Genomic DNA, 57,671 nt, shown 5'->3' with positions numbered 1-57,671 from the left:
GAAGTTTTTAACTTCTATCAGTCACCACATACTATAAGACTATTATCTACCCGCGATTTTAATATCCTGAAAAAAGAAAGATCATTAATCATACGCATGCCGGCCGAGTTTAATTTATGGTTCTGGATAATTGCCGTTAGCTTTTTATCCCTTTTTTTTATTACCCACCTGCTGTTCAGCTGGAAATTTCCTTCAGCCGATCAACTGATACTGCCCTTTATCATGATACTAACGGGGCTATCCTTTTTAACACTTTTAAGTTTACAAGATCCTTTGCGCGATCGCTTTTTGGCAAAAGATTCGCTGGTTTATTTGGTGATGGGCTTTATTGGAATGATAGTTATGATGCTGTTTAACCTGCGGCGTTTCACAGTCGACTCTACCCTATACCGCTTATTGCTGTTTAAAAATAACCGTAAAGCCGCCAACGGCTGGCCATGGATCATTATTGCCATCATTTTACTGATGTTAACTATACGTTTTGGTTCGGGCCCTGAGGGAAGCGGAGTAAAGGTAAATTTATTTGGTTTTCAGCCCAGCGAAATAGTTAAATACCTGGTTATAATATTTTTAGCAGGTTTTTTTTCCATTAATGAAAAATTTATCAGTGAATATGCAACTTGGGAAAAAAGATGGTCATTCTTTTCGGTTGCGCTTATTGCAGTTGGTATTACGCTGTTCCTGTTCCTGATGTTGGGCGATCTGGGACCAGCCATAGTAATCTGTTTTACGTTTATTATCCTTTTCTCTTTTTCGCGTGGCGATTTTACATTTATGGCTATAGCGGTAGTGTTTTATGTGCTCATCACGTGGATATTTAAAAATATTTGGATTTCGGCAGCACTAACTGTAGCCATGTTACTGGTGGTAACTTTATTTAAACGCAAACAATTAAGCGAATCGGCTATAATGGCCCTGGTGATTATTGCCGGATTTTTAACCATTGATAAAATACCGCACCTGGATAAACTTATTCCGGGGCCGGTACAACGTTTGGTGGACCGTAAAGCTATTTGGCAGGATGCCTGGGACAACGAGGTGTACGGCGGCGACCAGGTAGCCAACGGGCTATGGGCCATGTCGAGCGGTGGTGTAACCGGGCAGGGTATTGGCCAGGGCTTTGCCAAAACAATACCCGAAGCGCATACCGATATGATCCTGCCCTCCATTGGCGAAGAATTTGGCTGGACGGGTATTGTATGCATATTTATGCTGTTCCTGTTATATTTACACAGAGCCATCATTATCGGGCGGAAAACGGGCACGCCGTTCCTGTTTTATTTATGTGCCGGTGTGGGCGTTTGTACCTTTGTGCAATTCTTGCTGATAGCGGGCGGCTCTACAGGTGCCCTGCCCCTATCGGGCGTTTCCCTCCCGTTTGAAAGTTATGGCGGGTCGTCGTTGGTAGCTAACTTTATAGCGGCGGGTTTTTTACTTTCTGCCTCCACTATAAAAGGTACGCCTGTGCAAATGAGCTTTATTACCAAGCAACAGGATAGAAATCTTGTTCCTGCTTTAATAATGGCTTGTATTGGCATTTTATTGTTAACCGTTAATATATCCCGCTATTTGTTTGATAATGCCAAATGGGTGGTTAAACCATCATTAGTGGCTGATAAAAGCGGCGCCCGTATGTTTAGCTATAACCCGCGTATCACAATTTTAATGAATAAGTTACAGGCCGGAACACTGTATGACCGGGATGGCCGCATATTGGCAACCAGTAATGCTGATCTTATCAAAAAGCAACGAAATTTATTAAATGCATCCGGCCTGCAGGGTTATAACCTGGATTCGGCTATGCACAAGCGCCTCACCCGTTATTATCCGTTTGAAGAACAAATGTTTTTTTGGGTAGGTGATGCTAATACGGCAGTATTTAACGGTAGTACAAACGGCTATTTTGCCGAGTATGAGCACGCTGCAGAATTGCGCGGTTTTAAAATGCCCATAACCAATTACAATACCCACGCCAGTCGTTACCAAGAAGACAGATTTTTACCCCGCGGCATAAAAGAAATGACAGTTAGCAAAAAAGATTATAGCGCCCTGGCCCCGTTACTTATCGCCGGCATAAATAGCACGGCGGTAGATGTATTTAAACAAGGTAACCGTGATGTGCAGTTAACCATGGATGCCCAACTGCAAACAAACATACAAAAATCAATAGCCAGTGACACTTCCCTGAATGATAACCGGGTATCGGTAGTAATTATACAGCCGTCCACGGGCGATGTTTTAGCTTCGGCTGTATACCCTTTACCTCCTGTTCATAACTGGGATCAGCTTACTATGCCGGTTAATGAACAGAACAAATTATCACAATGGGTAACCACCAGCGATCTTGGCTTTACTTATGCCACTCAACCAGGATCCACAGCAAAAGTACTTACTACAATGGCTGCATTTAACAAGTTGGGCTTAGAAGCTGCCAATAAAAAATTTACTGTAAGTACGTATGAACGTATCCGTACGAAAGGAGTTGAACCCGATGAAACAGGTGTAATCACATTGGAAAGAGCGGTAGCTAAATCAAACAATGTGTATTTTATAAAGCTGGCAAATCAGGAACACCTGCAGGAAGATATGGCAACCCTTTATTTAAAAACAGGCATGTTTTTGCACGGCGTAGGTGGCTACTTCTATAATAAGCAACCTGACAATACAACACAGGAAGAAAAATGGCGTGACTTATGGCGCAAAACAGAGTTTAATACAAAACCAAAATATGATCCGAATAATATAAGGCACACAAGGGCCAAAGGCATTTCGGGTATGGCATGGGGACAAGGTGAGCTAATTGCAACACCCGCCGCGGTTGCAAGATTAGTATCGGGGGTGGCTAATAATGGGCAGTTGGTTGCTAACCGCTTTGTTTTAAAAATAAGTGATGCTAAACAGCCTGTTAAACAGAGCATAAAATTGGCTGATGAGCCGCGATACACCACCCTGATTACTCAATATATGATTGAGCAAAGTGCACCAAAGGTGCCGATATTAGGAATAAGCGTGGCCGGTAAAACCGGTACACCAGAGCGTATATGGAAGCAGCAAAGTATAAATGACGGCTGGTATGTTTTTTTTGCTCCAACAGCGAATGGCACGGGGAATATCGTGGTTTGTATACGGATAGAATCAACCAAAGGGTCGGCAGATGCTGTAAGGCTTGCCGGCCGGCATGTTATTCCTTTTTTATTAAAAAAAGGATATATAAAAAGTATGGCCACCCAACCAAAAGAAACGGAATCAAGTTCAAATTAAGAAATTATTATGTTTAACTTATTTAATAAAGGCGATAGCAGATCTAATGACGTAAAAAGTTTACGCAACACATTCCTGCAAGCTGTTAAAGAGCAATTACAAAAGGCCGAAGGTGGCGAAGGGCGCAATATCAAAGGCATAAATTTTTATATATTAGAAAATGTGGCTGACAAACATATATACGAAGCCGCTGTTTACCTTGATGAACAAGATAAATTTAAACAGGAGATTCAACGAATTGCTGATGATTTCGCCCTGGATCTTCCCGCAAATTGGACCCTTGACTTAACTTTCAAATCGGAGTTTCCGCCGGAAGCAATTAGACTGAACGGTCTGGATGCTGCCATCTTTATTCAAACAAAGGATCATACCATACAAAAGCAGGGTGAAGGATATATCAGGGTGCTTGCCGGAGAGGCAGAAAAAGAAGAATATCATATCACCTCAAATGATGGGATTATTAACATAGGCCGGGAAAAGCGGGTGCAGGTTGATGAGGGGTTTTTCAGACATAATCAACTGGCATTTCCTGGCGATAGCGATAAAGAGCCTAACAAATATATTAGCCGGCAACATGCCCATATAGAATGGAACAATGAAAAAGGCTGTTTTATGATCTTTGCAGACGAGGGCGGCATCCCCCCGGGAAATAAAATAAAAATACGTTCAACTAATAATGAAAATTTGATCAAGCTTAATTCAATGCATATCGGGCATCAGTTGGCCGATGGTGATCAGATAATTTTAGGAGAATCGGCAGTGGTAGAGTTTAGTTACAAGGTTAACAATTAAGGGTTCGCCTTATAGAGTGGCACAGGTTTTAACGGCCAGGTTTCTTCATCAAAATCACTGCCCCTGCCCAATATCGTAAAAGAATCCGTCACGATCTCTGTCGTATAACGTTTGATGCCATTTTTGTCTTCGAAGGAACGTGTACGGCACTTCCCTTCAAGGTAGATGAGTTTCCCTTTCCGCAATATTTTCGCAGCTGCCTCCGCAAGCCCGCGCCACGCCACAATATTATGCCATTCGGTTTGTTCTTCTTTCATACCATTTTTATTGATGAATTCGCTTGTGGCTAAGGGAAAACTTACAACGGGGACATTGCCTTCAAGAACTCTCAGATCCGGGTCCTTACCCAGATGGCCTACTAAAATAACTTTATTGATTCCTGACATATGTGTAAAGGTAATGGCGCCATGGTTTAACGGCGGCCTGGTGAATAAGGCAGTCTAAATCAGTAGGAAAAACAAGCGCAGCGCTCTTACTAAATGTAACCCCGGCAGAAGGGATATGTTTGAAAAATTTAAAATTAGCCACAGTCAACATTGTTTGGAATTTTTGTCGCTGCGGTAATAGCGCTCAAACGTATTTAACGACGTTATTGACAAAGTCTGATCGAGATATAATATTTCGATGTCTAGCTAAAGCCGAGACCTTGTATTTGCGGAAAAATATACCACATCCAATGGCTGTTTCCGGCCACTTTTAATTTCAGCTATTAATTATTATCATTTACCCCTTGGTTATATATTCTCATATAAATAACTTTAAATTAATAATTGTGCGTCAAACAATTACTAATTCCAGTTGTAGTTTTTCTGTACCTGTTCAGTTTTTTAATAACCTATTTTAAACAGTCTAAAAACAGATTATGAATATATTTAATACCCAATTTATTTTAAGAGAAAAACGATGGGTCTGGATTGATACTGATAAAGGAATTAGTATACTTTTGGTAGGATTTGGCCATTGTTTAAATGTTTTGCAAAACCATGGATTAGCTTTAAATGATTATCCTTTAATAAACTATGTAAGTGTGTTTTTATATGGTTTCAGGATGCCGTTATTCTTTATAATATCCGGAGTTTTTATATCATCAAGTTTAAAAAAGAAAGGGCTGAATGGTTACGTTTCTTATAGGAGTGATACCATACTGTATCCGTTATTTGTGTGGGGGTTTATAGAAATTTCCTTTCAATTGCTTACAAATAAGTATACCAATAACGGAATTACCGCAATGAATTATTTCAACCTGTTTTTTGATGCCAGAAAGACCGGCCATTTTTGGTATCTGAATGCATTATTTTATATTGGTGTTATTTACGCATTCTTTAAAGCTAAACTTCGTGTTAAGCCCTTACACCAATTACTGTTTGGTTTTCTTCTTTATTTTATTTCGGCCCATATTCATATAAATAATTTATCTGCCGGCTCGTTAACTGATATTTGTGAATACTATATCTTTTTTTCGATAGGTGATTTGATCTCAAGCACTACACTGAATGAAAAAAATGTCAAGCGTTTTTCGTCATTCAAAATATTCTTTCCGTTGCTGGCTATCTTTCTGTTTTTACAGTACCGCTTTGCCGAATATAATCTGAATGGCGGGCCTGAGGGTATTATGTTTGTAGAGCATAAAATGCCTGTCTTCTTTTTAATTGAAGCCTTAGTAGGTTGTACTATCTCTATTAATTTTTCCTTTTTATTACAAAAATATAACGTTTTAAACTTTTTAAGAGTTATTGGCTTTCACTCGCTATATATCTACTGTATGCAAATAATAGTAATGACTATAGCCAGGGTTATACTTGTTAACGTTTTAAAAACAACTTATGTGCCGCTTTTAATTTTTTTGATATGGCCGGCTGGTATTTTTATACCTATACTTTTTTATAATTTTTGCCAGCGCCATAACATGTGGTGGTTATTTACTTATAAAAGACCAAATGAGAAAAAGCTAAATATCCCGCAAGAAATAGAATTAATTCCTAAATCTGCATAAATTCTTGGTTATAATAAAAATATAAAATCTCCCATTTTTAATAAAACGGGAGATTTTATATTTTATTAACATTAACCTGGCTATTAGCTATTGCCCAGCAAAGTGGCAAAAGCCTGTTGGTAATAATATAATGAAACTACACCACCTATAAGGTTGGTACCAGTATTATATTCAATTCGCGGCATTACGGTTCCATTATTCTGGCTTTGTATTGCTACACCATAATTTACAGTACGGTTACTACCAGACCTGGTATCTGTTACTTTATTACGTGAAACAAGTAATGATCCGTTAGTATTACCATTAATAACAATTCCTGAAGCTTTTTGAGTTGACAGTCCGGCGTTTTGAATGTTATTAGAATCAAAATAACCAGTGGTATTGTAAATTGATATACCATCTAAGCGGCTTCCGTTAATAATATTTGAGTTTGCAGTAACACTTGAATAATGATTAAAAGCAATTGCATTGCCCATAGCAGAATTAATAGTATTACCAGTAATAACCACATTAACTAAACCTGAAGTATTTGCCGGATCTGCTACATTTATTGCAGCTGCACTTAACATATTAACACCAGTAATATTTTCGTAAGCGTTGATGGTAAATGTATTATTAGTTATGCCAACGTCGGTATGACCCCAGCAATCAATCTGGCCCTGGTAAATTGTATTGTTATAAATCTTGTGCGATCCACTTCGGCCATCAGCTACAGCGTTTGTATAACCGCCATAGAAAAAGCCCATAGTTACTGCTCTGCGATATTTTACAGATGGGCCACCACGTTCAACCGGACCGTAGCCATCAGAAAAATTAAACAAGTTGTTATATACAGAAATATTTGTAACGGTTTCGTTAACGCTATGTCTTTCTATATCAACACCACCTACTAAATAGCCGTTGCCGTGCACATTGTTATTATAAAAAGAACCAGTATTTGTAGCGCAAAACATAGTTCCTTCCCGATAAATATTAAAAAATTCGCTATCGTGTACATTTACATTATAGGTCATTCTAAGGTTTAATGATGATTCAAAAGTATCGCCAAATAATAATCCGTCACCTCTAAGGTTTTCAAACTTACAGTTCATTACTTCAATGTTTTGGCCGTTATTTATACTTAGCGCATGGCAATATTCATAATCAGAACTAAAGGTTTGACCAAAACTGCTACCATCAAAGTCAATTCCTTGAATAACCACGTTGCTTACGGTTGGCTCGTTCCACCAAGCCTGGTAAAAAATTGACGGTGGGTTATATCTGCCTTGAGATAATTTAATGTGGCAGGTAGCAGGACTATTTCCCATTAAGCCTACACCATTTTTTAATTGTATAATTCCGCTGGTATTGTCGGATCCGCCAATAATATAACTTCCATCCGGGAAATAAATAGCTGTCTTGCCATTTGCCTTAGCATAATCAAGAGCTTTTCTAATAGCCTGAGTGTCATCAGTTACTCCGTCGCCTGTTGCTCCATAGGATTTAACATTAACAGTGTTTGCTGTGTTTGGGGGGGTACTTAAACTTGTTGTGGTTGTTTGTGCGCCAACAGAGGTGGTTTTTGTGTTTGCTGTGGCAAGGTTATTGCTTGTAGTTACTTGTTCACTTTTTTTGCATGAAAGCATGAACAACATTGAAACAGATAAAATAGACAATAGTTTTTTCATAAAAATTCTTAAAAAGGGTAATATTAAATGGGTAATTGAAAAAAATTAAATAACGTTTGTATTAAAAAGTAAACGTTAAAGTGTATTAAAAAATGAATTATTGTATTTAAAAGTGGACAAAATTTTAAAAGATATTTTCTTAAACGAAATTATTTTAATTAAATTTTATTTTTATTTCTTAATATTTTAATAATTAAATAATGATAAATATTTGTACTGGTTTTAATATGCAGTAGTCAATACTATTATTTAAAAACCAAGAATAAACTACATACCTATTTCAATAACATTCGCTGCATTAAACATCAAATGAGTTTGAGTAATTAATTTATCCTTACTTATAAATTATAAAGAACAATGCATTATTGTTTACCGTAACACAAAGCGGTTTAATTTTCATCATTAGTTATTTAAATTAACCTATGGTAAATTACATATAAGTTAATTTTAATAACCTTAACTTTAACCAATAAAGTTATAATGCCCAATATTACGATATACGAAACAAAAATGTTACATCTAAAGAAAATTATTTTTTCTAACGTTAAGTACTGTATCAAATCTTAACTATCATAAGAGGTTTAAAATCAACTTAATACTCCTCCCAAATCACCCTATTATCACTATTGATAATTTTTTTAATTTTAAATACAATAAACGATTGAATTAATAGAACTATTGGCACCTGGTGTGGTCGTGTAAAGTTTATAGAATTTAATAATACAAAAAGGCAGATACATCATATCTGTCTTTTTGTATATATTTTGTAAAGAGCACCCAGATTTACCATTTATGCCCGGGTTAAGTTTTTTTGTAAAACAGAAGTAAATTCCTCAACAAACGGTGGTAAAAGTATAGAGAAATGATCGCCGGGTATTTCAAACAAATTAACACCCTTTTTTGCATATTGCTCCCACCCTAAAAACTTACCATGATCAACATAGTGAACACTAATTTTTGCCTTTAGTAAATATACTTCATCGTTAAATGGTTCAATTTCGTAATTTTTAAATGCGCGTATACGTTTGCTTTTTATTAATTTTTCATCAAATAAACTATGGCCATTTAAGTTTCTGTTTATTGGGGCATCATGGGTAAAATACGTTGACATGCCTGAAATGTTTCCTTTAATTAAATTGGATGATTGTAAAATTGAAGATTTAAGAAAGGTAAAAATCTCTGGATAATGCCTTTTTATTTTTTTAGGTATAAGCTTATATTTATGTTTATATTCTGTCATCCCTGCATCAGCATCAATAATTAATAGCTTTACTTGTTTACCGGCTGCAGCCATCTGCTTCCTCATTTCTACCGCAACATATGCTCCTGATGAGTATCCGGCCAAAAGATATGGCCCTGATGGATTGTGCTGAATAATTTCTTTTATATAGTGGCCTGCAATATCTGCTAAACTTTCAAAAGGCGCGTGTACGCCGTCTAATCCGATAGCTTTTAAGCCATAAAGTGGCTGTTCTCTATCAATATATTTAATTAGATTGCTAAAATTCAGAATGTTTCCACTATCCCCTTGTATAATGTATAAAGGGTCATTGTTTCCTTTAGCTTTAATTGCAACTAAGTATTTATAGTCGAAACTATTTTTATCGTTATCTACATATTTTGCTAAAGCTTTTATATCCGAATATTGATACAAAACATCCAGGGGAAAAATCTTACCTGTTATTTTTTTAAACTGAGATAGCATTTGAACTGCCATAAGCGAATGCCCGCCTAATTCGAAAAAATTATCATGTATTCCTGATATATTTAAATTAAGATTGTTCTTCCATATATTAAATAAAATTTGCTCGTTTTTAGTAGTTGGCTGTTCAACAGATTTCTTTTTTATCAACGTCGTGTCATCCAGGGTCGACAACGAATTTCTGTCAATTTTTCCATTTGAAGTTAAAGGCAATTCTTTTAAATCTACCCATATAGCGGGAATCATATAATCGGGTAGCGTCTTCTTTAAAAACAAGATGACTTTTTCCCGATCAAAGACATTTCCTTTTGGAACTAAGTAGCTCACTAACCGTTTATTCCCGTATTGATCATTCTTGGCAAGTACTACTGCATTAGAGATGATTGGGCTGCTTTTTAGCGCGTTTTCTATTTCTCCCAGCTCAATTCTAAAGCCATTAATTTTAACCTGGTTGTCTTTTCGGCCAATAAATTCCATATTAAGGTCAGGCAGCATTTTGCCCAGATCACCGGTTTTATACATCATCCCTCCGGCTTTCTGATTAAAAGGATCGGGTATAAATGAAGAGTTGGTTTTTTGAATATCGTTAGCATATCCACGGGCCACCCCTACTCCACCAATATATAAATCGCCAACCACATTAATTGGCACCGGTTGCAAATGTTCATTAAGGATGTAAAAGAAGTTATTATCTATTGGCTTACCATATGGAATACTGTTACCAATTTTTGAATTTTCATCAACTATAAAATAATTCGACCAAACAGTTCCCTCAGTTGCGCCGCCAAGACTTACAACATTTGCTTTAGGGAAAAATCGCTTTATGTTTGATGGCAGATCAACCGGAATCCAGTCGCCACTTAGAAAAACTGTTTTAAGGCTCAGGCAACTATAATCACTTCTTTCTTTTTCCAGGTTTTTAATTAAATATTCCATAGTAGTAGGAACAGAGTCCCAAAACGTTATTTTATGCAGAAGTAACATATCCTGAAGAGTCTTAACGTTTTGAATTTCTCTCTTTTCGGCGATTACAAGCGTGCCACCGGCAGCCAGCATTCCAAAAATGTCATACACAGAAAGATCAAAGCACATTGATGTAACAAACAACAATTTATCATTAATATTTACATTGAATTTTTTATTAACCCATAAAACCAGGTTAACGGCAGAATGATGCTCAATCATTACACCCTTTGGTTGTCCTGTAGATCCGGATGTATAAATTGTATAAGCTAACTGTTTGCTACTGATGATTATTGACGGATTTGAATCATCCATATCATTAATAACATCTAAATCCGTCCGGATGTAATCAGATACATTAATAATATCTTTCATCGGGTAATCATCATCAGCAATAAGCATTTTTGCCGATGAATGATTATAAATATAATGCTGCCTATCAACAGGGTAATTATGATCAATGGGCACATAAGCCCCGCCGGCTTTTAAAATTCCAAGCATTCCAATTATCATATCGAAATTCCTGGTAACCAATAACCCCACATTATCTTCAGGTTTCAGGCCTTTTTTAATTAGATAGTGTGCTAATTGGTTAGCTTTTTTATTCAGCTCATTATAAGTTATATAATTTATTCCTTTTAAAAGTGCAATCGCCTGGGGATTATGTATCACCTGTTCCTCAAAAAGATTATGAATTGCTTTATCTTTTGGGTAAGCAGTAATAGTATTATTAAACTCATAAACTATAGAATTAAATACTGCTGACGTAAGAATATTATAAGACCCGATTTCGACTGTAGGATTTGCTACAATTGCATGTAACAACGTAACAAAATTCTCTTTAAAAGCTGTTATATATTCTTCATCTGATATAGCCGGATTATAGAGTATCGATATTTTAGTAAACGATCCTGTTTCTTTTAATATTAATCCAATGTGAAATAAATCAGCCCGGGTTAAAAGCTTATTTACAAGTGCATTGGTATGAGTTACATTATCTTGTTTATTTAAAACAGATTGAATTATATATACCGATTTACAAAAATCAATACTAATTTTCTCTCTTGAAGATGCAGCTTCGTTAAAAGTATTCTTTTTTAATTTGTCAGTATCAATAGCTTCTGAAAGTGCAAGTTGCTGGCTTTTTAAGAAATCTAAAAAAATAGTCTGACTGATTAATTGAGTACTATAATTTTTAACATTAATACAATTATCTTCATCATGCTTAATATTTTTATCTTCTATTAATATCTGGTCAAAAAAAATATTTTCCTGGCCGGTATATCTCAGTAAAAGAATATTAAATGCTGCAATAAAGAAATCATTAATTGTACAATTTTCTTTTTTGCATAATAACTTAATAGCGTCTTTTAAATTATTATCTATATAAATATCAAGCATGGCATTAAATATAATGTAACCGGTTTTATGTAATTAAAGATTTAAACTAATGTTTCATGAGTGTTATCTCATCAATTAATCCTTTACAAAATAGTTAAACGTTGTAGTAGCTCCTGCCGAGTTTACCAGGGTGGTTACCGGCCCTAACTGTGTTCCTTTATAAGTTGGGTATAAAGAAAGCGGGCCAGCACTGCTTTTTGCCACAACTTTTATTGAATCGCCAATAACCGGGGTGAATGGATATTCAAATGTAGTACCGGCGCTTTGGTTGCCCTGTTGAAAAGCATTAAAGCTGGGATTAGCGGCATTGGTGGTTGTTACAGAAACCGTGTAGGATGCATTTACGTCGGTAACAATTACGCGAAATATATTTTTTTTAAGATCGTAATTAGCTGCAGTTATTTCGTCTGAATTTGTAGCCGAAACAGTTGCTTTTTTACATCCAAAGGTAAAAATGGCTAAAGTTAGCGTTGTAGAAATAAAAATCTTTTTCATAATGTAGTTGTTTTTATAATAAGTAGTTGTTAATATTTAGTTGTTAATATTTTATAAAATCATTAAGTGAACTTATAATACTTTCTGATGCTACCTGGCCGATACTGCTTCTTGGTACCACCCTATTTGGCCACATCTGGCGAAATTTATATATCAATTCATACTCATCATAAGCTACATCAACATATCCAAGCATATCCATTTGTTTAGTGGTACCTAATTGATGCTCGTTTCTATGTTCTTTAAATTTTGCCAGCCTTGGCATTACTATTATGGGCTTTTTCTTAACCAATGCCGATATAATTGTCCCCATGCCCGCATGGCTAATAATTAATTGTGCATCATCAATATATTTGGCAAAATCTGATGGAGATATAAAATCTAAAACATTAATATTTTTAGCTTTATAATTTGAATGTAGGGCTTGAACTACAAAACAAGTGCTTGGAAATTCAGCAGCAATGTTATCAATAGTTTTAATTAGCCTGTCAAATGGCAGTTGAGTACCGGCAGTTACAAATATCATTGTGAGTAGTATTAAAATTTTTAATAAGTTTATTTGATGCTACAATATGTTACCACTATAAACAATCTTAGGATTTGATAAATGTTCCCACTGCGTATATACTCTATCAGCCAGCCAAAGAGCAATTACGCCGCTTAATGAAAGTTTGTCAACATTGGCAATACTATCAATCCATATAGTTTTAACCCCTAAAATTTTCCCTACTACAATTCCTAATAAGCCGGGCGCTGCACCGGTTGTAATTATTACCTGGGGCCTCAATATCAATATGAATCCAAAAACACTAACAATACATTTTAATAATTTTAAAATATTATTACGGTTAGCATCAGGCACTGTATGGAATTTATAATCCTTTACAGTATTACTTAAACTGGCTTTATTAGAAATAAATGTTACGTTTTTCCCTTTAAACAAAGGCATAATCCTTAAAAGTTCAATCCAATGACCACCAACTGAGGCTATGGCCAATATATGCGCCTCACGCTTTTCGAAATTAAATTTCACGAGTGGCATAATAGCTATACAGATAATTCTGCTGAAAAGAAAGCCACAAACAACAATCAGGCTATAGATAAAAACACAATGCGGTGGAAATGTCGGGTTAGACCTTAAAAGAAGATAAATTGCTAACAGGTGAAATACTATGGTTCGCCAGGTTGCTTTATTTATATCTTTAAATTTATAGACTGTATATTCACTATATAAACGAAATATATAAGTGCTTAAAAACCAAGTTATCCATGTAAATATTAAAGCTTTAAATATGCTGTATTTAGTAAATTCAAAACCATATTTAGTAGTAAAATGATAACTCGCATATAGACAAACGTTCAATAATATAAAGTCGCTGAATGCAAGTAAGAGTCGGGCTAGTGTTTGTTTTGTTGTGAGCATTTTATATTCATTTTAAATTAATTCTTGAAGTGTATTCAAAATCAATGCCAATGAACATAATTTATTAATCAACAATTAATATTTAGTTGAATTTAGAAAGCAATATTTATATAAAGTGCAATAAATATCTCTACGATAAATTTTTTATTGTATTTTATAAATAAATTTAAGTTTAGCTTACACAGGGGTGTATAAAATATTATACGTTTAAAATAAATTTGGGGGATTTTAGGACAGACGATATAATGCCCGGGCAGATTGAAAAATAATTTCTAAGTGTTCTTTATACACCATAAAACTAAACTGCAAAATTAAAAAACAACACAAATAAGATAGATTATTAAACCAACAATTGCATTAGCAATAATAACGCTTATTACTATTACCGCTGTTGACGTCTGTCTTTTAGGTGCAGGATCTTGCTCAGCATTATCGTCTATGAAATGGCTTGTAGTCCTTTTCTTATACTTTTGAGCAAAAAAATTAAATGGGCTTATAATTCGCTGTTTCAATCTTGGTAAATTGAAACAAATTTAAAATAATAATTTATTATTATCAATTTTTAAATAAAAGAACAAAATTATATATCTCTTTTATATTAAAAATTGATACAATTATGCTGATTTTATTTTTATTGATGAATAATATGAATTATCATAACCGTAGCCATAACCATATCTTTTATTACTTACACCATTAAAAATTAGATGCATCTGCGGTATTTTACCTTCTTCATGCAATTGATTTATGAATTTCAATTCGGATTTTTTAGTAAAACCTTGTCTAACTATGTAAAGTGTAATTTGAGCAACGCGCGACAGTATTAAAGCATCCGCTACAAGGTGTACCGGAGGGCTATCAATTAATATATTATCATAAGTGTTTTTTAGTTCATTTATTAATTGATTTAACTGTTCACTTTCTAATAGTTCTGAGGGGTTAGAATCTACAGATCCTCCGCTAATGATATCAAGAGAGGGAATAATTTCTGATGGCCTTATGATGTCATTAATGGTGGCCTTATCCAAAAGATAATCAGTTATACCGGGATGCTCTTTTGATAGTTTAAAAATTTCGGTTAGTTTAGATCTTCTCAAATCTAATTCTAAAACAATTGTTTTTTTACCTGTTGACGCAAGAACTATTCCCAGGTTACTGCTTATAAAACTTTTTCCTTCTCCTGATACACTTGAGGTAAGTAAAATAACTCTTGATTTTTCATTTCTATCCGTTAAATAATGCAGTTTTGATCTTAACGTTCTAAATTGCTCACTTATCAAACTGTTATTCTTATTATTAATAACAATTGGATCTTTGGATGTATTTTTATTAATTTCATTTAATATCTGCAGCTTAGTTTCTTCCTCAATTTCTTCCGGATTAATAATAGCATTATTTAATTTTTCTTTAAAGTAAATAAATGCCATGGCCAAAACCAGTCCTAAAAGAAAAGCTGCTGCATAAACAATACTCTTTTTAGGCCATTTTAAAGGACCGCTATAAGCATTGTCTAAAACTCTATAATTTTTTACGGTTTTGGCATAATTTAAAGATACTTCTTCACGCTTTTGTAATAGATATATGTACAAATTTTCTTTGATTGACTGTTGTCTTTTTATGCTCAAATATTCTCTTTCCTGAACCGGAATGTTGGTTATAGAAGATTCAACATGCGAGTTAACCGCCTGCATTTTATTTTGCGCATTTAAAAGCGACGATTTAATGTTTTGTACATTTTCTTTTATAGAAGCCCTGGTAGTTTGAATTTGCCTGTTAATTTGCTCAAAATCCGGATTAGTTTCAGGGGTAGTTGCCAACATTTGCTCCTTTTGTAATTCTAATTGAGATAGCTTTTCAATTGAGCTAACTAATGTAGGATCGGCAATACCAATAGCCGCGGGCGCTTTACCTTTATTACTCGGGTTATTAATATATTTTTCAATTCCGTCAACTATACTTAATTGTACATTAATTTCATTTAACCTTGCATCGTTTGCCTGCAAATTATCCAGGTTATACTTAGAAGTAGATTCAATGTCTGTTAATTGATTTGAACTTTTAAAAGTTGCTATATTTTTTTCAGAATTTGTTAAATCACCGGTTAAAGAGGCTAATCTTTGGTCAATAAAATTGATTGTACTCTTTGTTTCTTTGGTTTTTTGTTGCACTTCTGCATTATCATAAACATAAATTAAATGGTTTAGTATGTCTTTGCCTCTTTGTACAATATTATCATTAATAGTTAAATCAACAGCTGATGCAAGTTTATCTTCTAAAGTGGCATTAATTGATTTTTGATATATAAGTGCAGCTTTTTCCGGATCAAGTAAGGCTACCTTGATATTTGCATTTTTAAAAAAACCAATATTAGGTGTAGGTACCAGCTTCCATGTACCGATATCCGAAGTTACATTGGTATTAAATTTAAATCCTTCAAGCTTGTCATTCGCATTTTTATAAAAAAATGCCCCCGTATCTTTTATAGTAATGTTTACTTCACGTTTATCATCGGTAAAATTGGGGTTGAGCTTAACCATGATAAATTTAAATGGAAGTGATGTATATAATTCTTTATAGGCAACCCCCTTTTTTACTTTATAGGTAGTAGCCAAATTTAAATCAGTTACAACTTGTTGTATCAGGTTTGTTGCCTTTAACTTCGCGATTTCGTTTTCAGTGATTTCTGATGTACTTGGCAAATCTATTTTATCCAATACAGACTGTTGTTGTTGCGTATTTTGATTATTATCCTGGTTAATTAATAAAGAAGCCTTTATCTCATACACCGGTTCGGCAAAAAGAAGATATACAAATGCAACTGATAGCATAATAATTACTGCTATAAAAAAAATGTACCAGTAATGCTTATAGTTATTTACAATGTTTTTAAAGTTGACTGTATTGTCTTTTTCTTTTTCGATTGCAAAAGTTGATATCTGTGTGAGATTATTCATTGATAAAAAATATTAATATGAGCGGGAAACCAGGATTGCAATAATAGAAAGCCCGGACAGAATTAAGGTTGCAGCACGGAAACCAGCATCGTTTACCGAAGCAAATTTAGATTTACCGGGTTGAACATAGATCTGATCATTATTTTTAAGATAAAAGTATGGCGACTCCATTAGTTTCTTTGAAGTTAGGTCAAGATGAATGTATTTACGTTCGCCATTTTCAAACCTTATCAAAAGCACATTTTTACGCATTGCGGTTATATTAAGATCTCCAGCAAGGCTTATTGCTTCTGTAATAGATGTTTGTTCGTTTTGTAAAGTGTAAACATTAGGGCGCGCAACATCACCGTATACAGATATTTTAAAGTTTAGAATCCTGATATTAACAACGGGGTCTTTGTAAAAGGTTTGTAAAGCAATGCTTAATTTGTCTCTTATTTGAGATGTTGTAAGGCCGGCTACCTGAAAATCGCCAATTAAGGGAAGATGAATAAATCCTTTTTCATCAACTAAATAACCTATAACCGGATTATCTGGCGAAGTATTATAATTATTGCCATTTGCTCTGGTTAAATTATAGTTAAATATGGACGACGATTCCGGATTTCTGCTGGTAACATTAATGCCTAAAACGTCTGTAGGTTGTATTTTTAATTGAGCATAATTATCAATTTTTTCTTCTGATGCTTGTGTACTTTCTAAATCTTGAAAATAAGGAATATTTTTATAAGGCGTACATGATGTAAACAGCAAAACAAATAATATTAATAAATTTAAAATGGAAGTTTTTGGAGTGATCATTGAATGGGGCTTTAACAATTAAACATTTTATTAATAAAAAACATTAAAATTCTGTCTTAACAGTTATAGAAATATTCGGATAGTTTTATCCATAAATTTCTATTAATGACAGGGATAGTTAATAAATTAATTTAGCGGCTTTTTGTTTTATCAAAATGAAATTAATTTTCTACTAAAGAAACGACATATTGAAATATTATTCAGAATAGCCCATCCTGAGTTTATATTTCTGATAAATTTTCTTGTTTTTTGTAAGAAACAAAAAACTCAATACTATGATCCATGCAAGTAAAAACAAAAGATAAGGGTTTACAATATTGCTTGAATAAATATAAGTAAAAACAAAAATTGCGCTTACCATATAAAATTTAATTACTGATTTTAAAGATGTTATACCTCTTTTTATAAGGACAACATCCTGCGAAATATGGAATACAAAGAATGATGCGAATATGGAATAATTTACAACGCTTAATGACTTTATAAAAGTTAGTCCGATTAAACATATTGCAAAATTTATAATTAGTGCTATAGTATTAAAAAGCATGTCTAATTTTTCCAGGTTTATTGTAATTAACATATTAGCCTGCAGTAAAGCTGTAGGGAAAACTAAAATTGTTAAAAACATTTGCCTGGTGTATTGGGCATTACTTATATAATTATTTCCAAAAACAAGTGGGATTAATTTTCCGGAAAAAGAATAAATAAATGTATAAGACAGTAAACCGAATAGTAAATAATACAGATGTACTTTTTTATAAAATGTTAAGAATTCGCGCTTATCATCTTTGGCATATAACTTTACAAGCAACGGAAACACAGAGGTAGAAATAACAACGGGTAATGTTTGTGCTATAGAAAATACTTTAAATGATATTTCATAATTGGCCACATCAAAAGCGGTTAGCATTTTTGAAATAACAATGTTTGCCAAACGCCAGTTAATAATTGAAACACCGCCAATAATTATAAACGCCCAATTTAAAACCACCAATCTTTTAATATCAGCATAAAATATTTTAAACTTAATAAGAGATTTTATGCTTACAGAATTTGATGATCCAACGGTTAAAAACAGGTTAAGTGTTAAAAATCTTATCCCTAATATTATTAAGGATAAAGTAATAATGCTAAATGGATATAAGAATAAAATACAGGCTGCCAGGAACTTTAAAAATGTTTCTATAGTAAGAATAATAAAAGTGTTCTTTTGTTCGAGCGTGGCAATATTTAAACATTTTATAGCATTTATTAAATTATCAAAAATTACATTTGCACCTAAAACTATAATTAATAACCGGGTTAATTTTTCGTCATAAAGGAGGTAGGCAAGCAGTATATTTATTATATAAAATACAACACCAAAATAAATCTGCATTTTTAAAAACCTACTGGTTAATTCATCCTTATTTGTTGAACCAATAAACTCACGTATAAACCATTGGCTAAGGCCCATAGTAGAAAATGCTGTTACCAACTGATATAATGCCCAGGCAATTATATATTTAGCAAAAATTTCGGTAGTGTACTCTCTTGCTAAGATTACAAAAAATAAACTTAAAAAAACGGTTTGAGAAAACTGGGACAGTACACCCCAGCTACTGTTTTTAATTAAAGTGCTCTTAAATAATTGGGTTATATAATTTATACTTAAGTGGTATATTTTCATTGACTCTTTAAGTTTTACTTATGCTTAAATAGCTATTTCTGTATGAAAAAAATTTAATTAGCAGATATTTGCTTTATCTTATTTATATAATCAGCAATCATCTTATCATAAGTAAACATTGCTTCGTAGCGTTTTCTGCTATTTTTTCCCATCCTTAAATATTCATCTTCAGGAATATCAACCAAACTATTTAAGGTATTAGCCAAATCATCCCAATCATTATTAAGCAGTATGCCATTTACACCTGGTATGCCAATTTCTGCATTGCCGCCAACATCATTAACTAAAAGCGGTTTACCATACAGCGTACCCTCTATTAAAGAAATGGGTAAACCTTCCTGCTTTGAATAAAGCATTAAATAGTCTGAATTGGCAATAAGCTCATTTGTATTATCTACAAAGCCAAGGGCAAAGAAATTATTTGTATGGCTACATTTATCCTTTAATTTTTCATAATCCGGGCCGGTGCCTGCAAAATGAATTTCTATTTTGGGCGATAATTTATTACCTAAGCGTTCAACAATTTCTAATTGCCGTTTTACTCCATTTACCCTTGCAGCATAAACAATTTTTATTTTATCCTTTTTAGTGGTTGTCACAGTTACATCAGCTGCAGTGGCCTGCTTAATGCCATTATATATTAGCTGTATGTTACGCTTTTTTAGCCCAAAGTAATTAATCAGGTTTTCTGTAACTTTTCCGGAAATAGAAATAATGTTATCGGGAAAAAAAGACACCCTTTTTAATGAATTATATACATTATGGTGCACATATAAAAACCTGGTATTTAAAAAAAACACTCGTTTTAATATCATTAAAATAGTCATGGCATTTCTGCCATGAACAATAATGATCTTGTTATTTAAGTGCAATGGGTTTTTGAGCCTAATATATTCAGACTTAGAAATTTTATACTTAGGATGCAGTTTATCATATTTTATAAATCCTAACACTTTGGCATTATATTCATTTTTTATTCCTTCATGAATATCCATTAATACTTTTTCCTGTCCGCCGTAAAGATCCAGGTCTATCGCTGTTGAGAGTATTTCTACTGACATATTATGTTTTTAAAATCTTATTATTTCCTACTATAACTGTATTTGCTGCAACGTTTTTGGTTACTACTGCATTTGCGCCAATAACCACCCCCGCCTCAACTACAATTGGCCCTAATACGGTTGAATTAATGCCAATAATTACATTATCTTTTATATAAGGTTGTTTAAGAAGTATGCCGTCATACATACTCTCTTTATCATTATTACCCCCCAATGTAGCACCCTGATAAATTTTGAATAATCCTTCAGATATAACGTACCTACCAATTACTATTCCAATTCCATGAATCAGTACAAAACCGCCGTTTAATTGTGCACCCGGATCAATATCAATAGCATAAACAAACCTGTTAATTCCCCAAAAAATTTTGGCAACAGGCAATAATTTTATCTCATAAAAAAAATGACTTATCCTGAAAATAACGTTGCAGTAATAGTGAATTTTAAACAAGGGTTTAATGCTGCTATTGGCTACTTTAGCATAGCCATTATAATCGTTTTTTAAACCATTGTACAGGTTTTTAAAGCTATTCATTATTGTTTACAGATTTAAAGAACTTAACATATTCCCGAGCTATTTCCTTTATATTTATTCTTTGAGCAATAAAGGTTTTTAAATTACTAACCAGTTTATCATACGCGGATTGATCTAAATTTATAGCCATTTCCATTTTTTTTACAAGAGTATCAATGTGCTCATTTTCAAATAAATAACCATTTACGTTGTCGTCAACGTACTCTTCAAACCATTCTAATTTTGATGCTATAACCGGTACATTGTAATTATATGCTGTTAACAGCACACCGCTTTGCGTTACATCTCTATAAGGCAACATTAAAAAATGTGTATTTGCAAAAAGTGCCGGCACCTCTTGCTTTTCTATATTACCAATGTTTAAAGTAAATTGATCCGGATATTTAATTGTGCTGCTGTATGACTCCCAATCATCACACTTACCTGCAATTATGATATGGAAATTTTTATATTTCTTGCCCAAAATATTTGCAGCCTCTATTAACAAGTCTAAACCCTTGTTGGGACGAATAATACCAAAAAACAGGAAATAGGTTATATCCTTATTTATAGTAAGTTTTTTTGCTGCATTATTTCCAAAATTCTTTAAATACAAGGGGGTATAAAAAGAATTTTTTCCTTTAAATTTTTCTTTAAAAATCCTTAGCTGATTTTCTGAAAAAATATGAAAGTTAAAGTACGTTTTCATTAAAAATGTATAATAAAATGTACGTATCATTTTATCTTTCATTTTATAATGCTGCACTACATCATGTATGGCTATTACAAATAAATTCTTTTTTAAGTAAAGCGGTCTTAAAAAATGCATGTAAGGCACACCCAGGTAGCTGTCATAAATAATATCGGCTTTTAAGCTTTTTAAAAATTTTAACAGCTTAAAGGTAAACAGGATTGTTAACGGGTTTTTAAGCTTTCCTATTTGCTCCAGGATTATACATTCTATTTGGTTTTGTTGGCAAAAGCCAATCATTTCATCCCTTTTAAACCAACCATAACCTCTAAGAACTACTACCCATATTATATGAAAATCTTTGTTGTTGGATGAGTTTATTTCTTTAACAATAGGTAAATCAACATCAAGCATATCTTCTCCTGTTAAAAAAATTAATTTTTTCATGCTTTATTAGTTGATTTTAAATTAAAAAGAGGGTTATTATATAGTTGCTTCATAAAATATCAAAATAAATAAATGAAAATACAGCTATAATGTTTTAAATCAATTAAAAAAATTAACTTATACATAAAAATCAGGCCAAAGAATTCAGAAATTGAATCTTAAGCTATATTTTTTGCTAAAAAATGTGAATAATAAAAATATAGGGAAGATAGATTGCGAAAGCGGCGCCCAATCTGTAAAGCCATAAATTACCAGGGTTATTATTAAGCCAATTTGCGCTAATGAAAAAACTACGTTATTGTTAACAGCAATATTTTGTTTGGCTTTTACAACAGATGTTACCAGGAAAATCACCCAGAATAAAAAACCTATGACACCGGTTTCAGTTAAGATTATTAAATGGGTATTATGTATTGGATTTGTAGTTAGAAATTCATTATGCACCACTTTATATAAATTGATGGCATGGTTTACAAATTCAACATGTGTATTTATACCTACCCCTATTATTGGAGACATCTTGAAAATTTCCATACCCATTACCCAATGATCCAGCCGGGCCTCATACATTTGGTCGGCATCTGTTTTAAGAAAAATTGCGCTTAGCGGCGATAGGAAAACAATCCAATAAACAACCAACAACGCCGGGACAATTCCAAAAAGCACGCTTCGGAATGAGAATAAAGGCTTTTTAGCGTTTTTATATATAAAAAACATTAAAAACAATACAAAAACCAATGTTATATATGATGTTCTGGAATAAGTTAAAATTATTGTTATAACATTAACAAACAGGAAAATCAAACTTATTTTTTTTTGATAGTTGCCTAAATAACTCGCGAAAAAAAATCCTGAAGCAATTGTGGTGAACAGGCCCAGGTTAGCTGGTGTTACAAAAACACCTATTGCGCCTGCACGGGTACCTATTCTTGTAGCCCATTGCTCTCCTCCTGCCTGAAAAATAGTGGTTACAAATGATACACCTAATAATGGATATAGTATTGCCAGTGTGAATTGTAATATACATAGAAACATAAAGCTCGAAAACACTCCCTTTACAATATCGGCCGGCCCCAGATAATTATAGATTAATTTGAAAAATAAAATATACGATAAGAAAACAATTGCAAAAGCAACAGTTGCCAATACTGCATAATTGTAGGGGTTACATATTGATATAAGTATTAAAAGCAATACCCAATAAATCCATTTTTCGTTTTTATAAAATTGGAAAACCCCCTGGTTCTTTTTTATAATTAATAAGTATATGGATACTATTAATGGGATTGTTAAAAATATTTTAGAGGTAAAAGAGCCAGTTCCTTCATCCCTTATATACATAGGTACATATAACGGAATTGCCATTTGAAAAGGAATACATGTAATAACAAAACTTAATAATAAGTACTTGCTGTCTTTTTTTTCAAATAAGTACCAAACAAAAAAAACAAGTATAAGTACTATAAAAATTAAAGCTTTTTGAATCATAAAAATTTAAATAAAACCTTTACAATAATGAAGTTTTTCTATGCCTCTGTATTGTATTGTTTACAACCTGTTTAATTTCCCCTTAACGAAACTTCTTAAGCAAGAAAATGTTTTTAATAATTAAAAACTAATAATGATACTATCTATATTGATGTATACTTTTCTATTCCCATGTGTGGAAAGAACAGCTTCTATGCAACTAATAACAAACACCATAGTAAATGTTAAAGAGCATGGTGCAAAAGGCGATAATATTAATGATGATACTCAAGCTATTATAAACTCAATAAAATATGCAAAAGCAAATGGCATACCCACGGTATACTTTCCGGCAGGTACATACTCCATCAGGCAGTTGGGTATTAGTACCGGTATAATCCCTTTGTTAAATGGTGTGAGTTTAAAGGGCGCCGGTGCGGCAAGTTGTCATATTAAATTATCAGGCAACAGGTATAATCCAAATTCTATTTTTTATCAGGCTTGGTGGGATGAGCCTTCGGTTAATAATATCATCATTCAGGGTATTGATTTTGATGGAAATTTAAGCGAGCAAAAATTCGCAACCTCTTACCAATATTGTCATGCTTTAAGTATTAATAATGGTAAGAATATAGAAATAAAGAACTGTAAGTTTCAATCATTCAGAGGCGATGGTTGCCTTTTTGGCGATACATTTTTAGCATCACCTAATTTACGGATCACATCAAACGTAAGCGTTCATGATAACGTATTTTATAACATTTATCGCGAAGGAGCTATGTTCTGTTGTGTAAACGGTGCATCTTTCTATAATAATTATATTCATGGTGATGGTTATTTTGTTGGGGGCGTTGATATAGAAAGACATAGCATAAATGAAACCGTATTAAATGTTTCTGTATACAACAACACTTTTGATTTTAGGGATGGTTATGGGCCGGTTGAACGCGGCGGCCCAATTGTTAAGTACAGAAGAGCGGTAACCATGGGTTTTTTTTACGCAGGGTATAAAGATAAAATAGCAGATGAACTTGCCGGCGGACATCATATCTATAATAATAAAATATACCAGGGCCAAATAGATTGCTGGGGGCATACCAATGTTTTTATTACCAATAATACTTTTAACAATTTATTATATGAAAACATTGTTGCTGTAAATTGGCTTAGCGCTCCAGCCATAAATATTTCTGATCCCGGCTCAACAAATGGATTAAGGCAGGTTACGGTTAGTGGTAACATTATTAATTCGGTTATGCAGGGTAACGGTATATTTTTTAATAATTATTCAGACGTTATAGCCCAGGGTAACTGTATCACAGGTACCAGATCAGACGGGATAAACATTTATTGGTCGGCCGGAGTTTTTGAAAACAACATAATTAAAAACATAGGCACACCTTCCAATAAAGTATCAGGCATTGTAATTAACGGAACCTGCTCCGGATTGATCGTATCAAACAATACAATAATTGATTTTAACGCGGTGAGTAAACGCAGTATCAATTATGCAATTGCTATTCAAAGCAAAAACAATGGCGCCATGCGTCCAAAAATTGAATATAATATGGGTGTTAATGTATCTAACGGAGTAGTATCGGAATTTTCGGGTCAGTTAGGATTTGCTGAAATAAAAGGTAATAAAACAAAAAACCGGTTAAATGAGTAGATACTCATTTAAACCGGTTACATATTACTATAGAACTATTTAGAATAGACTTTAAATAAAACTGTTAATAGGCATTATCTTCTCCCTTAATAACATTAATTATGGTCATAAATAAAATCTTAATATCAAGCGCTATAGACCAGTGTTCCATATACCAGATGTCATGCTCTACCCGCTTTTCCATTAAATAAGTTTCTTTTGTTTCACCTCTAAATCCGTTTACTTGTGCCCAACCGGTAATGCCTGGTTTTAAGAATTGCCTAACCATATACTTATCAACAATAGTGCGGTATTGTTCTGTATGGCTAAGCATATGTGGCCTTGGCCCCATCACACTCATATTACCAAGCAAAACATTAAAAAACTGAGGTAATTCGTCTAAACTTGTCCGCCGCATAAAACTACCAATTTTGGTAACCCTGTTATCATTACGGCTTGCTTGTTTCTTTTCGTCGGCATTATTTGTCTGCATGCTTCTAAATTTATAGCACCAAAATGGTTCATTATCCCGTCCGCTTCTTAGTTGTTTAAATAGCACCGGACCGGGCGATTGCATTTTTATTATAAGCGCCAGGATAGGATACAACCAGCTTAATATAAATACTATTACTAATGAGCTAAAAACAATATCAAACAAGCGCTTTTTAAAACGGTTGTTAATATCTTTTAAAGGTTCTTTACGCAAGCTTATAATTGAAAACTGATCCATGTATTCAATATCAAAAGGTGCTGAAGATATATTTAGATCAGGTACAAATTTTAATCTAACGCAATGCTTATCGGCTTCATTTAATAAATATTGAACATCACCCATCCTATCTGGTGTTAACGATACAAAAACATCTTTAATTCCTGAATGGGCAGCGGTTTGTAACTGCATAGATGCAGCCTGTATTAAATTACCACTTTCATCAACATACGAGCTTTCATCGCCCAAAAATCCTAAAAAATTAAATCTTGTTTGCTTTTCAAGGTAAGCAGCCAGCTTTATCCCACCGTTATTCATCCCTAAAACCGCCACAGATTTACGTATATTAAAATTACGTTTTAATACATCCTCAAGAGCTGTACCTGTAAATCGGCTTAATAAAAAGCCAAAAATCATTAAGCCATAAAAAGCAGCTATAAAAAACCTGGGGAAATCATTTTGATTAGTAAAAAATATATAAGCCAGAAAAAGAAACCCATGCAATAAAACACTTTTATAGGTAGCACGATAAATAGAAACCAGTTTACAAACTATTTCTTCGCTATATAACCTAAACAATCCTGCACATAAAAACCATATTAAGTTTGCGGTAATTGTATATTGCCGTTGTAAATATGGATCTATATATGAGTGTTTATGGGTTAAATACAATGCTCCGGTTAAACAGATGTTGAATAAGAGTAAATCGCTTAAAGCTAAAATAAAACGGAAGAGGTATAAATAACGCGTTTGCATATCAGTAATTGTAATGGATAAATAATACAACTAAAGTCAAACCTTGTGCCAATTATTACACAATTATTAACTATAATATAAATTATTATCAACATTTATAATTTTATTAAAAATATATTACAAAATATATATTTTTGATTAATTTTTTATTTCTAAAATTAAAATTAGGTAGATCAAGATTTAATAATGTCTGAAATTTAATACATTACTGTCCGAAACGGATTATTATGCCACTGGGGTTTTAATTATTCATTGCTGATTTATCCATTATAAACGTGTTATTTAAGTAAGGATAAACAAGAATATTATTATATATACTTTTACTTATTGCCTTCATTTGCATAATTAAAATTTGGTTCTTTATTTCATTACAAGTAAAAATTGCTACTCCAAAATCAACCTTTGCTTCATACAATAACGACAAACTAACCAGGCTTGAATTCCATTTGTAAACATCTTTGTATGCATAGGGCCTTTCAGTGAAATTGCCATAGCAAACCAAAAAATTATATAATAACTTATATGCTTCAGATCGTGGGAAAAAAAGATATATGTTTACTATTTTATTTTTATAGGTACGGATACCAATCAGGTTTAAGAAAATATTACCCGGCATTTTCAACAAAGCAGTATCGCGATATTCAAAATTTAAACAACTATCCGCGTCAAGTTTATTATTCCCATCAAGAAATGCTAATTTATTACCAGGGACCGAACTTATATCCGCCCCTAAATTAAGTCCATTAATGCCATTACAATATTTTAAATATTCTATCGAACCATGCCCTGCCTGGCAAAAAGTTGAAAAGGGCAAACATAATACTGTTAGTATTGCCAACGTTTCTATAAATTTAAAATAAGTTAAATTTAGGAAATTAGTTTTCATGGCTATTGTTTTACATATACAGAACTATCTCATTACTATTTCATTTATAACTTATTGATTAACTTGCTTTAGCGTAATTTATATCATAAGTATTAACTGTTATTACACCATTAGCAGTAGTATTATATGTAATTACCAATTCGAGCGAGTTGTTATAAAAATATTTTATAGTGGCTATAGTTATTGCTGCTGATTGGTTGGCTGTTGCAGGATAATTAAGTGTTAATGTATTTGAATTTTTGGTATAATTAAATGTGGACATAACACCACCCTTTAATTGCTCTCCGGTGCCATCAGCATTAAAAACAATATAATCGGTATGATCAAAATGGGTAGTTACCGAATTTGTTGCAGCGTTGCTTGTGTTATTTGTAGAACCGGAAAGTGTAGCATTAACTTTATACCATTTTCCGGTAAAAGCTGTCGAACTTGGAACTGCAGTATTGTCTAATCTGCATGATGCCAAAAATGTAATTAATACGATGGGTAAAATCTTTTTCATAATGGTTAATTTTTTATGTTTTTTAATTTTAACAATAGTTATACCAGTATTAATTAAAGATTTAATAAACCAATAAAGCATGCTGTTTAGGTTGGGATAAAACAACAACTATTTCTTTATAGTTAAAATGTTAAATTACAGGCGTGTTTAATTACACAGTAATTGTGTTCCTGATAGGTCATTATTATGTAAAGGAAATAGTACACGTTTAACGGGTAATTCACGCAGAATAACATTGTTTGAGGTTGTCTATACTCACTGCTGTATTATTTCCCCTAACAGACATGGCTACTTTTTCACCAATATATTATTAAAATTAATCTCGGGTAAACACAATGGTAATATAAAGAACATAGTTTTAACCAATTGCATTTTGCATACAATAAACTTTGGCCTGGATTTACATCATCATTGCCGCATTACTTGAAGCCGCATGGACCTACTGCGTTAAATTTTTCAAATTAAGCGATCTTAAATTATTATCGTGGGGTAATTTTTATAGCCTGCAGGGAGTAATTATATTGGTGCCTATAACCGGTTACCTAATTTTAGGGCTGGCCAACGCGTGGTTTTTTTCGTTAGCTATTAAACAAATACCTACTGCTATAGCATTTGCTGCGTGGACAGGCGCCAGCATTATTTTAATTAAACTGGCCGATGCGCTGTTTTTTCATGAACCAACGTCATGGCCCGAAATATTTTTTATGCTGATGATCATGGCCGGTATTATGGGACTTAAATTTTTCGCAGTTTAATGATCGGGGACAATCTTAATAACCGTTAAAAGAGACTACTGTGAATTTGATATAAGGATCTATAATGTCAATTGATGAAGCGGCTGATTATTCTATTATCTTTACACTCTATATTAAACGCCAATGCCCGATTACCTGCTGCAACTTGACCGGCACCTGTTCCATTTTATAAACCACGACCTGGGTAACGCGTTTTTCGACCTGTTGATGCCAGTTCTGCGTAACAGGTTGGTATGGATACCTTTATATGTTTTTATCTTTATTTTTTGCCTTTGGCGATATAAAAAGCAGGGTGCAATTATTATTGTATTGCTGGCGCTTACCTTTGGCGTAGCCGATTTTGGCAGCGCTACCATCATTAAATCATTTTATAAACGTGTACGCCCATGTAATGACCCTGCAATGGCGGCAACTATTGTAAGCCGTGTTGATTGCGGCACCGGCTACAGCTTCCCATCCACTCATGCCAGCGACCACTTTGCCATAGCCGTTTGTTTGAGCATGATATTTTATAGGCGTTATAAATGGGTATTGTCCGCAAGTATTTTATGGGCGGCGGCTATCAGCTTTGCACAGGTGTATGTTGGGGTGCACTACCCTATTGATGTTACAGCCGGAGCTATTTATGGCATATTGGTTGGGCTTTTGTTTGGATGGATATTTTGGAAATGGCAGAAAAAACTGATGGTTAATCTGTCCTAATAGCCCCTTTATATTGTCCTTATCAGCCGTTTAAAATTTGTTGCTTCCTGCTTAAATTTGAATACCGATCAAATTAAATCTCACGCTATGGAAACCACAACATTAGATAAAGACATTAAAGTATGCTATATCACCGCAGCGTCTTTTCCGGACGGCATTTTAGCGGCACATCAAAAACTTCATTCATTAATTCCGTTTTCGACAAACAGGAAATACTTTGGAGTATCACGTCCTGAAAATGGCCCCATAGTTTACAGAGCTGCTGCCGAAGAATTAGAACCGGGTGAGGCAGAAAAATTAAATCTTGATACACTTATTCTGAAAAAAGGCAATTATATTAGCCTGACCGTACATGATTACATGAGGGACATCCCTGCTATTGACCGCACGTTTAAACAATTGCTTTCTCAACCCAATTTAGACCCGCAAGGTTATTGTGTTGAATGGTATCTAAGCGACAAGGATGTAAAATGTATGATCAGATTAAACAACTAACACCATGCAAAAATTCACCACCTTTTTAATGTTTGAAGGCAAAGCCGAAGAAGCCATGAATTTTTATGTAGCACTATTTGCTAATTCATCGGTTTTGAATATTATGCGATATGGCAAAGACGGGCCTGGCGAAGAAGGTACCATCATGCATGCTACGTTTTCGCTAAACGGCCAGGAGTTTATGTGTATTGACAGCGCGATAAAACATTCTTTTACTTTTACCCCGGCAATTTCTATTTATGTTAATTGCGAAGATGAGAGCGAGATAGAAAATGTATATGCCATGCTTAGCGATGGCGGCAATGTGGCAATGCCGCTTGGTAATTATGGATTCAGTAAAAAGTTTGGCTGGGTTAATGATAGGTATGGTGTGTCGTGGCAGGTTAATTTGCAGTAAATAGTACTACGGGGCTTTGGCAGACTGCCAATCATCAAACAGATATTTTAATGTCATTTTCAATGCTATTATTTACAAACTCAAATATCTCTTACTCAGCATTATACCCATTTTTATTTATAGCATGTCCAATTCATAAAATTCCATTTGTTATGTCTGTATAATTCACTTATTCGGTAACATTTAAATTAAAAAAGATGAAAGAGTACATGTTGATTTTCAGGCACGAGGATGGCGGTAAAGTAGCATCGCCGGAGCAAATGCAAATATGGATGCAGCAAACTATGGACTGGCTGGGTACACTTACAGCTAAAGGGAATTTTGAGGGCAAGGGCAACGGTTTGTTATTTGATGACGCCCGCGTGGTACATCATAATAAAATGGTTACCAATGGCCCTTTTGGCGAAATCAAGGAAACGCTTGGCGGCTACGTTGTTGTTAAGGCCGACTCTGTTGACGAAGCTGCCGAATTTGCAAAAGGTTGCCCGGTTTTACAGGGTGAGGGCAATACGGTGGAAGTAAGAAGATTAGCAAAGGACGACGGCGTTCATTAAAAAACTTACAGAGACACAAAATATTGCGTCTCTACTTTTAACATGCAACAGCAGGAATTGATTCCCCATTTATTCAGGACAGAGTACCGGAAGATAGTTTCGGTACTCTGCCGTTATTTTGGGTTTGACCAAATGGAAACTGCGGAGGACATAACCAGCGAGACGTTTGCCACTGCCGCCCAAACCTGGGGCATCAAGGGCCTGCCGCCTAATCCTGCTGCCTGGCTATATAATGTAGCTAAAAACAAGGCAAAGAATCATTTACACCGCGATTCTTTATTCGCGAACAAGGTATCTCCTGCCATACGAAATACCACTCCTCAATTTTATGAAACAGAGATAGACCTATCGCCCCAAAACATAAACGACAGCCAACTGCAAATGATGTTCGCTATCTGCCATCCGGCTATCTCGCCCGAAGCACAGATTGGATTATCCCTTCGTATACTTTGCGGCCTTGGTATTGAGGAGATTGCAGATGCGTTTTTATCAAACAAGGAAACTATTAATAAACGTTTATTTCGTGCCAAAGAGAAATTGCGCGAACTAAAAATCAGGATTGAAATGCCGGACGAAGCTGAAATTGATGCGCGGTTGGCACCGGTATTAACCACCATTTATTTATTATTTAATGAGGGATATTACTCGGTAAGCCAAAATAAAACGCTGCGCAAGGATCTTTGCCTGGAAGCCATGCGGTTGTGCACTATGCTGGTAGAGAACACGCAAACCAATAAACCAAAGGTAAATGCCTTGCTTTCGCTGATGTGTTTTCATGCATCAAGGTTTAATGCCCGGGTAAACAAAAACGGCGAGCATGTTTTGTATGACGACCAGGATACCAGCCTTTGGGATACTGATCTGATAAGCAAAGGCGCCTATTTTTTAAACTGCTCTGCAAATGGTATAGAAGTATCTAAATATCATTTAGAAGCCACTATAGCCTATTGGCAAACCCAAAAAACAGATACCAAAGAAAAGTGGCAAACTGTTTTAGGTTTGTATGACCGGTTATTGCAAACAGACTACTCGCCCATTGCGGCACTTAACCGGGTGTATGTATCATCAAAAGTAAATGGTAAAGAGCAAGCCATTATTGAGGCAGAAAAATTGAATTTAACAGGCAACCAATTCTATTATACCCTTTTGGGTGATTTATATACCGATATTGATAAGGATGAAGCAAGGCTAAACCTTAAAATAGCTTTAGCTTTAGCAAAAACTGATATGGATAAGCAAACTATTCAAAAAAAGATTAATAAATTGTGAGGTACTGTTTCACAAATAAATGAAACAGATGAAACACTATTTTAGGTTAACCCATTGATATATAGTAATTTGACAAAATTAGTGAAACACTTTGAAACAGTACAAAAACTTTAGGTAAAGCAGTATAAATATCTTACAGTAAGCATTTTATGCTATTTTATCGTTTTTTGCAAATATAGGGTGAAACACCCAATGTGAAACAGTATAACTTTACATCAGGGTGATGCAAAAACTACCCTCTAAACTTATCCAGCAGATCACTTAATAGGCCGGCTTCTTCGTTAGTGAGGTTATTTTTAAGGAAGTCTTTAGTTTTAAATTCATTATCCATGGTGGCAAGGGTTTCCAGACCTTTGTTACTTATACGAATATCAACCGCGCGCCTGTCTTTATTATTAGTGCAACGGGTTATCATTTCTTTTTGCACCAGGCGGTCAACTATGCGCGAGGCATCGCTCATTTTATCAATCATCCGTTCTTTAAGCATATTAACCGTAGCCGGTTTAGGGTACTGGCCCCTTAATATCCTCAAAATATTAAATTGTTGATTGGTTAAGTTATACTTTTCAAAATGGCAGCGCAAAGAGTTATTAAGCCACCCTTCGGTATAAAAGATGTTTATAACTGCCTTCTGGTAGTTATCCTCAAATTTAGAGCTTTGTATTTCGTCGTCTATCCGCATTGTTAATTATTACCCGCAAAGATGCAAATATGTTTATTTTTTCTCTGATTTGTTGTTTTCCTCATCTTTTCCGTAATGCCACGGACAATGCCGGCACTTGTTTTCGCAACAATAACCGCGCTTTAAATGGTAAGCTTCGGTAAACACAAAGTTGCCCTCTTCGTTAATATAATAATCTATATTTTCCTGCATCACGGGTTCAGTTAAGCAATTTAACAAATAGCAGCGCATAAATGTGCATTATTATTGTGCAGGATCAATACCCTTTTTTTTAACCTTAGGGAGCTTTCCATAATAAATAAGGCACCCACGGCAACCATTTCCACAACAATAACCCCGCTTTAAATGCTCGGTTTTGATAAACATCAGCCCGCTGCTCTTCCTGGTGAAATTCTCGTTCTTTTCCATTGTCAATTAAGCAATTTTACGAAAATTTTATTATTTAAATACGCTTTTAAATGAGTACCATTACCATGCAACGTCCACACCTGCTTTGGGTTAACTTCTTTTATAGCCTCTAAAATATCATTCCAGTCGGCATGGTCTGATATAAATAGGGTATCCTCCCTGTTAACCTGTAAATTTTTCCAGCCCGAGGCAAATAACCGTTTTACCCCGGTGGCTTTTATATAGCTGTTAAATGTAAAAGGGGGTACAATATATACAAACTCTTCCTGTGCCTTCATTAGCTTGCGCCCATATAGCTGGTGTTTACCTAAGGTGAACCCTGCCCTTTCGTATATCTGGTTTATGGGCATAATACGATGATGTATAAGCACTTTTTTCTGCGGGGAATGGTCATTTATCATTCGTACCAAACGCTGGCTCTTACCCAGGCCATAAGCGCCCAGCAGAATATTACTTTTAATGCCATTAAGCTTTTTTATCTCCTCTATAGGATCCGGATGAATTATATTCGGATCGGCAAAAGTACTTTCGGTTATCAGTACATCCGCGTTAACCCATTCAATTGGTTCGCAGGTAGCATCGGGTTGTAATTTATAATCGCCGGTATAAAGATAACTGCTGCCCTGATATTCCATCAACACCATCGCGGAGCCCAGCATATGCCCTGCGGATACAAAAGTGAGCTTTACATCCTTTATCATAAAAGGCTGGTTATAACCCGCAATATTAAATACCTGCGCGGCAGATCTATGGTATCGAAGATGCATAAACTCGCGTGTAGCCTGTGTACAATAAACGTCTTTGTTTCCACTTATGGCGTGGTCTGCATGGGCGTGTGATATGACCGCCGTTTTTACAGGTTGCTGCGGATCGAGGTAAAAGTCGCCATATTTACAGTAAATGCCGTTGGGATTAATTTGAATAAAATCGTCAAGTATATTCATTTAGTAAGAGACATTGTCATTGGCAGCATAGCGAGAAAACTATACACATGCAGGTAGCCAACCTGTCAATGTATAGATTTCTCCCGTTAGTCGAAATGACATAATTTTTTATGGTTTTGCTAATTGAAGAAACTGCTCATGCAACGCCAATATCTGTGGTATTAGCAATCTCGTTTCGTCGTTCTCGATAATATAATCAGCCAGTTCCTTTTTTTTGCTTTCAGAGAGTTGCTTTGCTTCGCGGGCCTCAACTTCTGCACGGGTAATGTGGTCGCGTTTGGTTACACGCGTTATTCGTAATTCCAGTGGAGCTGTAACCAATAGAGAATAATCACACATTTTATAAGAAGTGCTTTCAAATAACAAAGCTGCTTCTTTTATTACATAAGGGGCATTATTTGTGCCGGCAACCCAGGCATCGAAAGCCCTGAATACTGCGGGATGTGTCAGCTTGTTAAGTTTAGCCAACTCCTTATCATCATTAAAAACAATATTGGCTATATATTTACGATCAAGGCTCCCATCGGCAAAATAAGCTGCGTCACCAAAGGTTTTCTTTACATTGGCTACCAATATTGGGTCGGCAGTCATAATGTTTTTCGCTTCGGTATCTGCATAAAAAACCGGGATGCCCAACACCCCGAACATTTTGCTAACGATAGTTTTACCGCTGCCTATATTACCGGTGATACCTATTTTAAGCATTTATTTTTTAATAATAAAATCAATGTTACGTGGTTCGATACTTACAATTTTACAATATGCCGGTAACATTGTAATTTTTACCGGTAACGTGTTATAACCGTACACGCGCCAAAGATCAAGGTTTGCCTGCGCTTCAAACAAGCTTTCATCAATATCTGCATACTTACTTAGCGAAGTGGTAAAAGTTACTTTAACTTTCTGCGGAAATATTTTAATGTTATAAAAATCAATGTTATTTACCAGTTTAACAGGAACTTCTATTGTCTTCTCTGTATATTCCTCTACCGGGATATTTACTTGCACTGTTTTAGGGTAAATGCTAATATTACCTTCGGTTGATGCGGCCAGGTTTAAAGTTGAGTTTATGTTTTCGCTCACATTTCTCAATACCAGTGAATCCGTATACCAGGCAACGATTTTATCTATACGGTTACTTGGGCCGCTTATAGTGACGTAAGCTGGCTTGATAATGATATTATCTGATTGGCTAAACTGTGGCTCATACTTAACCGATTTGATTAATTGTACCGGTATACGGCGTTCGCTGCGGTTTGTAAAATCAAAATATAGTGTATCGGGGCTAAAAGCTATTATTTCATTTTTCACCGCCTTTTCGGCATTTATAGCCTGTATTTGAGAACTAAGTATTATATAAGCTTCGCTATCCAAAGTACGCAGATCAACCTTAATTATTTTGTTTTGCTCATTAATTTTCGAGAACAACATTTGCCACCCGCTTCCTTTTACAGTAACATTAACAGTATCAGGTTGTAATGAATGAAAGGCCCGCTTTTGCGGAGCATTCTTAAAAATGAGTATTTCTTTTACGTTGTAGCTATAAGGCTTTGAGAGGGTAATAACTATCCATGCACAAGCAGCAAATACCAGGCAGGTAAAAAATGCCGATATACGCCTGCGTTCTGCTATTGATAGTTTTATTATTGCCATTTGAGGTAAAATGTGAAAGGTAAAAGGTGAAAGGGTAAGCGCACTTAAACCTTTTGCCTTTTACCTTTCGCCTTTTACCTAATATATAATATTTTTTGTTTTAAGCTTATTTAACTACAGCAGGTGTATTTAACGCCTTTGACTCCTCTAAAGAAATTGCCGATTTGTTAAACCTAACTTTTTGGCCGCCTTCGGTTTCAATTAAAAAAGTAGTATCAGCCACCTCTATAATTTTACCATGCATACCAGAAGTTGTTATAATTTTATCTCCTTTTTTTAGCTCGTTAACAAAGTTCTTTTGATCTTTTTGCTTTTTAACCTGCGGACGGATCATAAAGAAATAAAACACCAGTATAATTAAACCAAATACAATTAATTGTTTAGGGTCAAAGCCTGCGGCCTGTAATAAAATAGTTGCTATCATTTTTTAGTTATTATTTTGTAAGTACTTCACCAATTAAATGCACCATGCTTTGTGCCGGATTGGTATTTGCGGTAACAGTTATTTGCTTATCCTGCAAGCCAGATTTACCGGCGCTGTTAAAAGTTACTGATATTGCACCCGTGTTACCGGGTAATACAGGTGTTTTTGGCCACTGCGGTGTTGTACAACCGCATGATGCTACCGCGTTAGTTATTATTAATGGCGATTTGCCGGTATTAGTAAATTTAAAGCTGTATGAAACTTTATCGCCTTGTTTTATCTTGCCAAAATCATGGCTTTCGTTTTCAAATTTTATGATGGGTACATTGGCTGCACCAGCTGTACCGGTAGTTGTATTATTGGTTTTACCGGTTTGGTTGCAAGCCATTAATACACTTGCCATCATTATGCCTAAAAACAATTTTTTCATTGCTATTATTCGTTAATCGCTTAGTTATTTATTCTATTAATCCCCTACCTATTTTGTTGATCTTCTTATCGGCTTTCAGTTCAAATAAAATCTTGTCTAATATACCGTTTATAAATGAATTACTTTTTGGCGTGCTAAACTCCTTTGATATTTCCAGGTACTCATTAATAGTAACCTTAACAGGGATTGATGCAAAATTAATAAATTCGGCAATAGCCATTTTCATTAACAGGGTATCCATCATAGCAATACGCTCAGGCTCCCAATTTTGAGTTTTAGCGCCTATCAGTCCCTGGTAGTCTTTATCGTAACGTACAGAGGTTTCAAAAAGATTAACAATAAACTCCTTGTCTTCTTCCCAATTACCGGTTACCTCGGCCAGTTTGTTGTTTTCAGGCTCATCAAATGAGAAGTTTTTAAACGTTTTAGCTATTAACGCCTGCAAAACATCCTTATCAACCGGCCAAAAAATAAACATCTCTTCAAAAACCTGTTCGGCCAATGATGATTTTAAGATCACTTTTTTGAAAATGAATTTAATTATGTCTTTATCTGTTTGGATAGTGTCGCCTGTTTTTTGAAGGTATTCAGCGTATTCGGGAGCGGCCTTCAAATTGGTAAATAAGGTTTTCACCAGTTCGGGCTCAAAGGACCATTCTACCTTATATTTTTTCAGTCCGGCTAAAAATTCTTTATTTTGATTCAAGGATATTACAAACCGGTTAGTTAATAGTTTAAGGCTTGCGTTCAGATCGTCAGCAGTGGGCAAATGTTTGTGCGCCCTGTCGGTAGCGTCGGTTTGTGCATAACCTACTACTTCTGATATTAGGGATAGCATCCAGATATACATTTCGTATACCTTATCAATGCTTAATAATAAGTTTTTTTCGTGCTGTTTAATATTACCCGCATCCGTTTGATGATATGCGTATAATGCCTGTAATACTTTTACCCGTAGGTGCCTTCTGTTTAACATTTTTGTAAGAACGATTTAGGATTGATCCTGTTTGTGATATTTATTTAATAACTTGATTTTACTTTGTTAATGTCTGTAATACGTTTTTCAACAATTTTATTTGCTGCCTGTACGGTAGAAATATTTTCGGTCCTGGATAGTTTTAAAACATTACGTGTAGCTTCGTAAATATTTTCGGTTAGCTGCAATGAACGCTTTTTACTAAAGCCCATCAATTCCGAGTAACAGTTTATAACTCCGCCGGCATTTATTACATAATCCGGCGCAAATAAAATTCCTTTTTCAAGCAATAGCTGGCCATGTGCCGTTTCATCTTCCAACTGGTTATTTGCAGATCCTGCTATAATGGCGCATTTCAGCTTGTTAATAGTTTGTGTATTAACCGTTCCGCCTAAAGCGCATGGCGAATAAATATCAGCATCAATATCAAAAATATTATTGTTTGATACCGCTTCGGCTCCATATTTTTTTGATACCTGCCTGCTTTGTTCTTCGTTAATATCGCTTACATAAACTTTTACATTCTCATCGCGAAGCAGCCTTACCAGGTTTTCGCCTACGTGGCCTATTCCCTGCACAATAACTGATTTACCGGTTAAGCTATCTGTACCAAAAAGTTCTTTTACAGATGCTTTAATTCCCATAAAAACGCCCATTGCCGCTATGGGGGCCGGGTCGCCACCGCCGCCTATACTTTCGGGCAAACCGGCAACATGCTGGGTTTCCATGCGGATATACTCCATATCGCGCGGATTAGTGCCTACATCTTCGCCTGCAATAAACTCACCATTCAGGTTCTTAACAAAGCGGCCAAATTTACGCATCAACGCTTCGCCTTTATCTTTGTGCGAATCGCCAATAATTACCGCGCTGCCCCCACCCAGGTTAAGGCCTGATATTGCAGCTTTATAGGTCATGCTTTTTGAAAGGCGCAACACATCAGTTAAAGCATCCTGCTCGGTTTTATAGGCCCACATGCGTATACCGCCCAATGCTGGGCCAAGCACGGTATTATGAATTGCTATAATGGCTTTTAATCCTGTATCCGGGTCGCTACAGAATACAACTTTTTTATGACCGAATGTATCGAGTTTTGAAAATATTGATTCTGTAGAGTTGTTGGTTAGCATTTATTATTTTTAGGCACAACAAAAGTAGATATTTTTTTATTGCTACAAAGAGTTTTGTTAAGTAGTTAATAGTTGATGCATCATTTCATAAGATAACCGGTTAATATGATCTATTAGGTATATTTGGTACATGAGTATCATCGTTCAAACTCCCCGGGTATTTATCCGTGAATTTTTACCAGAGGAGCAAGAAATTTATTTAAATCATTTTACAGACGAAAAGGTTGCCCTATATCTGCCAAAGCGCGACAGAGAAGAGCGGATAAATATATTTAACAATGCATTAAACCAATACCCCATCACTAAAACCATAGGGGTATGGGGTATATTTAATAAAGCTAACGGCGAATTTATAGGAAGTTGCCTGCTGCGCCCTTTTAATGATGGGATAATTGAACTGGGTTACAGCCTGGAACAAAAATACTGGGGACAAGGGATAGCAACAGAAATGGCTATTGCAATGACAAGTCATGGCTTATCAGATACAAACACTTTAGAAATTGTGGCTGTTACTGTTTTAGAAAACTTGGTATCGCAACGCGTGCTTGAAAAAGCCGGATTTAAGCGCATGAGTAATTTATCAAGGAATGGGGAAGAGTTGGCTTTTTTTAGGGTAAGGGCTTTAGATAAATAACATTAAAATCTCATTCGAATGCAGGCAATAGGATAGCGGTAATTGATAAAATAATTTTGTATTTTTGTTATTATGAAATTTGTGTTGGACGTTAAAGAAAGTAAGGCAGCTACGCTAATGGCGTTATTAAATGACTTGCCTTACGTAAAGACCAAACCGCTTACACCTTACAAAGCCAAAGTTTTAGAAGATGTTAAAGAAGCCGTAGATGAATTGAATCAAGTATTATCCGGCAAAATCGAGGCGCGTGATGCAGACGAATTATTGAATGAGTTATAAGGTTAAGTTCATTCCTAAATTTGAAAAAGAACTTAAACGTCTGGCAAAAAATTTCCATCGCTTAAGTCCGATTTTTCATTGCTTTTGAAATCTCTTAAGGAAAACCCTTCTCAAGGTACTTCGCTTGGTAGTGAATGCTATAAAATTCGCATGGCAATTTCAAGCAAAGGGAAAGGTAAGTCAGGCGGCGCCAGAGTAATTACATGTTTCAAAATTGTGCATAACACCGTTTTCTTACTTACTATATTTGATAAAAGCGAACATGAATCCATCTCCGATAAGGAGCTTAAAGAATTGCTTGAGTTTGTCGATTAGATGATAAATTTGCTGTTCTTTACATCTTCCTATAGATAGGCATAATGCTTTGAATAATCAATTTCATTACCGTATTTTTGCCTACGGATTTGCCGGCTTTTCGGACTTTCGGACTACTATTCATGAAGGATCTCGCTTACCTCAATAAATTCTTTTATAAATACCGCTGGCATCTTATCCCGGGTATACTATTCGTTGTTATCTCTAATATCTTTAGTGTATTGCCCGCGCAGGTTATACGTGTAGCGTTTGACCTGGTTACTGAGAATATTGGCGTTTACCAGCTTTTTTCCGGCTTTAACCGGCAGGCAATGATCTATGAGATATTTGGATCAAGCTTGTTACTGTTTGGCATTTTAGTATTGGTTTTATCGCTGATAAGGGGTTTGTTCCTGTTTTTTATGCGGCAAACCATTATACTCATGTCGCGCCATATTGAGTATGATCTGAAAAACGAAATATATAACCATTATCAAGCCCTGTCGCTGGCATTTTATCGCCGCCATAACACCGGCGACTTACTGAACAGGGTTACCGAGGATGTAAGCCGTGTGCGCATGTACCTGGGCCCAGGTATTATGTATACCATAAATACTGTAGTACTTTTTGTATTGGTTATATATGCAATGCTTACTGTAAATGTGCGGTTAGCTGTATACTCGGTATTGCCGTTGCCTATTTTGGCTGTATTGATATACTATATAAACAACATCATCAATTTTCGCAGCGAGAAAATACAGGAGCGGCTATCGTCATTATCCAGCTTTGTGCAGGAAAATTTCTCAGGTATTCGCATCATGAAATCATATGTGCGGGAAGATTCTGTCCGCAAAAAATTTGCTTTAGAGAGTGACTATTATAAAACGCATTCTATGGCATTAGTTAAGGTACAGGCCTCCTTCTACCCTATTATGTTGTTGTTGGTGGGGCTTAGTAACGTTATAACCATTTTTGTTGGCGGCATTGAGGTAATGAAGGGCACTATTACGCCCGGTAACATTGCCGAATTTATTGTGTACCTCAATCAGCTTACCTTCCCCGTAATGGCGCTTGGTTGGGTTACTTCATTAATACAGCGCGCGGCGGCATCACAAAAACGCATTAACGAGTTTTTACATCAGCAGCCGGAGATACTATCGCCCGATACACCTAAACGTACTATCAACGGTTTGATAGAATTTAAGGATGTATCGTTCATCTACCCTGATACTGGCATACAGGCGTTAAAAAATGTATCGTTTACCGCCCACCCCGGCGAGATGGTTGCTATTATAGGGCGCACAGGTTCGGGTAAATCAACCATAGCTAATTTATTACTGCGGATGTATGATACTACCGGCGGCGAGGTATTAATTGATAATGAGCCGGTAAAACATCTTAATCTGGAAGGTTATCGTGCGCAAATAGGCTTTGTGCCGCAGGAAGTATTTTTGTTTTCTGACACCATTGCCAACAACATCGCTTTTAGCGCGGATGTGCTGAATATGCCGGTAGTTGAACAGGCCGCTAAAGATGCGGCGGTTTACCACAACATTATGGAACTGGAAAAAGGTTTTGAAACTTTAATAGGCGAACGCGGCATAACATTGTCGGGCGGGCAAAAACAGCGGGTATCTATTGCCCGGGCCATTGTAAAGCATCCGCAGATATTGGTTTTTGATGATTGCCTGTCGGCAGTTGATACGCGTACCGAGGAAGAAATATTACAAAACCTGGGGTATATTATGCAGGGTAAGACAAATATTATTATAGCGCATAGAATATCAACTATAAAAAATGCCGATAAAATATTGGTGATGGATAACGGCCAAATTATTGAACAAGGCGACCACGAATACCTGATGCAACAAAAGGGAACTTACTTTGAATTGTATGAAAAACAACTACTTGAGGAAGAAGTGCCCGCAAATGATAAGTAACTTTTATATATAAATTTAAAAAAAAACGCAATAATATTTGTTTTAATACTTGCACTTTGAAAAATTATTTATATTTATGCCTAATAAAACTAAACTACAACATAATTTAATATGGGAGATTTTGACAACAGAGAGCGCGAAGAGGTTTTTTCAAAGAAGGTAAGAGCAGGTAAACGGACTTATTTTTTTGATGTAAAGGCAACACGGTCAAACGATTACTACGTTACTATTACAGAAAGCAAAAAAAGACTGGAAGACGGAGTTTTTATTAAACACAAAATATTTTTATATAAAGAAGATTTTGAAAAGTTTGTTGAAGGACTAAACGGAACCATTGATTACATCAAAGAGAACCAGGAAGTTATTGAAAAACGTTACGAATTTAGCGAGTCTCCCGAAGCAGCTAAAGCAACAGCAGATGATGATTTTTCATTTGACAATTTATAATCGCTAACTCAAGCTAAACTTATTATAAACCAAAAAGACCTGCCAATTGGCAAGGTCTTTTTTTTATGCTTAATGTTTTAACTACGCAGCATTATAGTCGCTATTATAACGCCAATTATTATTAAAGCGTAAAGAGCTAAAACACAAATCACTACAACGCCTTTTATTTTTAAGAATGTGTTTAGTTTGCCTAATGCAATACTTACCTGTGCAGAATTTTTATATTCAATTGCATGTTTTATGGTGCTTCCAAACTGGTATAAATTAAGCGATATAAAAAAACAGAGAATAGCTATGCCGGCATAAATAAATCCCATAAATCCACTAAAAAACATTGGGAACCTCATCATAGGATATGGCCTTATCATAGGATAGGGTGTTGGGCCATAATGATAAGGCATTGGGCGAAAGTGGGAAAGCAGTGAAAATGCCGAACCAAAAAAGACTCCGAATAATAATAAGAACCCGGCACCTATAAAGCCCATAATTCCTAAAAACCTGGCCCACTTGCCCGATTCATACAGATAATATTGCGCATCTTCTAACAGTAAAATGCCGATGGGTACCGAAGGGATATGCGGCTCATTAGTTTCAGTTGTTTCCATGGTTTAAGGTTTAGTTTATCTAAAGTTATAAACTATTTAAACTTAAACAATAGTTACTCAATTATTTATAAGTAGAGACAAACACAAATTTATATTATTGCTCCATTAGAGCCTCCTGATATTTGAACCTTATTTACCCAACAAGTCACTCATAATAAAAACGGCTATGCTAAAATAAATTATTAACCCGGTTACATCGACTAAGGTAGCTACAAAAGGCGCAGATGACGTTGCCGGATCAGCGCCTAATTTTTTCAACACCAACGGTAGCATAGAGCCCGCTAATGATCCCCATAGCACTACACCTACTAACGAAATGCCAACAGTCATTGCTACCAAAAGCCAATGCGGGCCATATAAAGTACTAAACTCGCTCGTTATTGATATGCGTAAAAAACCAATTATGCCTAAAGTTGTACCCAGCATTAAACCCGAAAGTATTTCACGACGCATAACCCGCCACCAATCTGCAACGGTTAATTCGCCTAATGCCATGGCTTGTATAATTAAAGTTGAAGCCTGCGAGCCGCTATTACCCCCGCTTGATATGATCAACGGAATAAACAAAGCCAGCACCACGGCTTTTTCAATTTCATGCTGAAAAAAACCCATTGCCGTTGCAGTAAGCATCTCACCCAAAAACAAAATAACCAGCCAACCTACCCTCTTTTTTACCAACGAAAATAAATTAATATCCAGGTAAGGCTCATCCAGCGCTTCGGTACCACCAATTTTTTGAATATCCTCGGTATATTCTTCATTTGCTATCCAAAGAATGTCATCTACCGTAACAATACCCAATAATATATCTTCATCATCGGTAACCGGCAACGCCGTACGGTTATTCATCCGGAACACGTTAATAGCTTCTTCCTGGGGGTCTGTTGCTTTAAGCGCGATGAGCCTGCCATCCATCAACTGGCTTATTTTGGTATCCGGGTCAACCAATAGAATTTCACGAATACGGATATCGTCCAGTAAAACTCCCTTATCGCCAACCACATAAATAACATCAATAGTCTCTGAGTTTTTACCAAACTGCCTTATGTGCGCAAGTACACGATTTACATCCCAGCTTTTTTTAACGGCAATATAATCGGGGGTCATTAAACGCCCCACGCTATCCTCGTTGTAACCCAATAGCGCTAAAGCTTCTTTACGATCGGCTCTGGAGAGGTGCAGGATTAATGCATTTACCGCATCGCCATGTAGCTCGGCAAAGAAAGCGGTACGGTCATCCGGCGGTAGCTCGGTAATTATCTCGGCAATTTTTGTACCCGGGAGTTTTTTAATGATACGCTCCTGCGTAGGAAAATCAAGTATACGGAAAACGTTTACCGCACGGTTAATAGATAAAGTTTCAATAAACAGCGGGCCATATTCCGGAAGTTCATCTATCAACTCTTCAATAGCTGATATGTTGAGGTTGTTAAGGTATTCCTGAAGTTGTTGCTCATTATTTTGCTCCAGCAACAATTCTATTTGTTCAACCATTTCTTCCATCGTACAAACCCGTTTTACATATTTTTTAAATTCTGATTACTCGCGACAAAAGTCGTTTATTTTTTCAAATTATAAGGTAGTATTTTCTGTTATCTTTGCGCAAAATTTGTCGATAGTCCATAGACCATGGTCGATAGCGAATAAACTGCTAAACTATGGTCTATGGACTATCGACTATGGACTTTTTTAAATACAAAACATGGCTTTACAATGTGGTATAGTGGGTTTGCCGAATGTGGGGAAATCAACTCTTTTTAATTGCTTATCAAATGCCAAGGCACAGGCGGCTAACTTTCCGTTTTGTACCATTGAGCCAAATGTGGGCGTAATTACCGTGCCTGATGAGCGGCTGGTGAAACTAACGGAGATAGTAAATCCGAAGGCTATTGTGCCAAATACTATCGAGATTGTTGATATAGCGGGGCTGGTTAAAGGCGCCAGCAAAGGCGAAGGTTTGGGTAACCAATTTTTAGGTAACATACGGTCGACCAATGCAATTCTGCATGTGCTGCGTTGTTTTGATAATGACAATGTTATACATGTTGATGGTTCTGTTGACCCTATACGCGATAAAGAGATCATTGATACCGAACTACAGTTAAAGGACCTTGACAGTATCGAGAAAAAAATACAGAAGGTAGAAAAAATGGCCAAAACTGGTGGCGACAAAGAGGCTAAAAAAACCTTTGATGTGCTTACCATATATAAAGAGCATTTGCTAAAAGGAAAATCTGCACGTACTGCCCCGGTTGCCGAGGAAGATAAAGAATACATTGCCGACCTGTGGCTGTTAACTGCCAAACCGGTATTATATGTTTGTAATGTGGACGAAGCATCTGTTAATACAGGCAACGCTTATGTTGACAAAGTTAAAGAAGCTGTAAAGGATGAGAACGCTGGTGTATTGGTAATATCGGCACAGATAGAAGCAGAAATTGCCGAACTGGAATCGTTTGAAGAGCGTGAAATGTTTTTGAATGATCTGGGCCTAACCGAATCTGGTGTTAACAAACTAATTAAAGCCGCCTACAAGTTGCTTAACCTGGCCACCTACTTTACTGCCGGTGTACAGGAAGTACGCGCCTGGACCATCACTCAGGGTTTCACCGCCCCACAGGCAGCAGGCGTTATCCATACTGATTTTGAGAAGGGGTTTATCCGTGCTGAAGTTATTAAATATGCTGACTTTGTGAAATATAACGGATCAGAAGCGGCCATTAAAGAAGCTGGTAAACTGGGTATAGAAGGTAAGACCTATATTGTTGAAGATGGCGATGTAATGCATTTTAGGTTTAACGTATAGCCCAATTAAACTATAATTGTCATTTCGAAACGTAGTGAGAAATCTTATACGCCTTGTCAGGAAAGGCGCTCGTACAAGATTTCTCACTCGTTCCTCGTATCGAAATGACAAATTTATAACTACTTGCTCGTTCCCTTTTTTAAAGTAATTACCGTTATCTCCGGCCAGATACCTACCCTGCCTTTCAGCCCCAAAAAGCCAAAGCCGCGGTTAACATACAGGTACCTGTCCTTCTTTTTATAAAGGCCCGCCCATTGTTTGTAAACATACTTGATAGGGCTCCACTTAAAGCCAAATATTTCTATCCCGAACTGCATACCGTGTGTGTGTCCGGCTAACGTTAAATCAATATGCTTTAAATGGTTAAGAGTTTTTGCTTCCCAGTGTGATGGGTCATGGCTCATTAATATTTTAAATTGACTGTTGTCAATCTTTTCGGTAGCCTTTACCAGGTCGCCATATTTATGAAAACCACCCTTACCCCAATTTTCAACACCAATAAGGGTTATCGATTGTCCATCTTTTTCTATCGCTATGGCTTCGTCCAACAATAACCGGAAACCAATTTCCTGGTGTACTTTTTTTAAGCGGGCAAGGTTAGTTTGTTTTTCGTCCTTGCCGGCCCATTTTATATAATCACCATAATCATGATTACCCAATACAGAATATTTACCCATCGGTGCAGATAATCTTGCAAAACTTTCTTTCCAGGGATCCATTTCGGTTGCTTTATTATTCACCAAATCTCCGGTAAATAGTATCACGTCGCTGTGTTGCGCATTAACCATGTCAATACCTTTATTTACCCCTTTATGGCTGGTAAAGCTTCCGGCATGAATGTCTGATAATTGTGTTAAGGTAAACCCATCAAATGCTTCGGGCAGATCAGGAAAATACAGCGTTTCGCGGTGTACCTGGTAATGGTGCCGCCCGCGTGTCAACCCAAATAATAATCCAAAAAATGGAATAGCTGCAATAATCAGCGCCAACTGGCTCACCCAAACGCTTCGCGGGGGAAAACTACGCAACAAACGGGTAACATCTTCTAACAATAATACAGGTGTTGCCACCAGTTTGGGCACAAAGGATAGCAGCATAAGCGCCATTAACCAGGATATTACTTTAGGCGAATCGCCGCGGCTACGGCCAAAAATGGTGAATATAACACCTGCTACAATTGAAACATCAACCAGCCAATAGGCCCAATGTGCGGACGTGTTTGCTGTTAAAGTATTAATTGCGGTAAAAAAATAGACGTCGACAAATAGCCAAAGCAGTATGATAGATAAGATTCTTTTCTTCATTATATTAACGTAGACGATTGAGATCGAAAAACATTTTACAAACCTTGGATTTTTTAAATTGTTATAAATAAATTTTGCCGATCATAAGAAAGAGAAAAAATCATAGATCATTCCTCCGGGATAAACCGGCAAAAGATACAATTGAAAGGGTTAAATCAATTTTATATATTTGCCGCATATTGCTCCCGTAGTTCAATGGATAGAATTATGGTTTCCGGTACCATCGATATGAGTTCGAATCTCGTCGGGAGCACAATGATTTAGAAGCTGTTTAAAAACGATAAATTATTTTTGTTTATAACAGCTATTTAATCATTTTCTGACAACACGGGCACTATGAACCAGCCTGATCCACCTGATCCGGGGTGAACCCACCTGATCTAACCTGAACCCACCTGAGCTTAAAAATAATAAAAAGGCGTCATCGCGAGCGATAGCGTGGCGATCTCTACACGATAGGTGTGCGATTTACCTGGCGTGTAGAGATCGCCACGCTCGTACCTCGTTCGCGATGACGCTTCATTTGTTAGTTAGATTTATAGCCGAATCATTTTTAAACAATTTCTTAATTTATTTATTTCCATTTAGCCCAGTTGCTTTCGGCGGCCCAATTAACATTACCTATGGCACCACGGTAGCTGACCGAAGTAAAAAATGATTTTGAAAAATCTGTCCCGGTAAAATCTGCCCCCGATAAAGCTGGCGATCCATCAGCCGGACTAAGGTCCGGAGCACCGGTAGCATACATAGCTTTTAATTTCAAATCGGCTGATAAAACTATGACCGTGTTTTTATTAACCGCGTTCGTTTCGAAAATAGTTAACTCAGGATCCGGGAATACGCCATAATCCTTATCCCAGGAAAAAGTTCGGTTGGTACTGTCAGCCTGTACCAAATTACTTCTAAATTCGGCATTATCATTATTTAATATTGCCGGCCGTGTTCTGGGGCAAACCATAAAGGCTCCTTGCGGATATTCGGCTATTATAGAGTTTCTAATAGCAAGGCGCGTACCCTTACGCATGTAAACCCCTTGATTCAAATTGGTTTTAACAGTTTCTATGCCTTGCGGCCCAATTATGGTCATATTAGAAACAACCGGGCGGGTCAAAGGCGTATTTGTTGTAGGAACTTCATCATTATAACTTTCAAAACCGTTAGCACGTAAAGCCTGGGACGATGCTACAGTGCGATAGGAGATCAGATACTGCAAGCTTCCCTGATAGCCTAAATCAAAGTCAAAATCGTCATCACCATTATTATAGGCTATGAGATGGGTTGCATTTACCGTTCCGCCAACAAATTGAAACCCATCATCATTTGAATGTTCTACCATTACGTTATCAATTTTAGTTCCGGAACCAACACTGGCCAATAGCAGGCCACTTGCTTTATCAACCGCCCATTCATCTTCTGCCGGGGGATTAATGCCACCCGTGTATTCTATCCTTAAAAATGTAATAGAACCCGAAACGTCATTAGAGTTATTTCCACCATATTGGGTATCATTAGATATCGGCAAACCGGCAACATTGCCGGTACCTGTATTAGTTGGAGCATTGCCCAGCAAAACAATAGCGCCCCAATCACCCGGTGCTTTTACTGCAGCGGCCGAAGTAAATACTACCGGCTTGTCGCTTGTACCATTAACATTAATTTTAGCCCCTTTAGTAATAACCAATACGCTCTTAGCCTGAGCCTGGTCGTTTTTTTCTGCATATACGGTTATACCTGCAGGTATGGTTAGTATTGCATTATTTTTTACATATACCTGCCCTTTAAGAAAATAATCTTTATTAGCATCAAGGGTACGGTCTGCAGTTATAAAGCCTTGCAGGGTATCTGTTTTTCGGGAATTAGCATTATTGTTCCCGTTAATAGCATCTTTTTTACAAGCTGCAAAAAAGAAAATAGTTATTATAAATAACAGTGAGGTGAGCTCTTTCATATGAATTCTTATTTTTAGTTAATAACCCTAAAAAATAAGCAATGTTTCGTTAAGATTAATATTTTAATTTGTGGATATAAAATAATTCATACAAGTATCCTTAGTATCTATAAATTCTGAATAAAGCACTTGTATCGAGCTTAAATAAAATCTTTTTTATCAAGCAATTTAGTGGCTAAAAAGCAGTTTACCAGCTTGCTTAGCTTAAATATTTTATTTTTTTTAAACCAATTTTAGTACAGGTTGTTAATGTTTTATTTTTCTGTTCATTTTTTCAGACTTATAGATATAGTTAACATATTATCAATAGACAAGATTTGAGTTATTATATATTTTTATATTTTATCAGTAGTTCATTTTATGTGTTTAATGGTAAACACATTTACATTTTATACTTAACATTTGACATTATTTAAATAACATTTGGCATTGTTTAAACGTTAAAAAGTTGTTTATCAAATGTTACTAACTTATTTTACGATATAAAATATCTAACCTTATGGAACAGAATTTTCTTGATATCCCCTTTAACAATTCGCCTGTTAATGGCGTTGCGAATGACTCACTTGATGTAAAAGAATTACTAAAAGTGCTTTCTTCCGTTAAAAACGGAAAGCTTAGTGTTAGGATGCCCGTTACGCAGGCTGGCATAAATGGCCGGATATGCGAGGTGCTGAATGATATAATTGAAATGAATGAGCGTTTGATAGCCGAAATTTCGTCAGCTGAAATAACCATTGGAAAAAAGGGGAATTTATCTAAAAGAATTAAATTGCCTGATGCCAAAGGCGAATGGGCCGGCGGTGTAATTTCGTTGAATAACCTGATTTCGGACCTTACCTCTCCTACCCTTGAAATTGCAGGGATGATCAATTCAGTAGCAAATGGAGACCTATCAAAACATATACCTTTAGAAATAAGTGGACATCCTTTAAAGGGTGAATTCTTGCGGATTGCAAAAGAGTCTAACCAGATGCTTTCCAAGCTTCAGTTATTTTCTATGGAAGTAACCCGGGTTGCAAGGCAAGTAGGTTCAGAAGGCAAATTAGGTGAACAAGCAAAAATTAAAGGTGTAGCCGGTGTTTGGGCCGAGCTTACCGACTCTGTAAACCAAATGGCAGGTAACCTTACCGCCCAGGTACGAAATGTGGCAGCAGTAACAACAGCGGTAGCAAAAGGTGATCTTTCAAGAAAAATTACGGTTGAGGCCAAAGGCGAAATCCTTGAGTTGAAAAATACGATCAATACCATGGTGGATCAGCTCAACTCATTCTCATCCGAAGTAACGCGTGTGGCACTTGAAGTAGGTACCGAGGGTAAGCTGGGAGGGCAGGCCAAAGTGCCGGGAGTAGCGGGAACCTGGAAAGACTTAACAGATTCTGTAAACCGTATGGCGGGTAACTTAACTTCACAGGTACGTAATATAGCAGGGGTAACCACGGCGGTGGCTAATGGTGACCTTTCTAAAAAGATTACGGTGGACGTAAAAGGAGAAATGCTGGAGCTTAAGAAAACTATTAATACCATGGTGGATCAGCTCAACTCGTTCGCATCCGAAGTAACGCGTGTGGCGCTCGAGGTGGGTACAGAAGGTAAACTGGGCGGGCAAGCAAGAGTAAAAGGTGTTGGCGGTGTTTGGAAGGACCTTACAGATTCTGTAAACCAAATGGGAAGTAACCTTACCGACCAGGTGCGTAATATTGCATGGGTTACAACAGCGGTGGCTAAAGGAGATTTATCCCGAAAAATTACGGTGGATGCCAAAGGCGAGCTTTTGGAGTTAAAGAATACGATCAATACGATGGTAGATCAGCTGAACTCCTTCTCTTTCGAAGTAACACGGGTTGCACGTGAGGTAGGTTCTGAAGGTCAATTAGGCGGGCAGGCCAACGTACCGGGAGTAGGCGGTACCTGGAAAGATTTAACAGATTCTGTAAACCAAATGGCGGGTAACCTAACCGGCCAGGTGCGTAACATTGCCGAGGTAACTACAGCGGTAGCTAAAGGAGACTTATCTAAGAAAATAACGGTTGACGTACAGGGAGAAATGCTTGAGTTAAAGATCACGATCAATACAATGGTAGATCAGCTTAACTCATTCGGATCGGAAGTAACCCGTGTGGCCCGTGAGGTAGGTTCAGAGGGGCAATTAGGTGGCCAGGCAAATGTACCCGGTGTAGGTGGTACCTGGAAGGATTTAACAGACTCGGTAAATAAAATGGCTGATAACTTAACCTCGCAGGTACGTAACATTGCCGAGGTAACTACAGCGGTAGCAAAGGGTGACCTTTCGCGAAAGATCACCGTAAATGCTAAAGGCGAGTTGCTTGAATTGAAAGACACCATTAATACCATGGTTGATCAGTTGCGTGGTTTTGCATCAGAAGTAACCCGTGTAGCACGTGAAGTAGGTTCAGAAGGGCAGTTAGGCGGGCAGGCCAATGTACCCGGCGTTGATGGTACCTGGAAGGATTTAACAGATTCTGTAAATAAAATGGCCGGTAACCTTACTGCCCAACTAAGAAATATTGCAGATGTATCTATCGCGATAGCAAATGGTGACTTATCCAAAAAAATTACTGTAGACGTGCGTGGAGAGATCCTCCAGTTAAAAGAAACTATTAATACGATGGTTGACCAGCTGCGTGGCTTTGCATCAGAAGTAACACGTGTTGCGCGTGAGGTGGGTACGGATGGTAACCTGGGGGGCCAGGCATTTGTACCGGGTGTGGCGGGTACCTGGAAAGATTTAACAGATTCGGTAAATCAAATGTCGAGTAACTTAACATCCCAGGTACGTAATATTGCCGAAGTAACCAAAGCGGTAGCAAGTGGTGACCTTTCCAAAACAGTAATTATCGACGTAAAGGGTGAGATCATGGACCTGAAGAATACCATTAATACAATGGTGGATCAGCTAAACTCGTTTGCGTCCGAAGTAACGCGTGTGGCACGTGAGGTGGGTACAGAAGGTAAGCTTGGCGGACAAGCGCACGTAAAAGGTGTAGGTGGTACCTGGAAAGATTTAACGGATTCGGTGAACCAGATGGCATCAAATCTGACCGGGCAAATACGTGGTATTGCCAAAGTGGCTACCGGTATTGCAAAAGGAAATTTGAAACAGCGCTTATCCATTAACGCGTTAGGTGAGGTGGCACAATTAACGGATACGATTAACGAGATGATTGATACACTCGCGGTATTTGCTGATGAGGTAACTACAGTGGCACGTGAGGTGGGTGTACAAGGACGTTTAGGTGGCCAGGCAAGTGTGCCGGGCGCATCCGGAACCTGGAAGGATTTAACTGAAAACGTTAATCAGTTAGCACAAAACTTAACGGTTCAGGTGCGTTCCATATCCGAAGTTGCATCTGCGGTAACAAAGGGTGACTTAACCCGTACCATACGCGTGGAAGCAAAAGGTGAGCTGGAAGCTTTGAAGGATACCATTAACCAAATGATTGCCAACCTTAAAGGCACTACGTTACGTAACCATGAACAAGATTGGCTAAAATCCAACCTTGCAAAATTTGCCCAGATGCTACAGGGACAACGTGACCGTAACGCGGTTGCCAATAAAGTACTGTCAGAATTGGCGGAGTTGGTGAACGCACGTTATGGGGCATTCTATATTTTAGAACAACCGGAATCCGGAGATGAACCTAAACTTAGATTGTTTGCAGGTTATGCACAAAAAAGCCGAAAACTTATTGATCAGGAATTCTCGCTTAGCGAAGGGTTGGTTGGCCAGTGCGCTATGGATAAAGAGCGTATAAGATTGGCAAATGTGCCTAATGAATACTTGCAGATCAGTTCAGGTATTGGAAATGCCGCCCCAATTGACCTGGTAATTTTACCTGTGCTATTTGAAAACAATGTAAAAGCGGTTATTGAGCTCGCGTCATTTGAAAACTTTAGTGATACACATATTGACTTTTTGGATCAGCTGACAGAAAGCATTGGTATTGTATTAAATAATATTGAAACTAATACCCGTACAGAAGAATTGTTATCTCAATCACAATCATTAGCCGGCGAGTTATCAGCGCAACAAGAAGAGTTAAGGCGCGCCAATGATGAACTGCATGATAAAGGCCGGTCATTAGAAGAAAAAGCAGAACAGCTAACCCTTACATCTAAATACAAATCAGAGTTCCTGGCTAATATGTCGCACGAGTTGCGCACACCACTTAATAGCTTGCTAATACTTGCCCAACAACTTTTTGAAAATCCGGAGGGCAACCTCACCGAGAAACAAAGAATGTTTGCAAAAACTATACACTCTTGTGGCGATGACCTGATCCAATTGATTAATGATATCCTTGACCTTTCTAAGATCGAGTCTGGTGTTATCGCCGCGGATGTAATGCCGGTTAGCTTTAAGGAGATTATCTCATTTACCGAATCAACCTTTAAACCGATATCAGAAGCTAAAAACTTAAAATTTGAGATCGAATTACAGGAAGGATTGCCAGAATTGATGGATACCGATATGCAGCGTCTAAATCAAATTCTTAAAAACCTGCTATCAAACGCTTTTAAATTTACCGAGAAAGGTGGTGTTAAATTAAATATTTACAGACCAGGGGCAACTGATGAAAATCCTTTATCAGAATTGGATTCAGTTATCGCATTTTCTATTGAAGATTCTGGCATTGGTATTTCCAAAAATACACAGGGCATAATATTCGAAGCTTTCCAACAGGCAGAAGGTTCAACGAGTCGTAAATATGGCGGCACAGGCCTGGGGCTTTCTATTAGCAAGGGTTTTGCCGAATTATTGGGTGGAACAATTACCGTAGGAAGCGAATTAGGTAAAGGCAGTGTATTTACTTTATTCCTGCCTTTAAAGTATAAGGAAGATAAGGTTACCTCTGTTAAAGTGAAAGAAAACTATCCTGTTTCACATTTACGTACCAATTTGATGGATACAGCAGAGTTGGTAATAGATGACGACAGACATAACATTTTAGCAGAAGAGCAGGTACTGTTGGTTATTGAAGATGACCTGCGCTTTACTAAAATATTAATAGACAAAGCCCATAATTTTAACCTGAAGGTAGTTGTTGCCGTTAGTTACCTGGAGATTTTTGACAGTATATTAAAATATAATCCGGTTGCAATTACACTGGATGTTAATATGCCTGAATCAAACGGATGGAAAATTCTTAAATTGTTAAAAACCGATATTAATCTGCGCCATATACCTGTGCATGTAATATCCGGGGAGGATAATAAGATCATGGCCCTAAAATTTGGCGCCAAAACCTTTAGCTTAAAACCTTTATCTAATACGTCACTCGATGACCTGATCAGCGGGATAGTAAGCTTCCATAAACAATCTAAAAAACGTGTGCTGATTATTGAAGATAATGAAAATGAATTACAAAGGCTTTCAGAACTTATATCAAATGATAATATAGAGGTTTTTGCAGCAACTACTGCTAAAAAAGGCCTTTCAGTTTTGAAAAAAGAGATCTTTGATTGTATTATAGTTGATTTTACCTTACCTGATGCTAATGGGCTTGATTTGTTAAACAAAATTAATTTGGTAAAACAGCAGCAAACCACAATTATTTTGCACTCGGCACGTGACTTTACGCAAGATGAGTTATTACAATTAAAACGGCTTAACCATAAAATTATTAGTAAAACACCAACATCTCACATATATCTGCTTGAAGAAATATTAATTTTATTACACATAGATAAAAAATACATTAATGAAAGCAAACTAAAGTTAATTGACGGGATACATAATAAAACTGATGTACTTGACGGAAAAAAGGCATTGGTTGTTGATGATGACGTACGTAACCTCTTTGCCCTTACAGCAGTTTTTGAACGTTCTAATATTGAAGTAATTACCGCAGAAAGCGGAAGAGAAGCCTTGGAAATATTGAACAATGATAAAAAGATAGATATTGTATTAATGGATATCATGATGCCTGAAATGGATGGCTACGAAACCATACAAATTATACGCAAAGAACCACGTAATAAAACATTGCCAATTATTGCTGTAACTGCTAAGGCTATGATTGGCGACAGGCAAAAATGTATCGCATCAGGCGCATCTGATTATATTACTAAACCGGTTAAAACAGACCAATTATTATCATTAATGAGGGTATGGCTGATCAAATAAATAACAATGTTAAAAGAAGATCGACCTTGGATGTAACCATCAGGATACTTTTAGTTGATGATAATGATAATAATTTATTATCAATGGAGGTTGCATTGGAAAGGGACGAATATGTTTTTTTCAGAGCTACCTCAGGGCGCGAAGCCTTAAGGATTCTTTTAAAAGAAGAAGATTTTTCATTGATTTTGCTTGATGTAAAAATGCCTACAATGGATGGCTATGAAACCGCTGAATTAATTTATCAGCGGGATAAACTAAAACATATCCCTATCATTTTTATCACCGCTCATGATTATGAAGAGGCTGCTATGTTTAAAGGATATAAAGCCGGTGCTGTTGATTTTATTCGTAAACCATTTAACCCCGAGATATTACGCTCTAAAGTGGCAGTCTTTGCCGAATTGCATAAAAAGAACAGGCTTTTAAGAAAGCAGGAAGAAAAACTGCAAATTATTAACAGAGACCTGACCGAGCTAAATCGTGATCTGGAAGAAAGGGTTTTAGAACGTACTTTGGCACTGCAAAGTCTTAATAGTGAATTAAAGGCACTTAATTTATCAAAAGACAAATTTCTTTCAGTAGTCTCTCATGATCTGCGTAACCCGCTTACCGCGTTACTCGCTTCATCTGGAAAATTGAATGAAGATCCTGAAAAACTTAGCCCTAATCAAATTAAGCAACTTTCGAATATTATCCACCGAACGTCTAATAAACTGCTTGATCAACTTAACGAAATAATTGACTGGGCTAAAAAACAAAGTCAAAAAACAAGCTTTAATCCTGAAAAGGTCCATTTAATTGATGGGGTTGAAGAATCACTGGAATTATTAAAGGTAAATGCAATCCAAAAGGAAATTAAACTTCAAAACAAAATACAGGAGAACATTTATGTCAATGTTGATTCATTAATGTTAAGGTCAATAATTCAAAACCTGGTTACCAATGCCATAAAATATACCCCACATGGGGGCGAAGTTATAATTGATGCCGGGTTTGACGAACATATGGCCACAATATTTGTTAAAGATTCTGGTATAGGGATGAGCAATGAAATACGCGAAACACTGTTTAAACAGGTTAATAACAATTCTGTATTTGGAACAAATAATGAACCGGGCAGTGGGCTTGGCCTGTTATTAGTAAATGACTTTGTGGTTCAACACGGCGGTAAAATTGATGTGGAAAGTAATGTTGGTTTGGGGACAACCTTTAGGTTTACTATTCCTGTAATTCATGAGGCATGAAGCTAACATTTCCTCTTCTTTTAATTAAACCATTAATTCAAGTTTTAACTTAGCATATTTTCTTTTACCAACCACCCTATTACGTAAATTTTATGAATATTCAAGCATTAACAAAAACGCATTTAGAAGCTTGTGCCGAAATTTTTATTGACACTTATAACAGCCCCCCCTGGAACTACCAATGGAATTTAGAAGGTGCTATTAAATATTTGAGTGAGTATTTATCCTCTGCTGATTTTGCAGGATTTGTTTTATACGATAATGAAGAGATTGCAGGCGCAATATTGGCTCATTCGAAAACATGGTGGACAAACAAACAACTTTATATTGACGAATTATTTATTGCGCCTAAAGCGCAAAAAAAAGGGTTTGGAAATAATTTAATAAACCATGCAGAAAAATATGCCCTTGATAATGATTTAAAAACCATAACATTAATGACCCATAAATTTATGCCTTCAATGAAGTTTTATGAAAATAATGATTTTATACACGCACAACCTTTTGTGCTTTTATTTAAAAACGTTCAGCCGGACTGACCGTCCGGGCAGCCGGGATTTCCTGGCAAGTCTGCAAATAAGTGGCCTTGCGGCGAAAGCGTGCCAATCGCCACGTCTGTATAACTCCTATTTATTTTCAACAGTTACTATTTTCCCAGACCGTCCCGCAGGATTAAATAAACCTATTTTTAACCGCCCGGTTTTGACAGAATCTTTAAAAACCGCGCTTTTTAGGGTTGGTATTTTACCGTCGGTAGTATAATGAATTTCAAAACCGGGCAGTCCGGAGTTTGCAATAATCCAGCCGTTGGCCTTACTTACGCCGGCACTTGGTATGCGATAGTTAAACCCGCCCGCATAATAGGTTAAGCGGGGAAGCTCACGCTGGCCTAATATATTTACAAATCTCGCCCAACTATCATCATATAAGACGCTGCTTTTAATCGTATCCGCTACTGTCGCCCAGTCAGGATCCCTGGCCCAGGCCCGTTCGGCTAATCCCAATAATTTGGGCAATAACATATATTCCATTTTTGCGGCACTTTGTAAATTCTCACTCCACAGGGCCCCTTGCAAACCGATAATGTTATTTTTTCCTGCAGCGGTTAATTTTTCTTTATTTAAAAAAACCGATGGGTTTACTGTATTACCCATCCTGTCCTTTGCCGAATTTTTAAAATAATCATAAGGTATAAAGCGAAATGAGTTAGCTACATCCGCATACCCTCCCCAATAATAACCGGGTTCATCGAAAGCTTTAACATAGGCGAGGTCAAAATAAAGGTTGGTAACGCATGATAATATAACTTTGTAACCCCGGTTGGCTAATTTATAAGCCAGGTCCTCTGTACCCCAGCCCAATACATTGTTCCACACTTCCAGATGTATGTTTTTATCCGTC

At 36.2% G+C, this 57,671-nt stretch carries 51 protein-coding genes and 1 tRNA gene (2 of these 52 cut by a window edge); 20 read left to right on the top strand and 32 right to left on the bottom strand.

What is annotated here, in order from left to right:
- Together JWR23_RS06935 and JWR23_RS06930 are read left to right on the top strand one after the other, a co-directional pair.
- Nucleotides 1–3,261: the 3' portion of an FtsW/RodA/SpoVE family cell cycle protein gene (locus JWR23_RS06935; protein ID WP_299514646.1), read on the top strand. It extends 831 nt beyond the left edge of the window; 3,261 of the gene's 4,092 nt are visible here — the last part of the coding sequence; its start codon lies off the left edge, out of view; the stop codon is at nucleotides 3,259–3,261.
- Nucleotides 3,262–3,270: 9 nt separating this feature from the next.
- Nucleotides 3,271–4,053, top strand: a complete 783-nt coding sequence (locus tag JWR23_RS06930) for an FHA domain-containing protein (RefSeq protein WP_299514643.1) — start codon at nucleotides 3,271–3,273, stop codon at nucleotides 4,051–4,053.
- Here the strand turns inward: JWR23_RS06930 and JWR23_RS06925 are convergent.
- Both JWR23_RS06925 and JWR23_RS06920 read right to left on the bottom strand, forming a co-directional pair.
- A complete protein-coding gene (locus JWR23_RS06925) occupies nucleotides 4,050–4,439 on the bottom strand; it encodes a single-stranded DNA-binding protein (RefSeq protein ID WP_299514641.1) in 390 nt (129 codons plus the stop codon). The two genes, JWR23_RS06930 and JWR23_RS06925, sit on opposite strands and share 4 nt — an antisense overlap.
- A gap of 242 nt (nucleotides 4,440–4,681) precedes the next feature.
- Complete coding sequence (locus JWR23_RS06920) at nucleotides 4,682–4,726, bottom strand: hypothetical protein (protein WP_299514698.1); 45 nt, start codon at nucleotides 4,724–4,726, stop codon at nucleotides 4,682–4,684.
- 189 nt (nucleotides 4,727–4,915) lie between these two features.
- On the opposite strand from JWR23_RS06920, the gene JWR23_RS06915 reads away from it, so the two are divergent.
- Nucleotides 4,916–6,046 carry an acyltransferase gene (locus tag JWR23_RS06915; RefSeq protein ID WP_299514638.1) on the top strand — a complete coding sequence of 377 codons (1,131 nt, stop codon included), beginning with the start codon at nucleotides 4,916–4,918 and terminating at the stop codon, nucleotides 6,044–6,046.
- 83 nt (nucleotides 6,047–6,129) lie between these two features.
- Here the strand turns inward: JWR23_RS06915 and JWR23_RS06910 are convergent, their stop codons facing one another.
- The 12 genes from JWR23_RS06910 to JWR23_RS06855 form a co-directional block, all read right to left on the bottom strand.
- Nucleotides 6,130–7,713 (bottom strand): glycosyl hydrolase family 28-related protein, encoded by a 1,584-nt coding sequence (locus JWR23_RS06910; protein ID WP_299514635.1) that lies wholly within the window; start codon nucleotides 7,711–7,713, stop codon nucleotides 6,130–6,132.
- Nucleotides 7,714–8,503: 790 nt separating this feature from the next.
- The gene (locus JWR23_RS06905; RefSeq protein WP_299514632.1) at nucleotides 8,504–11,779 is read right to left on the bottom strand and encodes an amino acid adenylation domain-containing protein; all 3,276 of its coding nucleotides are present in this window, start codon (nucleotides 11,777–11,779) and stop codon (nucleotides 8,504–8,506) included.
- Nucleotides 11,780–11,854: 75 nt separating this feature from the next.
- Nucleotides 11,855–12,274 (bottom strand): hypothetical protein, encoded by a 420-nt coding sequence (locus JWR23_RS06900; protein ID WP_299514630.1) that lies wholly within the window; start codon nucleotides 12,272–12,274, stop codon nucleotides 11,855–11,857.
- 43 nt (nucleotides 12,275–12,317) lie between these two features.
- On the bottom strand, nucleotides 12,318–12,800 hold the full coding sequence (locus JWR23_RS06895) for a glycosyltransferase (protein WP_299514628.1): 483 nt from the start codon (nucleotides 12,798–12,800) through the stop codon (nucleotides 12,318–12,320).
- Between the two features lie 39 nt (nucleotides 12,801–12,839).
- Nucleotides 12,840–13,697 (bottom strand): hypothetical protein, encoded by an 858-nt coding sequence (locus JWR23_RS06890; protein WP_299514626.1) that lies wholly within the window; start codon nucleotides 13,695–13,697, stop codon nucleotides 12,840–12,842.
- A gap of 614 nt (nucleotides 13,698–14,311) precedes the next feature.
- Nucleotides 14,312–16,651: a polysaccharide biosynthesis tyrosine autokinase gene (locus tag JWR23_RS06885; protein WP_299514624.1), complete on the bottom strand. Its 2,340-nt coding sequence runs from the start codon at nucleotides 16,649–16,651 to the stop codon at nucleotides 14,312–14,314.
- Nucleotides 16,652–16,663: 12 nt separating this feature from the next.
- Nucleotides 16,664–17,452: a polysaccharide biosynthesis/export family protein gene (locus JWR23_RS06880; protein ID WP_299514621.1), complete on the bottom strand. Its 789-nt coding sequence runs from the start codon at nucleotides 17,450–17,452 to the stop codon at nucleotides 16,664–16,666.
- A gap of 196 nt (nucleotides 17,453–17,648) precedes the next feature.
- A complete protein-coding gene (locus JWR23_RS06875) occupies nucleotides 17,649–19,121 on the bottom strand; it encodes an oligosaccharide flippase family protein (protein ID WP_299514619.1) in 1,473 nt (490 codons plus the stop codon).
- Nucleotides 19,122–19,174: 53 nt separating this feature from the next.
- Nucleotides 19,175–20,182, bottom strand: coding sequence for a glycosyltransferase family 4 protein (locus tag JWR23_RS06870; RefSeq protein WP_299514617.1), 1,008 nt, complete (start codon nucleotides 20,180–20,182; stop codon nucleotides 19,175–19,177).
- A 1-nt stretch (nucleotide 20,183) separates the two neighbouring features.
- Entirely contained in the window at nucleotides 20,184–20,717 is a 534-nt protein-coding gene (locus JWR23_RS06865) for a hypothetical protein (protein WP_299514614.1), read from the bottom strand.
- A complete protein-coding gene (locus JWR23_RS06860; protein WP_299514611.1) occupies nucleotides 20,710–21,834 on the bottom strand; it encodes a glycosyltransferase family 4 protein in 1,125 nt (374 codons plus the stop codon). The genes JWR23_RS06865 and JWR23_RS06860 overlap by 8 nt, the downstream gene beginning before the upstream one ends.
- 144 nt (nucleotides 21,835–21,978) lie before the next feature.
- A complete protein-coding gene (locus JWR23_RS06855) occupies nucleotides 21,979–23,199 on the bottom strand; it encodes an O-antigen ligase family protein (RefSeq protein WP_299514609.1) in 1,221 nt (406 codons plus the stop codon).
- Nucleotides 23,200–23,455: 256 nt separating this feature from the next.
- Between JWR23_RS06855 and JWR23_RS06850 the strand changes: the two genes are divergently transcribed.
- Nucleotides 23,456–24,970 (top strand): right-handed parallel beta-helix repeat-containing protein, encoded by a 1,515-nt coding sequence (locus tag JWR23_RS06850; protein WP_299514607.1) that lies wholly within the window; start codon nucleotides 23,456–23,458, stop codon nucleotides 24,968–24,970.
- A gap of 64 nt (nucleotides 24,971–25,034) precedes the next feature.
- On the opposite strand, the gene JWR23_RS06845 is transcribed toward JWR23_RS06850, so the two are convergent.
- The 3 genes from JWR23_RS06845 to JWR23_RS06835 all read right to left on the bottom strand — a co-directional run bounded on the left by JWR23_RS06845 (nucleotide 25,035) and on the right by JWR23_RS06835 (nucleotide 27,802).
- On the bottom strand, nucleotides 25,035–26,414 hold the full coding sequence (locus tag JWR23_RS06845; protein WP_299514605.1) for an undecaprenyl-phosphate glucose phosphotransferase: 1,380 nt from the start codon (nucleotides 26,412–26,414) through the stop codon (nucleotides 25,035–25,037).
- 241 nt (nucleotides 26,415–26,655) lie between these two features.
- Nucleotides 26,656–27,300 (bottom strand): hypothetical protein, encoded by a 645-nt coding sequence (locus JWR23_RS06840; protein ID WP_299514603.1) that lies wholly within the window; start codon nucleotides 27,298–27,300, stop codon nucleotides 26,656–26,658.
- Nucleotides 27,301–27,358: 58 nt separating this feature from the next.
- On the bottom strand, nucleotides 27,359–27,802 hold the full coding sequence (locus JWR23_RS06835; protein ID WP_299514601.1) for a hypothetical protein: 444 nt from the start codon (nucleotides 27,800–27,802) through the stop codon (nucleotides 27,359–27,361).
- Between the two features lie 389 nt (nucleotides 27,803–28,191).
- Here JWR23_RS06835 and JWR23_RS06830 point away from each other — a divergent pair, with 389 nt between their 5' ends.
- The 6 genes from JWR23_RS06830 to JWR23_RS06805 all read left to right on the top strand — a co-directional run bounded on the left by JWR23_RS06830 (nucleotide 28,192) and on the right by JWR23_RS06805 (nucleotide 31,974).
- Nucleotides 28,192–28,557, top strand: coding sequence for a multidrug efflux SMR transporter (locus JWR23_RS06830; RefSeq protein WP_299514599.1), 366 nt, complete (start codon nucleotides 28,192–28,194; stop codon nucleotides 28,555–28,557).
- A gap of 123 nt (nucleotides 28,558–28,680) precedes the next feature.
- On the top strand, nucleotides 28,681–29,259 hold the full coding sequence (locus tag JWR23_RS06825; RefSeq protein WP_299514596.1) for a phosphatase PAP2 family protein: 579 nt from the start codon (nucleotides 28,681–28,683) through the stop codon (nucleotides 29,257–29,259).
- 87 nt (nucleotides 29,260–29,346) lie between these two features.
- Nucleotides 29,347–29,754, top strand: a complete 408-nt coding sequence (locus JWR23_RS06820) for a transcriptional regulator (protein ID WP_299514594.1) — start codon at nucleotides 29,347–29,349, stop codon at nucleotides 29,752–29,754.
- Between the two features lie 4 nt (nucleotides 29,755–29,758).
- Nucleotides 29,759–30,151 carry a VOC family protein gene (locus JWR23_RS06815; RefSeq protein WP_299514592.1) on the top strand — a complete coding sequence of 131 codons (393 nt, stop codon included), beginning with the start codon at nucleotides 29,759–29,761 and terminating at the stop codon, nucleotides 30,149–30,151.
- 197 nt (nucleotides 30,152–30,348) lie between these two features.
- Nucleotides 30,349–30,705 carry a YciI family protein gene (locus tag JWR23_RS06810; protein WP_299514590.1) on the top strand — a complete coding sequence of 119 codons (357 nt, stop codon included), beginning with the start codon at nucleotides 30,349–30,351 and terminating at the stop codon, nucleotides 30,703–30,705.
- Between the two features lie 42 nt (nucleotides 30,706–30,747).
- The gene (locus JWR23_RS06805; RefSeq protein WP_299514588.1) at nucleotides 30,748–31,974 is read left to right on the top strand and encodes a DUF6596 domain-containing protein; all 1,227 of its coding nucleotides are present in this window, start codon (nucleotides 30,748–30,750) and stop codon (nucleotides 31,972–31,974) included.
- A gap of 232 nt (nucleotides 31,975–32,206) precedes the next feature.
- Here the strand turns inward: JWR23_RS06805 and JWR23_RS06800 are convergent, their stop codons facing one another.
- The 10 genes from JWR23_RS06800 to JWR23_RS06755 form a co-directional block, all read right to left on the bottom strand.
- On the bottom strand, nucleotides 32,207–32,656 hold the full coding sequence (locus JWR23_RS06800; protein WP_299514586.1) for a MarR family transcriptional regulator: 450 nt from the start codon (nucleotides 32,654–32,656) through the stop codon (nucleotides 32,207–32,209).
- Between the two features lie 33 nt (nucleotides 32,657–32,689).
- Nucleotides 32,690–32,848, bottom strand: coding sequence for a DUF5522 domain-containing protein (locus tag JWR23_RS06795; RefSeq protein WP_299514584.1), 159 nt, complete (start codon nucleotides 32,846–32,848; stop codon nucleotides 32,690–32,692).
- A 51-nt stretch (nucleotides 32,849–32,899) separates the two neighbouring features.
- Nucleotides 32,900–33,064 carry a DUF5522 domain-containing protein gene (locus JWR23_RS06790; RefSeq protein ID WP_367277520.1) on the bottom strand — a complete coding sequence of 55 codons (165 nt, stop codon included), beginning with the start codon at nucleotides 33,062–33,064 and terminating at the stop codon, nucleotides 32,900–32,902.
- Between the two features lie 2 nt (nucleotides 33,065–33,066).
- Nucleotides 33,067–34,008 carry an MBL fold metallo-hydrolase gene (locus JWR23_RS06785; RefSeq protein WP_299514582.1) on the bottom strand — a complete coding sequence of 314 codons (942 nt, stop codon included), beginning with the start codon at nucleotides 34,006–34,008 and terminating at the stop codon, nucleotides 33,067–33,069.
- 108 nt (nucleotides 34,009–34,116) lie between these two features.
- On the bottom strand, nucleotides 34,117–34,713 hold the full coding sequence (coaE, locus tag JWR23_RS06780; RefSeq protein WP_299514579.1) for a dephospho-CoA kinase: 597 nt from the start codon (nucleotides 34,711–34,713) through the stop codon (nucleotides 34,117–34,119).
- Nucleotides 34,714–35,661, bottom strand: a complete 948-nt coding sequence (locus JWR23_RS06775; RefSeq protein ID WP_299514577.1) for a CdaR family protein — start codon at nucleotides 35,659–35,661, stop codon at nucleotides 34,714–34,716.
- A 106-nt stretch (nucleotides 35,662–35,767) separates the two neighbouring features.
- Entirely contained in the window at nucleotides 35,768–36,085 is a 318-nt protein-coding gene (yajC, locus tag JWR23_RS06770) for a preprotein translocase subunit YajC (protein ID WP_299514575.1), read from the bottom strand.
- A 10-nt stretch (nucleotides 36,086–36,095) separates the two neighbouring features.
- Nucleotides 36,096–36,515, bottom strand: coding sequence for a DUF1573 domain-containing protein (locus JWR23_RS06765; protein WP_299514573.1), 420 nt, complete (start codon nucleotides 36,513–36,515; stop codon nucleotides 36,096–36,098).
- Between the two features lie 28 nt (nucleotides 36,516–36,543).
- A complete protein-coding gene (locus JWR23_RS06760) occupies nucleotides 36,544–37,491 on the bottom strand; it encodes a transcription antitermination protein NusB (protein WP_299514571.1) in 948 nt (315 codons plus the stop codon).
- Nucleotides 37,492–37,535: 44 nt separating this feature from the next.
- Nucleotides 37,536–38,621: a Glu/Leu/Phe/Val dehydrogenase gene (locus JWR23_RS06755; RefSeq protein WP_299514569.1), complete on the bottom strand. Its 1,086-nt coding sequence runs from the start codon at nucleotides 38,619–38,621 to the stop codon at nucleotides 37,536–37,538.
- A gap of 130 nt (nucleotides 38,622–38,751) precedes the next feature.
- On the opposite strand from JWR23_RS06755, the gene JWR23_RS06750 reads away from it, so the two are divergent.
- From JWR23_RS06750 to JWR23_RS06730, 5 genes are all read left to right on the top strand, one after another.
- Nucleotides 38,752–39,255, top strand: coding sequence for a GNAT family N-acetyltransferase (locus JWR23_RS06750; protein ID WP_299514567.1), 504 nt, complete (start codon nucleotides 38,752–38,754; stop codon nucleotides 39,253–39,255).
- A 72-nt stretch (nucleotides 39,256–39,327) separates the two neighbouring features.
- The gene (locus JWR23_RS06745) at nucleotides 39,328–39,534 is read left to right on the top strand and encodes a hypothetical protein (RefSeq protein WP_299514565.1); all 207 of its coding nucleotides are present in this window, start codon (nucleotides 39,328–39,330) and stop codon (nucleotides 39,532–39,534) included.
- A 150-nt stretch (nucleotides 39,535–39,684) separates the two neighbouring features.
- The gene (locus JWR23_RS06740) at nucleotides 39,685–39,849 is read left to right on the top strand and encodes a type II toxin-antitoxin system RelE/ParE family toxin (RefSeq protein WP_299514691.1); all 165 of its coding nucleotides are present in this window, start codon (nucleotides 39,685–39,687) and stop codon (nucleotides 39,847–39,849) included.
- A gap of 122 nt (nucleotides 39,850–39,971) precedes the next feature.
- Nucleotides 39,972–41,768 carry an ABC transporter ATP-binding protein gene (locus JWR23_RS06735; protein ID WP_299514563.1) on the top strand — a complete coding sequence of 599 codons (1,797 nt, stop codon included), beginning with the start codon at nucleotides 39,972–39,974 and terminating at the stop codon, nucleotides 41,766–41,768.
- A gap of 111 nt (nucleotides 41,769–41,879) precedes the next feature.
- Nucleotides 41,880–42,215 (top strand): DUF3276 family protein, encoded by a 336-nt coding sequence (locus JWR23_RS06730; protein WP_299514562.1) that lies wholly within the window; start codon nucleotides 41,880–41,882, stop codon nucleotides 42,213–42,215.
- 77 nt (nucleotides 42,216–42,292) lie between these two features.
- On the opposite strand, the gene JWR23_RS06725 is transcribed toward JWR23_RS06730, so the two are convergent.
- Nucleotides 42,293–42,820 (bottom strand): DUF5362 family protein, encoded by a 528-nt coding sequence (locus tag JWR23_RS06725; RefSeq protein WP_299514560.1) that lies wholly within the window; start codon nucleotides 42,818–42,820, stop codon nucleotides 42,293–42,295.
- A gap of 129 nt (nucleotides 42,821–42,949) precedes the next feature.
- A complete protein-coding gene (gene mgtE / locus JWR23_RS06720) occupies nucleotides 42,950–44,323 on the bottom strand; it encodes a magnesium transporter (RefSeq protein ID WP_299514558.1) in 1,374 nt (457 codons plus the stop codon).
- A gap of 199 nt (nucleotides 44,324–44,522) precedes the next feature.
- Here mgtE and ychF point away from each other — a divergent pair, with 199 nt between their 5' ends.
- Complete coding sequence (gene ychF, locus JWR23_RS06715; RefSeq protein ID WP_299514556.1) at nucleotides 44,523–45,626, top strand: redox-regulated ATPase YchF; 1,104 nt, start codon at nucleotides 44,523–44,525, stop codon at nucleotides 45,624–45,626.
- Nucleotides 45,627–45,745: 119 nt separating this feature from the next.
- Here the strand turns inward: ychF and JWR23_RS06710 are convergent, their stop codons facing one another.
- Nucleotides 45,746–46,930, bottom strand: a complete 1,185-nt coding sequence (locus tag JWR23_RS06710) for a metallophosphoesterase (RefSeq protein WP_299514554.1) — start codon at nucleotides 46,928–46,930, stop codon at nucleotides 45,746–45,748.
- Between the two features lie 181 nt (nucleotides 46,931–47,111).
- Here JWR23_RS06710 and JWR23_RS06705 point away from each other — a divergent pair.
- Nucleotides 47,112–47,183, top strand: a tRNA-Arg gene (locus JWR23_RS06705).
- Between the two features lie 321 nt (nucleotides 47,184–47,504).
- Here JWR23_RS06705 and JWR23_RS06700 read toward each other — a convergent pair.
- Nucleotides 47,505–48,878 carry a hypothetical protein gene (locus JWR23_RS06700; protein WP_299514552.1) on the bottom strand — a complete coding sequence of 458 codons (1,374 nt, stop codon included), beginning with the start codon at nucleotides 48,876–48,878 and terminating at the stop codon, nucleotides 47,505–47,507.
- A gap of 499 nt (nucleotides 48,879–49,377) precedes the next feature.
- Here JWR23_RS06700 and JWR23_RS06695 point away from each other — a divergent pair, with 499 nt between their 5' ends.
- The 3 genes from JWR23_RS06695 (at nucleotide 49,378) to JWR23_RS06685 (ending at nucleotide 56,809) form a co-directional block, all read left to right on the top strand.
- The gene (locus JWR23_RS06695) at nucleotides 49,378–55,026 is read left to right on the top strand and encodes a HAMP domain-containing protein (RefSeq protein WP_299514550.1); all 5,649 of its coding nucleotides are present in this window, start codon (nucleotides 49,378–49,380) and stop codon (nucleotides 55,024–55,026) included.
- Complete coding sequence (locus tag JWR23_RS06690; RefSeq protein ID WP_299514549.1) at nucleotides 55,011–56,270, top strand: hybrid sensor histidine kinase/response regulator; 1,260 nt, start codon at nucleotides 55,011–55,013, stop codon at nucleotides 56,268–56,270. The genes JWR23_RS06695 and JWR23_RS06690 overlap by 16 nt, the downstream gene beginning before the upstream one ends.
- 92 nt (nucleotides 56,271–56,362) lie before the next feature.
- Entirely contained in the window at nucleotides 56,363–56,809 is a 447-nt protein-coding gene (locus tag JWR23_RS06685) for a GNAT family N-acetyltransferase (RefSeq protein WP_299514548.1), read from the top strand.
- An 87-nt stretch (nucleotides 56,810–56,896) separates the two neighbouring features.
- Here the strand turns inward: JWR23_RS06685 and JWR23_RS06680 are convergent, their stop codons facing one another.
- Nucleotides 56,897–57,671 carry the 3' end of a family 20 glycosylhydrolase gene (locus tag JWR23_RS06680; protein WP_299514547.1) on the bottom strand. It continues 1,811 nt past the right edge of the window, so 775 of the gene's 2,586 nt are visible here — the last part of the coding sequence; its start codon lies off the right edge, out of view; its stop codon occupies nucleotides 56,897–56,899.

This window comes from Mucilaginibacter sp. (assembly GCF_028288205.1).
Taxonomy (GTDB): Bacteria; Bacteroidota; Bacteroidia; order Sphingobacteriales; family Sphingobacteriaceae; genus Mucilaginibacter.
Note: the sequence above shows the minus strand (reverse complement) of the source record. Positions and strands in the feature narration are given on the sequence as shown.

What these genes read in the sequence shown, in the direction of transcription:
- JWR23_RS06930 (WP_299514643.1), top strand. Translation starts at nt 3,271, where the DNA reads ATGTTTAACTTATTTAATAAAGGCGATAGCAGATCTAATGACGTAAAA.
- JWR23_RS06925 (WP_299514641.1), bottom strand. Translation starts at nt 4,439, where the DNA reads ATGTCAGGAATCAATAAAGTTATTTTAGTAGGCCATCTGGGTAAGGAC.
- JWR23_RS06915 (WP_299514638.1), top strand. Translation starts at nt 4,916, where the DNA reads ATGAATATATTTAATACCCAATTTATTTTAAGAGAAAAACGATGGGTC.
- JWR23_RS06910 (WP_299514635.1), bottom strand. Translation starts at nt 7,713, where the DNA reads ATGAAAAAACTATTGTCTATTTTATCTGTTTCAATGTTGTTCATGCTT.
- JWR23_RS06905 (WP_299514632.1), bottom strand. Translation starts at nt 11,779, where the DNA reads ATGCTTGATATTTATATAGATAATAATTTAAAAGACGCTATTAAGTTA.
- JWR23_RS06900 (WP_299514630.1), bottom strand. Translation starts at nt 12,274, where the DNA reads ATGAAAAAGATTTTTATTTCTACAACGCTAACTTTAGCCATTTTTACC.
- JWR23_RS06895 (WP_299514628.1), bottom strand. Translation starts at nt 12,800, where the DNA reads ATGATATTTGTAACTGCCGGTACTCAACTGCCATTTGACAGGCTAATT.
- JWR23_RS06890 (WP_299514626.1), bottom strand. Translation starts at nt 13,697, where the DNA reads ATGCTCACAACAAAACAAACACTAGCCCGACTCTTACTTGCATTCAGC.
- JWR23_RS06885 (WP_299514624.1), bottom strand. Translation starts at nt 16,651, where the DNA reads ATGAATAATCTCACACAGATATCAACTTTTGCAATCGAAAAAGAAAAA.
- JWR23_RS06880 (WP_299514621.1), bottom strand. Translation starts at nt 17,452, where the DNA reads ATGATCACTCCAAAAACTTCCATTTTAAATTTATTAATATTATTTGTT.
- JWR23_RS06875 (WP_299514619.1), bottom strand. Translation starts at nt 19,121, where the DNA reads ATGAAAATATACCACTTAAGTATAAATTATATAACCCAATTATTTAAG.
- JWR23_RS06870 (WP_299514617.1), bottom strand. Translation starts at nt 20,182, where the DNA reads ATGTCAGTAGAAATACTCTCAACAGCGATAGACCTGGATCTTTACGGC.
- JWR23_RS06865 (WP_299514614.1), bottom strand. Translation starts at nt 20,717, where the DNA reads ATGAATAGCTTTAAAAACCTGTACAATGGTTTAAAAAACGATTATAAT.
- JWR23_RS06860 (WP_299514611.1), bottom strand. Translation starts at nt 21,834, where the DNA reads ATGAAAAAATTAATTTTTTTAACAGGAGAAGATATGCTTGATGTTGAT.
- JWR23_RS06855 (WP_299514609.1), bottom strand. Translation starts at nt 23,199, where the DNA reads ATGGCAATTCCGTTATATGTACCTATGTATATAAGGGATGAAGGAACT.
- JWR23_RS06850 (WP_299514607.1), top strand. Translation starts at nt 23,456, where the DNA reads ATGATACTATCTATATTGATGTATACTTTTCTATTCCCATGTGTGGAA.
- JWR23_RS06845 (WP_299514605.1), bottom strand. Translation starts at nt 26,414, where the DNA reads ATGCAAACGCGTTATTTATACCTCTTCCGTTTTATTTTAGCTTTAAGC.
- JWR23_RS06840 (WP_299514603.1), bottom strand. Translation starts at nt 27,300, where the DNA reads ATGAAAACTAATTTCCTAAATTTAACTTATTTTAAATTTATAGAAACG.
- JWR23_RS06835 (WP_299514601.1), bottom strand. Translation starts at nt 27,802, where the DNA reads ATGAAAAAGATTTTACCCATCGTATTAATTACATTTTTGGCATCATGC.
- JWR23_RS06825 (WP_299514596.1), top strand. Translation starts at nt 28,681, where the DNA reads ATGCCCGATTACCTGCTGCAACTTGACCGGCACCTGTTCCATTTTATA.
- JWR23_RS06820 (WP_299514594.1), top strand. Translation starts at nt 29,347, where the DNA reads ATGGAAACCACAACATTAGATAAAGACATTAAAGTATGCTATATCACC.
- JWR23_RS06815 (WP_299514592.1), top strand. Translation starts at nt 29,759, where the DNA reads ATGCAAAAATTCACCACCTTTTTAATGTTTGAAGGCAAAGCCGAAGAA.
- JWR23_RS06810 (WP_299514590.1), top strand. Translation starts at nt 30,349, where the DNA reads ATGAAAGAGTACATGTTGATTTTCAGGCACGAGGATGGCGGTAAAGTA.
- JWR23_RS06805 (WP_299514588.1), top strand. Translation starts at nt 30,748, where the DNA reads ATGCAACAGCAGGAATTGATTCCCCATTTATTCAGGACAGAGTACCGG.
- JWR23_RS06800 (WP_299514586.1), bottom strand. Translation starts at nt 32,656, where the DNA reads ATGCGGATAGACGACGAAATACAAAGCTCTAAATTTGAGGATAACTAC.
- JWR23_RS06795 (WP_299514584.1), bottom strand. Translation starts at nt 32,848, where the DNA reads ATGCAGGAAAATATAGATTATTATATTAACGAAGAGGGCAACTTTGTG.
- JWR23_RS06790 (WP_367277520.1), bottom strand. Translation starts at nt 33,064, where the DNA reads ATGGAAAAGAACGAGAATTTCACCAGGAAGAGCAGCGGGCTGATGTTT.
- JWR23_RS06785 (WP_299514582.1), bottom strand. Translation starts at nt 34,008, where the DNA reads ATGAATATACTTGACGATTTTATTCAAATTAATCCCAACGGCATTTAC.
- coaE (WP_299514579.1), bottom strand. Translation starts at nt 34,713, where the DNA reads ATGCTTAAAATAGGTATCACCGGTAATATAGGCAGCGGTAAAACTATC.
- JWR23_RS06775 (WP_299514577.1), bottom strand. Translation starts at nt 35,661, where the DNA reads ATGGCAATAATAAAACTATCAATAGCAGAACGCAGGCGTATATCGGCA.
- yajC (WP_299514575.1), bottom strand. Translation starts at nt 36,085, where the DNA reads ATGATAGCAACTATTTTATTACAGGCCGCAGGCTTTGACCCTAAACAA.
- JWR23_RS06765 (WP_299514573.1), bottom strand. Translation starts at nt 36,515, where the DNA reads ATGAAAAAATTGTTTTTAGGCATAATGATGGCAAGTGTATTAATGGCT.
- JWR23_RS06760 (WP_299514571.1), bottom strand. Translation starts at nt 37,491, where the DNA reads ATGTTAAACAGAAGGCACCTACGGGTAAAAGTATTACAGGCATTATAC.
- JWR23_RS06755 (WP_299514569.1), bottom strand. Translation starts at nt 38,621, where the DNA reads ATGCTAACCAACAACTCTACAGAATCAATATTTTCAAAACTCGATACA.
- JWR23_RS06750 (WP_299514567.1), top strand. Translation starts at nt 38,752, where the DNA reads ATGAGTATCATCGTTCAAACTCCCCGGGTATTTATCCGTGAATTTTTA.
- JWR23_RS06745 (WP_299514565.1), top strand. Translation starts at nt 39,328, where the DNA reads ATGAAATTTGTGTTGGACGTTAAAGAAAGTAAGGCAGCTACGCTAATG.
- JWR23_RS06740 (WP_299514691.1), top strand. Translation starts at nt 39,685, where the DNA reads ATGGCAATTTCAAGCAAAGGGAAAGGTAAGTCAGGCGGCGCCAGAGTA.
- JWR23_RS06735 (WP_299514563.1), top strand. Translation starts at nt 39,972, where the DNA reads ATGAAGGATCTCGCTTACCTCAATAAATTCTTTTATAAATACCGCTGG.
- JWR23_RS06730 (WP_299514562.1), top strand. Translation starts at nt 41,880, where the DNA reads ATGGGAGATTTTGACAACAGAGAGCGCGAAGAGGTTTTTTCAAAGAAG.
- JWR23_RS06725 (WP_299514560.1), bottom strand. Translation starts at nt 42,820, where the DNA reads ATGGAAACAACTGAAACTAATGAGCCGCATATCCCTTCGGTACCCATC.
- mgtE (WP_299514558.1), bottom strand. Translation starts at nt 44,323, where the DNA reads ATGGAAGAAATGGTTGAACAAATAGAATTGTTGCTGGAGCAAAATAAT.
- ychF (WP_299514556.1), top strand. Translation starts at nt 44,523, where the DNA reads ATGGCTTTACAATGTGGTATAGTGGGTTTGCCGAATGTGGGGAAATCA.
- JWR23_RS06710 (WP_299514554.1), bottom strand. Translation starts at nt 46,930, where the DNA reads ATGAAGAAAAGAATCTTATCTATCATACTGCTTTGGCTATTTGTCGAC.
- JWR23_RS06700 (WP_299514552.1), bottom strand. Translation starts at nt 48,878, where the DNA reads ATGAAAGAGCTCACCTCACTGTTATTTATAATAACTATTTTCTTTTTT.
- JWR23_RS06695 (WP_299514550.1), top strand. Translation starts at nt 49,378, where the DNA reads ATGGAACAGAATTTTCTTGATATCCCCTTTAACAATTCGCCTGTTAAT.
- JWR23_RS06690 (WP_299514549.1), top strand. Translation starts at nt 55,011, where the DNA reads ATGGCTGATCAAATAAATAACAATGTTAAAAGAAGATCGACCTTGGAT.
- JWR23_RS06685 (WP_299514548.1), top strand. Translation starts at nt 56,363, where the DNA reads ATGAATATTCAAGCATTAACAAAAACGCATTTAGAAGCTTGTGCCGAA.